Source organism: Microbacterium sp. NPDC077663, from assembly GCF_044542795.1.
Lineage (GTDB): Bacteria > Actinomycetota > Actinomycetes > Actinomycetales > Microbacteriaceae > Microbacterium.
Genome location: NZ_JBITVE010000002.1, coordinates 1014277 through 1069377 on the forward strand (window position 1 = coordinate 1014277; position 55101 = coordinate 1069377).

The 55101-nt window shown below is 70.7% G+C and carries 51 protein-coding genes (1 of these 51 only partly in view); 32 read left to right on the forward strand and 19 right to left on the reverse strand.

From position 1 onward, the window contains the following. From ACIGEP_RS12385 to ACIGEP_RS12420, 8 genes are all read right to left on the reverse strand, one after another. Positions 1-924: the 5' portion of a hypothetical protein gene (locus tag ACIGEP_RS12385; RefSeq protein WP_396661917.1), read on the reverse strand. Its footprint begins 318 nt before the window's first position; only the first 924 of its 1242 coding nucleotides appear in the window; it begins with the start codon at positions 922-924; the stop codon falls past the left edge of the window. Between the two features lie 82 nt (positions 925-1006). Beyond that, a complete protein-coding gene (locus ACIGEP_RS12390) occupies positions 1007-2467 on the reverse strand; it encodes a sensor histidine kinase (RefSeq protein ID WP_396661918.1) in 1461 nt (486 codons plus the stop codon). Next, positions 2464-3192 carry a response regulator transcription factor gene (locus tag ACIGEP_RS12395; protein ID WP_396661919.1) on the reverse strand — a complete coding sequence of 243 codons (729 nt, stop codon included), beginning with the start codon at positions 3190-3192 and terminating at the stop codon, positions 2464-2466. The genes ACIGEP_RS12390 and ACIGEP_RS12395 overlap by 4 nt, the downstream gene beginning before the upstream one ends. Before the next feature lie 82 nt (positions 3193-3274). Next, positions 3275-5074 (reverse strand): carbohydrate-binding domain-containing protein, encoded by a 1800-nt coding sequence (locus ACIGEP_RS12400; RefSeq protein WP_396661920.1) that lies wholly within the window; start codon positions 5072-5074, stop codon positions 3275-3277. Continuing rightward, positions 5059-5868 carry a polyphosphate polymerase domain-containing protein gene (locus ACIGEP_RS12405; RefSeq protein ID WP_396661921.1) on the reverse strand — a complete coding sequence of 270 codons (810 nt, stop codon included), beginning with the start codon at positions 5866-5868 and terminating at the stop codon, positions 5059-5061. The genes ACIGEP_RS12400 and ACIGEP_RS12405 overlap by 16 nt, the downstream gene beginning before the upstream one ends. After that, a complete protein-coding gene (locus ACIGEP_RS12410; protein WP_396661922.1) occupies positions 5865-6506 on the reverse strand; it encodes a DUF4956 domain-containing protein in 642 nt (213 codons plus the stop codon). The genes ACIGEP_RS12405 and ACIGEP_RS12410 overlap by 4 nt, the downstream gene beginning before the upstream one ends. Further along, positions 6503-7642, reverse strand: coding sequence for a GtrA family protein (locus ACIGEP_RS12415; RefSeq protein WP_396661923.1), 1140 nt, complete (start codon positions 7640-7642; stop codon positions 6503-6505). The genes ACIGEP_RS12410 and ACIGEP_RS12415 overlap by 4 nt, the downstream gene beginning before the upstream one ends. 3 nt (positions 7643-7645) lie before the next feature. Further along, on the reverse strand, positions 7646-8599 hold the full coding sequence (locus tag ACIGEP_RS12420) for a phosphodiester glycosidase family protein (protein ID WP_396661924.1): 954 nt from the start codon (positions 8597-8599) through the stop codon (positions 7646-7648). A gap of 136 nt (positions 8600-8735) precedes the next feature. Between ACIGEP_RS12420 and ACIGEP_RS12425 the strand changes: the two genes are divergently transcribed. Then, on the forward strand, positions 8736-10958 hold the full coding sequence (locus ACIGEP_RS12425; protein WP_396661925.1) for a beta-galactosidase: 2223 nt from the start codon (positions 8736-8738) through the stop codon (positions 10956-10958). A 13-nt stretch (positions 10959-10971) separates the two neighbouring features. On the opposite strand, the gene ACIGEP_RS12430 is transcribed toward ACIGEP_RS12425, so the two are convergent. Genes ACIGEP_RS12430 through ACIGEP_RS12445 form a run of 4 tightly spaced genes read right to left on the reverse strand, consistent with a single transcriptional unit; the run spans position 10972 to position 14985 of the window. Continuing rightward, a complete protein-coding gene (locus ACIGEP_RS12430; protein WP_396661926.1) occupies positions 10972-11772 on the reverse strand; it encodes a galactosyltransferase-related protein in 801 nt (266 codons plus the stop codon). Further along, complete coding sequence (locus tag ACIGEP_RS12435; RefSeq protein WP_396661927.1) at positions 11769-12764, reverse strand: glycosyltransferase; 996 nt, start codon at positions 12762-12764, stop codon at positions 11769-11771. The genes ACIGEP_RS12430 and ACIGEP_RS12435 overlap by 4 nt, the downstream gene beginning before the upstream one ends. Beyond that, on the reverse strand, positions 12761-13867 hold the full coding sequence (locus tag ACIGEP_RS12440) for a glycosyltransferase (protein ID WP_396661928.1): 1107 nt from the start codon (positions 13865-13867) through the stop codon (positions 12761-12763). Before ACIGEP_RS12440 ends, ACIGEP_RS12435 begins: the two co-directional genes overlap by 4 nt. Next, entirely contained in the window at positions 13864-14985 is a 1122-nt protein-coding gene (locus ACIGEP_RS12445; RefSeq protein ID WP_396661929.1) for a glycosyltransferase, read from the reverse strand. Before ACIGEP_RS12445 ends, ACIGEP_RS12440 begins: the two co-directional genes overlap by 4 nt. Positions 14986-15112: 127 nt before the next feature. On the opposite strand from ACIGEP_RS12445, the gene ACIGEP_RS12450 reads away from it, so the two are divergent. The 4 genes from ACIGEP_RS12450 (at position 15113) to ACIGEP_RS12465 (ending at position 20161) form a co-directional block, all read left to right on the forward strand. Continuing rightward, positions 15113-16150 carry a hypothetical protein gene (locus tag ACIGEP_RS12450; protein WP_396661930.1) on the forward strand — a complete coding sequence of 346 codons (1038 nt, stop codon included), beginning with the start codon at positions 15113-15115 and terminating at the stop codon, positions 16148-16150. Then, a complete protein-coding gene (locus ACIGEP_RS12455) occupies positions 16138-17403 on the forward strand; it encodes a glycosyltransferase family 2 protein (RefSeq protein WP_396661931.1) in 1266 nt (421 codons plus the stop codon). The genes ACIGEP_RS12450 and ACIGEP_RS12455 overlap by 13 nt, the downstream gene beginning before the upstream one ends. Before the next feature lie 475 nt (positions 17404-17878). Then, positions 17879-18946 (forward strand): Gfo/Idh/MocA family protein, encoded by a 1068-nt coding sequence (locus tag ACIGEP_RS12460; protein ID WP_396661932.1) that lies wholly within the window; start codon positions 17879-17881, stop codon positions 18944-18946. A 33-nt stretch (positions 18947-18979) separates the two neighbouring features. Further along, positions 18980-20161 (forward strand): DegT/DnrJ/EryC1/StrS family aminotransferase, encoded by a 1182-nt coding sequence (locus ACIGEP_RS12465; RefSeq protein WP_396661933.1) that lies wholly within the window; start codon positions 18980-18982, stop codon positions 20159-20161. A gap of 136 nt (positions 20162-20297) precedes the next feature. Here the strand turns inward: ACIGEP_RS12465 and ACIGEP_RS12470 are convergent, their stop codons facing one another. Beyond that, positions 20298-20864, reverse strand: coding sequence for a WecB/TagA/CpsF family glycosyltransferase (locus ACIGEP_RS12470; protein ID WP_396661934.1), 567 nt, complete (start codon positions 20862-20864; stop codon positions 20298-20300). A gap of 671 nt (positions 20865-21535) precedes the next feature. On the opposite strand from ACIGEP_RS12470, the gene ACIGEP_RS12475 reads away from it, so the two are divergent. Continuing rightward, positions 21536-22237: an LPXTG cell wall anchor domain-containing protein gene (locus tag ACIGEP_RS12475; RefSeq protein ID WP_396661935.1), complete on the forward strand. Its 702-nt coding sequence runs from the start codon at positions 21536-21538 to the stop codon at positions 22235-22237. Next, complete coding sequence (locus tag ACIGEP_RS12480) at positions 22234-23982, forward strand: DUF4012 domain-containing protein (protein ID WP_396661936.1); 1749 nt, start codon at positions 22234-22236, stop codon at positions 23980-23982. The genes ACIGEP_RS12475 and ACIGEP_RS12480 overlap by 4 nt, the downstream gene beginning before the upstream one ends. 234 nt (positions 23983-24216) lie before the next feature. Here the strand turns inward: ACIGEP_RS12480 and ACIGEP_RS12485 are convergent, their stop codons facing one another. Continuing rightward, complete coding sequence (locus ACIGEP_RS12485) at positions 24217-26673, reverse strand: LuxR C-terminal-related transcriptional regulator (protein WP_396661937.1); 2457 nt, start codon at positions 26671-26673, stop codon at positions 24217-24219. 339 nt (positions 26674-27012) lie between these two features. On the opposite strand from ACIGEP_RS12485, the gene ACIGEP_RS12490 reads away from it, so the two are divergent. Next, positions 27013-27315, forward strand: a complete 303-nt coding sequence (locus tag ACIGEP_RS12490) for a DUF1540 domain-containing protein (RefSeq protein WP_396661938.1) — start codon at positions 27013-27015, stop codon at positions 27313-27315. Positions 27316-27337: 22 nt separating this feature from the next. Here ACIGEP_RS12490 and ACIGEP_RS12495 read toward each other — a convergent pair whose 3' ends face one another. Together ACIGEP_RS12495 and ACIGEP_RS12500 are read right to left on the reverse strand one after the other, a co-directional pair. Next, on the reverse strand, positions 27338-28147 hold the full coding sequence (locus ACIGEP_RS12495; RefSeq protein WP_396661939.1) for a hypothetical protein: 810 nt from the start codon (positions 28145-28147) through the stop codon (positions 27338-27340). Further along, positions 28147-28518 (reverse strand): hypothetical protein, encoded by a 372-nt coding sequence (locus tag ACIGEP_RS12500; protein ID WP_396661940.1) that lies wholly within the window; start codon positions 28516-28518, stop codon positions 28147-28149. Before ACIGEP_RS12500 ends, ACIGEP_RS12495 begins: the two co-directional genes overlap by 1 nt. 92 nt (positions 28519-28610) lie before the next feature. On the opposite strand from ACIGEP_RS12500, the gene ACIGEP_RS12505 reads away from it, so the two are divergent. After that, complete coding sequence (locus ACIGEP_RS12505; protein WP_396661941.1) at positions 28611-29150, forward strand: YaeQ family protein; 540 nt, start codon at positions 28611-28613, stop codon at positions 29148-29150. A gap of 139 nt (positions 29151-29289) precedes the next feature. Further along, positions 29290-30414 (forward strand): fatty acid desaturase family protein, encoded by a 1125-nt coding sequence (locus ACIGEP_RS12510; RefSeq protein ID WP_396661991.1) that lies wholly within the window; start codon positions 29290-29292, stop codon positions 30412-30414. Between the two features lie 3 nt (positions 30415-30417). On the opposite strand, the gene ACIGEP_RS12515 is transcribed toward ACIGEP_RS12510, so the two are convergent. Beyond that, positions 30418-30993 carry a nitroreductase family protein gene (locus ACIGEP_RS12515; RefSeq protein WP_396661942.1) on the reverse strand — a complete coding sequence of 192 codons (576 nt, stop codon included), beginning with the start codon at positions 30991-30993 and terminating at the stop codon, positions 30418-30420. Between the two features lie 57 nt (positions 30994-31050). Between ACIGEP_RS12515 and ACIGEP_RS12520 the strand changes: the two genes are divergently transcribed. The 8 genes from ACIGEP_RS12520 (at position 31051) to ACIGEP_RS12555 (ending at position 38093) form a co-directional block, all read left to right on the forward strand. Continuing rightward, a complete protein-coding gene (locus ACIGEP_RS12520; protein ID WP_396661943.1) occupies positions 31051-31446 on the forward strand; it encodes an SRPBCC family protein in 396 nt (131 codons plus the stop codon). A gap of 86 nt (positions 31447-31532) precedes the next feature. Beyond that, entirely contained in the window at positions 31533-33095 is a 1563-nt protein-coding gene (locus ACIGEP_RS12525) for a carboxyl transferase domain-containing protein (RefSeq protein WP_396661944.1), read from the forward strand. Further along, positions 33095-35059 (forward strand): acetyl/propionyl/methylcrotonyl-CoA carboxylase subunit alpha, encoded by a 1965-nt coding sequence (locus ACIGEP_RS12530; RefSeq protein WP_396661945.1) that lies wholly within the window; start codon positions 33095-33097, stop codon positions 35057-35059. Before ACIGEP_RS12525 ends, ACIGEP_RS12530 begins: the two co-directional genes overlap by 1 nt. After that, positions 35056-35547 carry a MaoC family dehydratase gene (locus ACIGEP_RS12535; protein ID WP_396661946.1) on the forward strand — a complete coding sequence of 164 codons (492 nt, stop codon included), beginning with the start codon at positions 35056-35058 and terminating at the stop codon, positions 35545-35547. The genes ACIGEP_RS12530 and ACIGEP_RS12535 overlap by 4 nt, the downstream gene beginning before the upstream one ends. Beyond that, positions 35544-36335 carry an HpcH/HpaI aldolase/citrate lyase family protein gene (locus ACIGEP_RS12540; RefSeq protein ID WP_396661947.1) on the forward strand — a complete coding sequence of 264 codons (792 nt, stop codon included), beginning with the start codon at positions 35544-35546 and terminating at the stop codon, positions 36333-36335. The genes ACIGEP_RS12535 and ACIGEP_RS12540 overlap by 4 nt, the downstream gene beginning before the upstream one ends. 4 nt (positions 36336-36339) lie before the next feature. Continuing rightward, positions 36340-36915 carry a TetR/AcrR family transcriptional regulator gene (locus ACIGEP_RS12545; RefSeq protein WP_396661948.1) on the forward strand — a complete coding sequence of 192 codons (576 nt, stop codon included), beginning with the start codon at positions 36340-36342 and terminating at the stop codon, positions 36913-36915. A gap of 27 nt (positions 36916-36942) precedes the next feature. Further along, on the forward strand, positions 36943-37638 hold the full coding sequence (locus ACIGEP_RS12550) for an SDR family oxidoreductase (RefSeq protein WP_396661949.1): 696 nt from the start codon (positions 36943-36945) through the stop codon (positions 37636-37638). Positions 37639-37640: 2 nt separating this feature from the next. Beyond that, positions 37641-38093: a GNAT family N-acetyltransferase gene (locus tag ACIGEP_RS12555; protein WP_396661950.1), complete on the forward strand. Its 453-nt coding sequence runs from the start codon at positions 37641-37643 to the stop codon at positions 38091-38093. A gap of 107 nt (positions 38094-38200) precedes the next feature. Here the strand turns inward: ACIGEP_RS12555 and ACIGEP_RS12560 are convergent, their stop codons facing one another. Next, on the reverse strand, positions 38201-39370 hold the full coding sequence (locus ACIGEP_RS12560; protein WP_396661951.1) for an ROK family protein: 1170 nt from the start codon (positions 39368-39370) through the stop codon (positions 38201-38203). Between the two features lie 93 nt (positions 39371-39463). Here ACIGEP_RS12560 and xylA point away from each other — a divergent pair, with 93 nt between their 5' ends. The 14 genes from xylA to ACIGEP_RS12630 all read left to right on the forward strand — a co-directional run bounded on the left by xylA (position 39464) and on the right by ACIGEP_RS12630 (position 54124). Further along, entirely contained in the window at positions 39464-40651 is a 1188-nt protein-coding gene (gene xylA / locus ACIGEP_RS12565) for a xylose isomerase (RefSeq protein ID WP_396661952.1), read from the forward strand. Position 40652: 1 nt separating this feature from the next. Further along, positions 40653-42053 (forward strand): FGGY family carbohydrate kinase, encoded by a 1401-nt coding sequence (locus tag ACIGEP_RS12570; RefSeq protein WP_396661953.1) that lies wholly within the window; start codon positions 40653-40655, stop codon positions 42051-42053. Next, positions 42050-42751, forward strand: coding sequence for a ThuA domain-containing protein (locus tag ACIGEP_RS12575; protein WP_396661954.1), 702 nt, complete (start codon positions 42050-42052; stop codon positions 42749-42751). Before ACIGEP_RS12570 ends, ACIGEP_RS12575 begins: the two co-directional genes overlap by 4 nt. Continuing rightward, on the forward strand, positions 42730-43833 hold the full coding sequence (locus tag ACIGEP_RS12580; RefSeq protein ID WP_396661955.1) for a Gfo/Idh/MocA family protein: 1104 nt from the start codon (positions 42730-42732) through the stop codon (positions 43831-43833). Before ACIGEP_RS12575 ends, ACIGEP_RS12580 begins: the two co-directional genes overlap by 22 nt. 216 nt (positions 43834-44049) lie before the next feature. Next, a complete protein-coding gene (locus tag ACIGEP_RS12585; RefSeq protein ID WP_396661956.1) occupies positions 44050-45033 on the forward strand; it encodes an ABC transporter permease in 984 nt (327 codons plus the stop codon). A 16-nt stretch (positions 45034-45049) separates the two neighbouring features. Then, the gene (locus tag ACIGEP_RS12590; RefSeq protein ID WP_396661957.1) at positions 45050-45985 is read left to right on the forward strand and encodes a carbohydrate ABC transporter permease; all 936 of its coding nucleotides are present in this window, start codon (positions 45050-45052) and stop codon (positions 45983-45985) included. Between the two features lie 37 nt (positions 45986-46022). Continuing rightward, the gene (locus ACIGEP_RS12595) at positions 46023-47774 is read left to right on the forward strand and encodes an ABC transporter substrate-binding protein (RefSeq protein ID WP_396661958.1); all 1752 of its coding nucleotides are present in this window, start codon (positions 46023-46025) and stop codon (positions 47772-47774) included. Positions 47775-47992: 218 nt separating this feature from the next. Next, positions 47993-48880, forward strand: coding sequence for a type IV secretory system conjugative DNA transfer family protein (locus ACIGEP_RS12600; RefSeq protein ID WP_396661959.1), 888 nt, complete (start codon positions 47993-47995; stop codon positions 48878-48880). Next, positions 48873-49274, forward strand: a complete 402-nt coding sequence (locus tag ACIGEP_RS12605) for a DUF4913 domain-containing protein (protein WP_396661960.1) — start codon at positions 48873-48875, stop codon at positions 49272-49274. Before ACIGEP_RS12600 ends, ACIGEP_RS12605 begins: the two co-directional genes overlap by 8 nt. A 69-nt stretch (positions 49275-49343) precedes the next feature. After that, positions 49344-50348 (forward strand): hypothetical protein, encoded by a 1005-nt coding sequence (locus ACIGEP_RS12610; RefSeq protein ID WP_396661961.1) that lies wholly within the window; start codon positions 49344-49346, stop codon positions 50346-50348. Next, a complete protein-coding gene (locus ACIGEP_RS12615) occupies positions 50345-51379 on the forward strand; it encodes a FecCD family ABC transporter permease (protein ID WP_396661962.1) in 1035 nt (344 codons plus the stop codon). The genes ACIGEP_RS12610 and ACIGEP_RS12615 overlap by 4 nt, the downstream gene beginning before the upstream one ends. Next, positions 51376-52440, forward strand: coding sequence for a FecCD family ABC transporter permease (locus ACIGEP_RS12620; RefSeq protein ID WP_396661963.1), 1065 nt, complete (start codon positions 51376-51378; stop codon positions 52438-52440). The genes ACIGEP_RS12615 and ACIGEP_RS12620 overlap by 4 nt, the downstream gene beginning before the upstream one ends. Further along, a complete protein-coding gene (locus tag ACIGEP_RS12625) occupies positions 52437-53240 on the forward strand; it encodes an ABC transporter ATP-binding protein (RefSeq protein WP_396661964.1) in 804 nt (267 codons plus the stop codon). The genes ACIGEP_RS12620 and ACIGEP_RS12625 overlap by 4 nt, the downstream gene beginning before the upstream one ends. Continuing rightward, on the forward strand, positions 53237-54124 hold the full coding sequence (locus tag ACIGEP_RS12630) for a siderophore-interacting protein (protein ID WP_396661965.1): 888 nt from the start codon (positions 53237-53239) through the stop codon (positions 54122-54124). The genes ACIGEP_RS12625 and ACIGEP_RS12630 overlap by 4 nt, the downstream gene beginning before the upstream one ends. Before the next feature lie 232 nt (positions 54125-54356). Here the strand turns inward: ACIGEP_RS12630 and ACIGEP_RS12635 are convergent, their stop codons facing one another. After that, positions 54357-54860 carry a MarR family winged helix-turn-helix transcriptional regulator gene (locus ACIGEP_RS12635; RefSeq protein ID WP_396661966.1) on the reverse strand — a complete coding sequence of 168 codons (504 nt, stop codon included), beginning with the start codon at positions 54858-54860 and terminating at the stop codon, positions 54357-54359. Between the last annotated feature and the right edge of the window lie 241 nt (positions 54861-55101).

A 55101-nucleotide genomic window follows, 5' to 3' on the forward strand; every position in this document is an offset into this window, starting at 1 on the left:
GTCGACGATGCGCCAGCCGCCGTGCGGCACGGCGAGCACCTGGCCCAGGTGCAGGTCGCCGTGGATGCGCTGCAGCCGCGGCCAGGGGCGTTCGAGCGCCGCGGCGTAGACCGCGTCGATCGCGGCGAGCCGGTCGGCGACGGCGGGGACCTCGGCCGAGGCGATCGCGAGGCGCCGTCGCCAGGCGCGCCCCACCGCCTCGAGCTGATCGGCGGAGGCCGTCATGGACTCGAGCGCGTCGCTCAGCGCGCCGTGCACACCGGCGACGGCGACACCGAGATCGCGGGCTGCGCCGGTGAAGTCCCGGCCCTCTCGGGCGGCGTCGAGGGCGATCGCCCAGCCGTCGCGCACGCCCGGCAGGAACTCCTGCGCGAATCCCAGGGTGCCGCTCGCCGTCCCGCTCTCGCGGCCGACGTCGGGCCACTCGGCATCCGCACTGCCGTAGAAGCGCGGCACGTACGGCGACCCGGCGTCGCTCAGCACCCGCTGCACGGTCACGTCGGGGTTCTCGCCGTGGTGCAGCGCGCGGAAGAGTTTGAGGATGATGGTGGGCGAGCCGTCGACGTCGTAGACGATCGACGTGTTGGACTGCTCGCCCGTCAGCACCCGTGACCCCGTCACGCGGCTGGTGTCGACGCCCATGTCGGCAAGGAGGCCGACCGTGAAGGCAGGATGCCGTGTGGCATCCACCACCGCGAGTCCCTCGTGGGTGGTGGTGATGATCTCCTCGTCGGCAGGGTCCGAGACCTCGGCGAGGGGCACGTTGTAGAGGGTGGGGACCGCGCCCGCGTCGTCCATGAGGAGGTAGCGGGTCGCGCCCGTCATGGGCTGCGCGTCGAGCACACGGAACCGCGGATCGTGACTCTTGCCCGCATACCAGCGCTGCCGTGCCACCCAGGCACCGAGGTCGTCGTCGAATTCCACACACCCAGCCTGGACCGGGCATACGGCGCCGCGGAAGGGGTGGACGGGGATCCGTTCCGCGGATATGAGCGGATGCCGCAGGTCACGCCACCGGCAGACGCACGGTGAACACGGTGCGCCCCGGCGCGCTCTCGACGGCGAGGGAACCGTCATGGGCGGCGACGATCGCCTGCGCGATGGACAGGCCGAGGCCGGTGCTCCCGGCATCCCGGTTGCGGGAGACATCGCCCCGCGCGAACCGCTCGAACAGCCGGTCGCGGATGTCGGGGGCGATCCCGGGGCCGTCGTCGGTCACGTCGAGGACGGCGTCAGCGCCGTCCGGTCGGAGCGCGAGGACCACGCGGGTCCCCGGCGGCGTGTGGGTCCGGGCGTTGCGCAGGAGGTTCGCCACCACCTGGCGCAGCCTGTTCTCGTCACCGGTCACCTCGATCGCGTCCTCCTCGCGGAGGTCGAGCAGCCACGTCCGCGTGGGGTCCGCGGCGTGCGCGTCGCTGATCGCGTCGATGGCGAGCATCGTGAGGTCCACGCTCTCGCGGCGCAGCGGTTGACCGGCGTCGAGCCGGGCGAGCAGCAGGAGGTCCTCCACGAGGTCCGCCATGCGCGTGGACTCCGAGGCGATGCGGTCGAAGGCGCGCTGCTGGGTGGGCGTCATCGGGGCGTTCTCGCCGAGGGAGAGTTGCGCGTACCCCCGGATAGAGGCCAGCGGGGTCCGCAGTTCGTGGCTCGCATCCGCGATGAAGCGGCGCAGCTGATCCTCGCTGTGCTGGCGCGAGGTCAGTGCCGCCTCGATGTGCGCCAGCAGGACGTTCAGCGAATGCCCCACGCGCCCGACCTCGGTCGCGGGGTCGGTGTCGCGGTCGGACACACGCTCGGGGATCTCGACCTCGCCGATCGCCAGCGGCCGCGCCGCGACGCGGTCGGCGACGGCGGCGACACGGTCGAGGGGCCGCAGGGTCCGGCGGACGACGAGCGACAACCCGACGAGGACGAGCAGCAGCGCGGCGCCGGCGACGGAGACCTGGATGACGGTGAGGGCGGAGGTGGTGGCGGTCACCTCGTCGAGCGAGATGCCGGCGACCACCCGCATCCCGTCCTCCTCCCGCGCCGCCAGGCGGAACTCACCGAGGCCGTCGCCGAGGTCGACGGTCTCGGGTGTGCGCGACGGCAGGTCGGCCCGCTCGATCGCGTCGAGCTGGCCCTCGTCGAGCGTCGTCACCTGGCCGTCGTCGCCCGTGTAGCTCGAGGACACCACCGATCCGTCCGACGCGAACACGGCGTGCAGCGTCCCGATGCGCGGTGCGGGACCTTCGCGGTCCGAGTCGCCGCCCGAGGGGAAGCTTCCCCCCGGCATCCCTCCGCCGACACGGATGATCTGCAGCGTCTCGAGCACCTGCCCGTCGAGCCTGTCGTAGACGAAGGTCCGCAGGGCGAACGAGGTCGCGAAACCCGTCACGAGCAGGGCGACCGCGACGAGCGCACCCGTCCCGACGACGAGCGTGCGCCGGAGCGTCCATCGGCGCCGAGCGCTGCCCGCTGCCGTCATGAGGCCGTCTTGATCGTGTACCCGACGCCGCGCACCGTGTGGATGAGCGGTTCGCCGAGGGTGTCGATCTTCTTGCGAAGGTAAGAGATGTAGATCTCGACGACGCTGGAGGTCCCCCCGAAGTCGTAGCTCCACACCTGGTCGAGGATCTGCGCACGGGAGAGCACGCGCCGGGGGTTCTGCATGAGGTAGCGGAGCAGCTCGAACTCCTTCGCCGTCAGTTTGACCGGGATGCCGCCGCGCTCCACCTCGTACGTCTCCTCGTCGAGGGTCAGGTCGCCGACCCGGAGACGCGTCTCGGACACGGCGGTCGCGGCGACGTGCCGACGGGCCATCGCGCGCAGTCGCACGACGACCTCCTCGAGGTTGAACGGCTTGGTCAGGTAATCGTCGCCGCCGGCGCTGATACCGGCGATCCGGTCTTCGACGGCATCCTTCGCCGTGAGGAAGAGGACGGGCACGTCGTTGCCGGCGCTGCGCAGGCGCTTCAGCACCTCCATGCCGTCGATGCCGGGCATCATGATGTCGAGCACGACGAGGTCGGGGGCGAACTCGCGCACCAGGGTGAGGGCCTCCTGTCCGTTCGCGGCGGTGCGGGCATCCCACCCTTCGTTCTGCAGCGCCATGCGCAGCAGGTCGCTGAGGTTCGCCTCGTCGTCGACGACCAGCACGCGGATCGGGGAGCCGTCGATGCGGGTCAACGGGGTGGGGCGAGCGGCGTTCATGGGTTCAGCTTTCCTTGTTCCGGAAGGGAATGCGACCGTGCGACGGCCCTGGGGGAGGCACGCCGCACGGTCGCGCGGGATGTCAGGAGCGTTCGCCGCCGTCACCGGGGCCGGTGCCGCCGTCGGGCGCGGTTGCACCGTCACCCCCGGCGCCGCCGCCCATTCCGCCGCCCATCCCGCCGGCGATGGCTTCTCCCGCCGTCACCGCGACCGACTCGCCCGCCACGGTCACCGTGTAGGTGCCGTCGGCGTCGATGTCGGACGAGGAGAACACCGCGGTCTGGAACTCCTTCTCCGCCGTGGTGGAGAACACGACCGTGCCGTCGGCGTCCGTGATCTCGATCTCGTCACCGGCAGAGCCGCTGACCGTCGCGGCGATCCACGCCTGCGCGGTGCCGCTGTCGGGCGACTCGGCCATGCCGGAGCTGCCCACGGCGAGCAGGGTGCCGCCGCTGATGTCGAATCCGCCGTTGCTGTCGAGCGCGCCGTTGCCCGACATGGTCGGACCCCACACGACGGTGTCGCCGCCCGTGATGGTCACCGAACCGTTCGAGTCGATGCCGTCACCCCCGGCATTCACCGTCAGGGTGCCGCCCGAGATCGTGATCGTCTCGCCGGTGTCGGACATCCCGCCGCCCATGCCGCCCTGATCGGAGCTCCCGGTGCTCTCGGTGCCCGAGTCGCCGCTGCCGTTGAGGCCGTCGTCGGATGCCGTGACCGAGACGTCCCCACCGCTGATCGCGATGTCGGTGGCTTCGAGTCCCTCGTTCGACTCGGAGATGGTGACGGTGCCGCCGCCGATCTCGAGCGCGGACTCGGCGTGCGCGCCGTCGTCGCCTGCAGCCACCGTCACGGTACCGCCGAAGAGGCCGATCGAACCGTCGGAGTGCAGGCCGTCGTCGGTGGCGGTCACGTCGACCGTGCCGTCGCCGATCGCGAGGACGATGCCGGCGCTGATGCCCTTCGACCCGGCATCCGCTGCGCCTTCGGCGCTGATCGAGACCGTGCCGCCCGTGAGGACGACGTCGGTCGTCGCGGCGATGCCGTCGTCGCCGCTCGTGGCGGTGATGTCGCCGGCCGAGATCCAGACGTATCCGCGCGTGGCGTCCTCGTCGTCGTCGCTCTTGAGGGCGTCGCCGCCCGCCGTGAGATCGAGCGTGCCGCCCGAGATCACGAGGGCGTCCTTGCCGCGGAGGGCGTCGTCGACGGCGTCCACCGTGATCGTCCCGCCGATGATGGCGAGGTCGTCGGTGCTGGCGATGCCGTCGTTGCCGTTGCCCGAGACGGTGAGCGATCCGGTTCCGCTGACGGTGAGGTCGGCGTCCGCGTAGATCGCGGCGTTCGCGACCGACGCGTCGTCGTAGCTGGACGCGTCGGACACGGAGTTCACGCTGCCGTCGGCGAGGGAGATCGCGACATCGTCGGCCGTGGTGACGGCGATCGCGGCGCCGTCGGCGTTGGCGATGTCGACGCCGTCGAGGATGAGCACGACCTGTGCGTCGTCGGGAGCAGCGACGACGACCGAGCCGGTCAGGTCACCGCTCAGGCGGTAGACGCCGGCGGCGGTGATGGTGACCGTGCTGCCGTCGACGCTCACGCCGTCGCCGGACGCCGTCGCCGTCGACCCCTCGAGGGCGATGTCGATCGCGTCGGCATCAGACCACTCGTCGTCGTTCACGACGGTGGCGTCCTCGTTGGCCTCGAGGACCGCGGTCGGGTCGAGGTCGGAGTCGATCTCGGCGGCCGCGACCGTCGAGGAGTCGCTGCTGCTCGACGAGGTCGAGTCGGTACCGGTCGTGGACACGCCGGTCACGGCGCATCCCGCGAGGACGAGCCCGGCGAGGGCGAGCGGGACGGCGGGAAGGATCAGGCGGCGGCGCATGGCAGCTCCTCAGTGTGGGAGGGGATGGATGAGGGAGAGAAGGGGCCGCGCAGGAGACGTCCCCAGCGGTTGCGAGGGAGGTCGGGGCTGAGCGCGGCGAGGCCGGTGGCGTACTTGCTGACGGACACCGGCCGGTGTCCGGACCGCCAGAGGAGTCGATCGAGAACGGATGCCGACGAGGGCGACTTGGTCTCGACGATCGCCAGATCGGGCAGGGAGAACCCGGTGCCGTCCGGCCGATCCCACCGCAGGTCGGTGTCGATCGTGGCGCGGGAGGAGTGGTCGGGGGCCAGAAGCGTCGCGCGGGCGTAGCGAGTGACGAGGGTCGCCCCCAACTCTTCCACCCGGTGGGTGTCGACGCCGATCGCGGCGAACGCGGCGGCGACCTCTTCTTGGGCGTCGGGGGTGAGCACGGCGCGCTGAGCGATGTCGTACTCCGACCGCTCCTTCACCGTCGTGCCGCGGGCACCCCGGGTCTTGATCTCGAGGTAGGCGGCCTCGGTGTCGACGTAGGTGCGGGTGCGGAGCTTGAACCGCCGCCGTCGCGGCTGGGCTGCCATGTGGAAGCTCAGCAGATCCGGGGTGTCGAAGTACACCGACTCGTAGGCGAAGCGACGTGCGCCTCCGATCTCGAGCACGCGCGTGCGGTCGTCGACCTGGGACAGCAGGTCGTGCAGGGCCGACTGCGGAACCACGTACTTGCGGTCGACGCGGGCCAGGAGCGCAGCTTCGGCGACCATCTCGTCGAGGCTCACCGCGTCGAAGCGGGTGAGGGTGTCTCCGGCGGCGCTCATCGGACTGCTCCGGCGACCTGGCGGACATCGGTCCGGGTCTGCGGGTGCGCCGCCGGAGAGGCGGCTGCGGCCGATGCCGCGCGGGGTCGGTCGGAGATGCGGTATCGCACGTCGACGGTCGTGGTGTCGTTGACGAGGTCGAGCTCCTGCACGGTCAGCGAGGTGACCTCGCCGCCGACGCGCTGTCCGACGATCGCCCGCAGGACGGTCTCATCGGCCTCGGCGCGGTCGAGCCGCACGATCTGGTGGCGGCTGCGCGAGAGGAGCCGGGGGTGGTCGGCGCCCCACATGACGACGAGGATCAGGGCGATGAGCCCGGCGACGACCGCGATGTCGGTCGTCGGCAGGCCGGCCATGAGGCCCATGGCGAGCGCCGCGAAGTAGTAGGCGACCTCGCGTTGCGAGATCTCGGACGACCGCAGGCGGATGATCGACAGGACGCCGAACAGTCCGAGCCCGAGGCCGAGGGCCACCTCGGCGGTGCCGAGGACGGTCGCTACGGCCATCACGCCGACGTTCACGCCGAGGAAGGCGACGACGAGGTCGCGACGCCGGTGCCGCCGGTAGTACAGCCCGAGGCTCAGGACGAGGGCGGCGATGAGGTCGATCGCGATCAGCGAGATCGAGGCGATGGTCATGGGTTCCTCCGTGGGGGTGTGGTGACGATCTCCATTCGAGTGCCGGTACCTTCACCGTTCATAAGAGACGCATTGACCCGCGATTCGAGCTGCGCGGAACGCGGCGACCGGGCGAAGACGACGCTCCGCTGGATGAGGTAGCCCAGCGTGAACAGCGCTGCCTCGGTCACGAGCTTGGCGGGGAGGAGGGGCAGGCCCGCCTCGGTGAGCATCGTCATCCACGCGACGTTGGAGGCCAGCAGCGCACCCGCCAGCAGGGCGTATCGGCCCGCCTCGCGGCGCAGGCTCCCGCCGTTCTCGCGACGGAAGACGACGTGTCTGTTGACGGCGAAGTTGACGCTCGCGCTCGCGATGCGAGCGGCGATGATCGAGGGCAGGAGCGCCCCCGTCAGCGCGGTGAGCGCGAACAGGACCAGGGTGTCGACGGCGAACGCCATCAGCGACGATCCGGCGAAGAGAACCAGGGGCAGCCCGACGCGGAGCGTGTCGACCAGAGGGCGGAAGTGACTCGAGGCGTTGTGCTCGAGGTAGACCGTCTCGATCGGCACCTCTCGGGTCTCCCAGCCGTCGCGGTGGCAGCGCAGCAGGACGTTCTGCTCGTACTCGAAGCGGTCACCGCGTTGCGTGAGCATCCACGGCAGCATGGCCGAGGGGATGCCGCGCAGCCCCGTTTGCGTGTCCGAGAGGGCCCAGCCGGCCGCCGCGCGGAACGCTGCGCGCGCGGCCCGGTTGCCGACCCGGCTGCGCAGCGGTGTGCCCCGGCGGTCGGTGTCACGGCATCCGAGCACCATGGCGGGTGAGCCCGCGTCGACCCCCGCGACGGTCGCCTCGCCGACGCGCACGATGTCGCGGGCCGTGTGCTGTCCGTCGGCATCGGCGGTGACGACCGCCCGGCCGGGGAAGGCGGACGTCGCGTGGCGGAAGCCGGTGCGCAGCGCCGCTCCCTTGCCCTCGTTGCGGGCGTGGCCGAGGACGGTCGCGCCGAGCAGAGCGGCACCGTCGAAGACGGACGTGTGATCTGGTCCGCTTCCGTCGTCGACGACGACGACCGGGATGCCGGGCGCCTCGGCGCCGAGGTCGCGGATGAGGTCGAGCAGCGTGACGGTGGGCTCGTAGGCGGGGATGAGGATGATCACGGGTCACTCCTCGATGTAGAGGATGTCGCTGGTGCCGCGCTCGCCGCCGTTCGACGGTTGGTTGACGACCTCGCCGTCGAAGTACATGGTCGAGGACCCGCCGCCGTCGAGGTTGTAGGCCGTCTCGGCGCCGAGGTCGATCATGATCTGCGCGAGCTCGGTGAGGGTCGCGCCGCGACTGTAGCCCTCGTCGCGACCGTCGACGACGACGAAGACCAGGTGGTTCTCGTCGATCACGCCGATCGCGGTGCGGGGCTGTTCGCCCTGGATCGAGTGGTTCCCGACATTGGTGTCGACCTCGACGTCCTCGATCCCGGCGACGACGGCGCCCTCCTCGACGAGTGCGGGGCCGAAGCTGAGGGTGTTCCAGACCCCGTCGGCGATCAACTGGTCGGCGCTCGTGGTCGTCTCGTCGTAGACCTGCACCGTGCCGTCGGTGTAGAAGGCCAATCCGGTGCGGGCGGGGGAGTCCCGATAGACGACGCCGTTGCGGATCACGATGCCGGTGTCGCGGAACCCGTAGTAGTCGCCGTTGATCGCGAACACGGCGTCGTTGTCCTCGGCGATGCCGCTCGTGGTCTCGGTGATGTTCTCGCCGAACTGGTCCTTCGCGAAGGCGGACCGCAATCGGGTGGCGTCGGAGAGGACGACGTCCGCGACGTAGTAGGTGAGGGTGTCGTCGCCCGACCCCGTGACGACCTCCGACACGGTGACACTCGTCGCACCGTCCGAGTACGTGTCTCCGTCGACGACCCCCGCGGAGCTCGTCGCCGACGTCGTCGGCTCGACGGTCGAGTTCTCGGCCTCGTACGCCGACACGTCGGAGATCTCGACGTGCTCGATGAGGAAGCGGTCGGCTGCCCACGCCGTCGCGCCCCCGACGGCGAGGACGAGGGCGAGTCCGCCCGCGATGAGGGCGGTCCGCAGGCGGCGGCGCGGTCTGGTCGTGTGAGGCATGCCTCCAGGAGTACGGGCGACACGTCGGGCGGACGTTGACCGATCCTGAGAGCGGGATTAACGATCGGGCGCGTGGGCCCCGGCGATCGCGCCCTAGGCTGGAACGCCCTGCCTGCCGCCGCACGAGAGGGTGCCCGTGACGACCACCACAGCACAGACGCTGACCGCCGAGGTCCGGGGTTGGACCTCTCCGCGGCGGGTGCATCCGATGACGCCGGATGCGGGCTCCCGGATCGTCCTCACCGACCGGTATCTGCTGCGCGACGGGCGCCCCCACATCCCGGTCTCCGGTGAGTTCCACTTCACGCGCGTTCTCCGCTCCCAGTGGGATCGCCGGCTGCGGCTCATGCGCGCGGGCGGACTGACGGCCGTCGCGGCGTACGTCTTCTGGAACCACCATCAGCCGGACGCCGACGCACCGCCGGCGTTCGACGACGGCCGCGACGTCGCGGCGTTCGTCGACGCCTGTGCGCGGGCGGATCTCGACGTCATCTTGCGGGTCGGGCCGTGGTGCCACGGCGAGGTGCGCAACGGCGGGCTCCCCGACTGGGTGCAGGCGGCCGACGTCGCCCACCGGACGGACGACCCCGCCTACCTCGCCCTCGTGCGGCCGTGGTTCGCCGCCCTCGGCGCCCAGCTCGCCGGCCGCCTCGGTGGCGCGAGCCGCGTCATCGGCATCCAGATCGAGAACGAGATCTACGACCAGCCCGGCCACATCGCGACGCTGAAGGCGATGGCGATCGAGGCGGGCCTGGTCGCCCCCCTCTACATGGCGACCGCGTGGGGCGGGGCGGAGCTTCCCGCCGACGCGGTGCTGCCGATGTTCGGCGGGTACGCCGACGGTTTCTGGGTGGACGCCGACGCGCCCTGGGATGACACGTTCCGTGAGCACTTCTTCTTCAGCCACGTGTGGGACGACCCGGGCATCGGTGCGGACGTGCGCGGTGCGCGGGCGTCCGGGCGCGGTGCCCTGCCCGACGGGTTCCCCGCGGTGACCTGCGAGCTCGGCGGAGGGATGGCGACGGCCTACCACCGTCGCCCCGTCCTCGACGCCGAAGACATCGCCGCCGTGGCGAACACCAAGATCGGCAACGGCTCGGCGTGGCAGGGGTACTACATGTACGCCGGGGGGATCAATCCCGCACCTGGGCTGCAGGAGTCCCAGTCGACGGGCTACCCGAACGATCTGCCCGAGTTCGACTACGACTTCCACGCGCCCATCGGGGCTGCCGGCATCCCGAGCCGCACGCATGCACTCCTGCGCACCCAGCACGCGTTCCTGCGCTACTTCGGCGAGCGGGTGGCCGAGATGCCCTCGACGCTGCCCGACGTGCTGCCCCAGGGCGTCCATGACCGATCGACGCCGCGATGGGCCGTGCGGTCCGACGGTGACGAGGGCGTGGTCTTCGTCACCTGGCAGCAGCCGCACGACGCGCTGGACGAGCTCCCGCCCGTCCGCTTCGACGTCTCACTGCCGGGGCGGCGCGTGGTCTTCTCGGACGTGCCGGTCGCCATCCCCCGCGGTACCATCGCCCGCTTCCCCTTCGGCCTGGTCGTGGGCGGCGCGACCCTGGAATGGGCGACGGCGAGTCCGCTCGCTTTCCTCGCCCGGCCTGGCGGCGGTGCGGTGCTCGTGCTGCTCGCGCACGCGGGCATCCCGCCCCGGGTGCGGATCGCCGGCGAGACGCGTGAGGCGACAGGGGAGCTCTGGTCGTGGTCCGTCGGAGAGGATGCGGTCGTCGTCCTGGGTGCCCAGCACACCGACGACGTCTGGGTGATCGACGACCGGATCCTCCTCAGCGCCGATGAGATCGACGTCGCCGACGACGGCGGAGTCGCCGTGTGGCATCGCGCGGGCGGCGCCGTGCGGATCCTCGACCTCGACGCGCTGCGACTGCGGGTCCTCCAGCCCGCCGGGGCCGACGTGACACCGGCCCGCGACCTGCCCGTGGTCCGGGGTGCTTCGGGAGCCGGGCCTGCGGCGACCTACGGCTCGCGCGACGGGCGCGCCGCGGCGCCCGGTACCGACCGCGTCGTCCGCGACGGGGACGTGTACACCGTGCGCATCCCCGACGACCTCCAGGACGGCCCGCTCGAGGTCTCCGTCGACTGGGTGGGCGACGTCGCCGCGGTGCGCGCAGACGACGTGCTGGTGGGCGACCGGTTCTGGGACGGCACGGACTGGATGCTCCGCATCCCCGCCGGCACGCGGCGACTCAGCTTCCACGTGCTGGGGCTCCACCGCGAGGCGGCCGTGTGGCTCCATCCGCGCGCGCGGGCACGGCTCGCCGAAGCCACCGCGCAGGGGGTGCTCGCCGTGACCGCGCAGCCTGCCGATCAGCGCCGTCTTCACGGGTGACGGCCGCGTTCGCCTAGGCCGTCACGCGCCGCCAGCCGTCGGCATCCTTCGTCACCGCCCCGCCCTCCGCGAAGGCGGTCAGCCAGCCGGTCATGGGCCACTCGCCCCAGCGGTGCGCGAACAGCGCCCCGTTGCGCAGGATGTCGTCGAGGTGCTGCCAGGGCGGCGAGCTCGTCGGATGGTACTGGTGGTAGGCGTGCGCGCCGCCGACCCAGACGAGCGGAACCGCGCGGGCCCGCATGCGGAAGGCGAAGTCCGTGTCCTCGCCGCCGTACCCTTCGTACGCCTCGTCGAACCCGCCGATCCGCCGCCACGTCTCGGGCGTGAGGGCGAAGGAGAGCGACCAGAACAGGGCATACTCCTCAGCTGCGGCGATTCGCTCGTCGTCGTCCGGCGGCATCGGCCGTGCCGGATGCGGGGAAGTGAGCGCGGCCAGGTCCGCGGGGTCGGATGCCGAGACGCCCTCCGCGAGGTACGTCACCGGTCCGCACAGCACCGCTTCGGGGTGCCGCTTCGAGGCCGCGCGGTAGCGGTCGAGGAGGTCCTGCCCCGGTACGCAGTCGGCATCGAGGAAGACGAGCAGGTCGGCCGCCGGCGCCGCCGCGGCTCCGGCGTTCCGGGCGGCGGCCAGCCGGAGACCGGCCGGACCAGGCGCCACGCTGAGGACGGTCTCGGCGTCCAGCAAAGGGGGCTCGTCGTCGCCGATCCACACCACGATGCGCTGCAGGTCGGGCGCTCCCGCGAGGGCCTGCAGCTGTGCGCGCAGATGTGCCACACGGGGCGTCGAGCACAGGCTCACGACGGCGACCGTCATCGCCGACCCCGCATCGTGTCGGCGATCGCCGTGGCAGCACGTTGTGGGGCTCCCGCGACCTCCCAGCGCTCCCACTCGGGCCGCGCCGACGCCGCCCGATCGATGAGGTCGGGCCACTGCGCCGCCGCCGGCCAGTCGTCCCGCACCTGTGCGAGACCCGCCCGGTGCAGGGCGCGACCCGTCTCGCGCTGTTCGTCGAAGGGGCGCTCCTGGGGCACGACGACCGCGGGCGCCCGCGCGGCGGCGAGGTCGGCGACCGCGTTCTGGCCGGCCCACGAGACCACCACGCCGGCGGACAGGAGCGCCGGCCACGGATCGTCCGCCCACGCGTCGCCGCCGAGAACCCGCCAGGTGCGGCCGGTCGCCTTCTCGGCATCCCGGATCGCCGCCGGACCCACGGCGGCGCCCCCGCCACCCGCGAGCAGGACCACCCCGTCGGTGCGCACCCCCGCCGTGTCGCGACCGGCGAACCGGCTGATCCCCCCGGTGTACACGACCTTCTCGCCCAACGCCTCGAGGTGCGGCGGGGAGAGGATGCCGCGCGCCCACGGCGCGAGCACGGCGTCGGCGGCCGCGAACCCCAGCAGATGGGGACGGTCGACGCGGTTCCCCGGCTGGGTCACGACGACGGTGCGCAGGCCCAGCAGCCGCGCGAACAGGGTGACCTCGACGGAGGTGTCGACGACCATCCCATCCCACCGACCGGCGACGGCCGCGGCGGCGATGACCGACAGGCGGGTGCGATGCCCCGCGTGTCCGATCGGCGCCCAGTGCAGCAGCCCGTCCACCGTCGGATCGACAGGGTCGGCGCCGTCGTCGTCGCGGCCCAGCACCGTCCAGCTCCAGCCGGCCGGAAGGCCCGGGGGAGCGGCGAGGGTGCTGACGCAGTCGACGTCGGCGTCGAGATGAGGGGCGATCGCGAGCAGCCGGGTGAGGTGCCCTCGTCCGTGGTGGTGCACGTACCAGCCGAGCCGGGGGCGCCGGCCCGTCACGCGGCGGTCTCCGTCGCCAGCATCCCGGCGAAGATCGTCTCGAGCGTCTCGATGCGCGCCTCCAGCGAGAACCGGCGCTCCGCCGTCTCGCGCACCACCGCGCGGAAGGCGGCATCCCTCCCGCTCGGCAGCATCGCACCGGCTCGCTCGGTCATGGCCGTCACGTCACCGGGCGCCACGAGCTGCATGCCCATCGTGGCGGCGGCGATCTCGGGCACGCCGCCGACCGCGAAGCCGACCACCGGGGTGCCGCACATGAGGGCTTCGGGTCCGACGAGTCCGAACGGTTCGGCCCACGCCGGGGTCGCCAGGGCGAGCCCGCTGCGACCGACGAGTTCGGCCAGCGGCCCGGGCGAGAGTTCGCCGACGTAGTCGATCCCGTCGCCGACGAGCGGGAGGAGCACGTTCCGGGCGTACACCTCGTCACCGATCCGGCCGGCGATGATCAGGCGCCGGCCGAGTCGGCGGGCCACCTCGACGGCGAGATGCGGGGCCTTCTCGGGCACGATCCGTCCGAACCACACCAGGTCGTCCCCGCCGGGACCGAGCGCCCAGACATCCGGGTCGACGCCGTTGGAAAGCAGCTCCGACGGCACCCCGGCGGCATCCCACTGCATCTTCGTGTGCGCGCTCACCGACAGGAAGTGCGAGCCCGCGCCGTCGGCCGCCACGTGCGCGGTCACCGCGGCCGCGTCGACGGGAGTGTGCAGGGTCGTGACCATCGGTACTCCGAGCGACCCGGAGCGGCGAAGCGGAAGCGGGTCGAGACAGTGGTTCGAGATGACGTCGTATCGCTCCGGATGGCGTGCGATCTCGGACAGTGCGAGATCCAGCGCGGGCGCGCACTCGAGGCGATAACTCGTCGGCCACGTCCTGTCGGTCGGCTGCTCGCCCTCCGGCCACATGACCGGGGGCAACCGGAAGACCGGGGTCGCGGAGAGGAAGTCCGAGCCGTCGGGGGCGATGAACGTCACCTCGTGACCGCGGCGGCGGAGCGCGTCGACCTCCGCCCAGACGGCCGACTCGAGACCGCCCGCGTGGGGGCGCCGGATCGGAAAGCGCAGCGGGGCGATCACGACGATGCGGAGCGGGCGGGCGCTCACGCGGTGCGGCTCTCGAGCAGGTGCAGGTAAAGGTCGGCGTGACGCTCCGCGATGCCGGCATCCGTCACGGCGCGCAGGGCGCGGCGCTCGTCGACGAGGGCGCCCCGTGCGGGGCTCGCCGGGCGGGACGACGGCGCGACCCACAGGCCCGACAGAACGGTGGCCAGCTCCGCGCCGTCTCCGGGGGTGAAGGACGTGACGGTCTCGTCGGCGTGCTGCTCGGCGAGGAAGCCCACCCGCGGGGCGGCGACGGGAACCCCGAGATCCCAGCAGAGCTCGAGCCAGCCCGAGTGGGTCCCGTGCCGGTAGGGCAGGACGCACGCGTCCAGGCGCGCCAGGGCGGCGAAGAGGTCGTCGTCGGCGAGCCGCTCGTGCTCGACGAGGTCGAGGGCAGTGGATGCCGCGCACAGCGCACGGACCTCCGCAGCCGCATCCGCGTCGCGGACCCGTCGGTGCAGTCGCACCTCGCCGCGCACGTCGTGACCCGCGTCCCGCAGGGCCGTGAGAGCCACCTCGAGCGTCCGCACCGCACCAGGCCCGTCGACGCTCGGGCGCAGGTCCTTCAGGTGCAGGCCGACGACGCGCCCTGCACCGACGGCCAGCTCGATCGCCGCGGCCTGCGGAAGGACCGACGGGTGCGGGATGACGGTCGCGTGACGCCCCCAGCGCTCGCGCGCGGCCCGCGCCGCGCCGACCGTGAGGGTCGTGACGGCATCCGCCCCGGCCATGAGCTCATCGAGCTGGGCGAGGTAGGCGGAGCTGTCGCCCAGCTGCGGGTGCTCCAGGTCGTGCAGCGTGTAGACGACCGGCCAGCCGGCGGCGTGCGCGGCGTCGAGGCAGGCGGTCAGATGGCCGGCCGGGAACGACTCCGTGCCGAAGTGGATGTGCAGGATGGCGGCGTCACCGGCGTGGGCGCGGATCCAGTCGGGATCGAGCGCCGCGGGCGGCCACCAGACGGCCGGGTCCGCACCCGGCGCGACCGGATCGGCGAGCACGGTGATCCGCGGATCGGATGTCGTCCGGCGGACGTACGGGTGACCCGCGGGGATCGAGACGATCGTGACCGCTCCGGTCGACTCCGCGCCCGGTGGGGTGGCGGTGCGCACACTCGTGGCCACGGTTCTCCTATCGACGACGTCGCGCCGACCGAGAAGTGGGCGCGCCCGAACGCCCCGACCGTAGACGTCGATCGGCCCCGCCCGTGGGGGGCTTGACCCCGCCCTCGCGGGCGGATAACCATGCCGGGTGACTTTTGCGCCTCCCCTCCTGCTCGTCCTCGGTCCCGACGGGCACGGTGTGACGCGGTACGGCGACGACGTGGCATCCGCCGTGCGCCGCGTCGACGCGTCGGCCCGGGTGGTGCGTGTCGCCGATGTGGCGGCGGGGGAGCGGGCGCTCGCCGAGGCGGGAGCGGGTGTGCGCGTGCACCTGCACGCCACCGACCGCCTGTTCGGCAGTGCCCCCGAGGATGCCGCCGACGTCGTCGAACGCTGGGCGAGCCGGGTGCGCCTCGCCCTCACCCTTCACGATGTGCCCCAGCCCTCCGACGGCACGATGTTCGAGCGTCGCCGCATCGCCTACGCCCGCATGATCGCCGCCGCAGAGAGAGTGACGGTCAACAGCCGTCACGAGCAATCGCTCCTGGGCGAATTCCTCCCCGGCGCGCCTTCCGCTCACGCCATCCCGCTGGGGGCGCGCCCCGGCATCCGTCGGCGTGACATCGGGGCCGACCGGCAGCGTGATCTGCGCGTCCTCATCGCCGGCTTCGTCTACCCCGGCAAGGGACACCGGCCCGCCGTGATCGCGGCGGCTCGGGCTGCGGACGCCCTGCGCGCCCGGGGGGAGGACGTCGCGGGCGTCGCCGTGCGCGCGATCGGTGCGCCATCGCGGGGCCACGACGAGGACGTCGTGCGCCTGCGGGACGCGGCGGCGGAGCTCGGCGTCGCGTTCGAGGTCACCGGGTTCCTCGGCGACGCGGCCTTCGCGGCGGAGTTGGTTGCTCCCGGCATCCCGCTCGCGGCCCACGAGCACGTGTCGGCGTCGCGGTCGATGCTCGACTGGGTGGAGGCCGGCCGTCGGCCGCTCGTCGTCGAGTCACGCTACGCCGCGGAGATGGACGAGCTGCGTCCGGGCACGCTCGCCCTCTACCACGGCGAGGAGCTCGCCGAACGCCTCGCCGAGGCGTGGCTCGATCCGGCGTCGACGCGGCTCGCTTCGGGCGCGTCGTTGGCCCCCACTCTCGACGACGTCGCGGAGTCGTACCTCGCCTGGTGGGCGGCGTGACACCGGCGGGCACCGCCCTGCCCGGCAATCGCTGGGATCTTCTGAACGGGCGGATGCCGACCGAGCCGCCCCGCGTCTCGGTCGTCGTCGCGCACTACGAGCAGCCCGCTCAGCTCGCCCGCTGCCTCGCCGCCCTCGCCGGCCAGGACCATCCGCCGGGCCGCCTCGAGGTCATCGTCGCGGACGACGGATCCGCCGAGGCGCCGCGGGTGCCGGCGGGCGTGCGGCTCGTCCGACAGGCCGACGAGGGCTTCCGGCTGGCCGCAGCGCGGAACCTGGGCGCCGCGCACGCGACGGGCGACGTGCTGGTCTTCCTCGACGCCGACACGGTCCCCGAGCCCGGTTACGTCCGAGAGCTGACGCGGATGCCGGCCCTCGCCCCCGATGTGGTGGCGGTCGGCCGGCGGCGCCACGCAGATCTGTCCGACGCTCCCGCGGTCGCCGACGTGAGGGAGGTCGTCGGCGGCCGGGAGCTGCCGGAGCCTGCCTGGCTCGCCGAGGAGTACCGGCGCTCGCACGACCTCCTCGAGGCGGACGACCGCAGCTATCGGCACGTGATCGGAGCCGTCCTGGCCTGCTCGCGGACCATGTTCGACGCCGCAGGGGGCTTCGACGAGACGTTCCGTTCCTATGGTGGAGAGGACTGGGAGTGGACGTATCGCGCGTGGCTGCAGGGCGCGGTGCTCGCCCATGTGGCCTCCGCCGTGGCGTGGCACGACGGTCCCGACGCCGGAGCGCGGAACGGGGTCGAGCTCGAGCACCGCAACGCCGAGGCCGTGTTGCTCTCCGGGCTCATCCCCGTACCGGGCTCCCGGCCGCGGGGCCTGCCGATGTCGCGGATCGACGTCGCCGTCACCGGGCCGAGCGACGCCTCCGAGGGGGCGCGGTTCGTGAGCGTCGACTCCGTCGTGGCGGCGGTGCCCGGGGCCGTCTTCGTCGACGACGCGGACTTCGCTGCCGGGCGGGATGCGCTGGACCGCGTGCGCCTGCACATCGAGATCGTGCGGCCCGTGCGCGCCGGTGACGGGCTCGGCGCCCTCGTCGAGCGGGTTTCTCGTGCGGGTGCCGGGCTCACGAGTGTCACAGCGGAAGACGGCGGGGTGCTTCTGCGCATCCGATCGATGCGCGCCGCGGCGCGCGAGGCGCGATGGCATCGCGACGACTTGTTCCCCCGTCTGGTCGAGCGCCACGACGGGGTGCGGGAGCTGGTCGGCGAGCCCGATGTCGCGGCCTATCTCGGCGGGTGGGGCTGAACTCCCAGGCACTCATCGGGCCGGGCGTGTTGTGCGACGGGCCGGGTTCTGGTTACATGGCCGCGGGGACACCGGTCGCGCCCGCCTGGGGAGGCGTGCGCAACGGCGACGAGTGGGATCGTTGACGGCGCCGGTCTACCGCACACATCGATTGCTCGGGCTGTGTGCGTGGGGGTAAGAGCATGGGGACAGCAGTGGCAGTCGGCGTACGCCGATCCGGTCCGAGGCGCAGCGGTGCGCCCGGAGACCGTCGTGCTGCCCCCATCCGATCCGCGGACCGCTCCGAATCATCTCCGCAGCGCTCCGGTCGCCCGTCGACCGGGGCGCGCTCACATGTGAGCGCGGACGGCACCCGAATCGCCGGGCCGCGACGACACCGGAGCGGCGGCGCCCTGCGCCCCGCCCGGATGGCGGTGTACGCCGCTGGGGGGCGCTCGTGGGGGGCGTGACCCGTTTGGGGAAACCGGGGGACGAAGTGAAAAGACGACTCAATGTCGCCGTGATCGGCGCGGGGTACTGGGGGCCGACGCTCGCGCGCACACTGCGCGCGAGCCGGGACTGGAGCCTGGGCGCCATCTGCGATCTCGACATCGATCGGGCCCGTCGCGCAGCCGACGCCGTCGGGGGTGCAACGGTCGTACCCGATCTAGAGGCGGTGCTGAGCGATCCGCAGATCGACGCGATCGCGATCGCGACGCCCGCGTCGACGCACCACGCCATCGCGATGGCGGCGCTGGATGCCGGCAAGCACGTTCTCGTGGAGAAGCCGCTGGCCGACACGCAGCAGCACGGTGAGGAGATGGTGGGTCGTGCCGCCGAACGGGGCCTCGTCCTCATGGCCGACCACACCTCCTGCTACACCCCGGCGGTGCTCAAGATGCGCGAGCTCATTGCGGGTGGGGAGCTCGGCGACATCCTCTTCATCGACAGCGTCCGCATCAACTTCGGCCTCGTACAGCCGGATGTCGACGTCTTCTGGGACCTGGCTCCCCACGATCTGTCGATCATGGACTTCATCCTGCCGGGCGGGTTGCAGGCGACCTCCGTCTCTGCGCACGGTTCAGACCCGTTGAACACGGGCAAGTCGTGTATCGGCCACCTCGCCATGCCGCTCGCCGGGGGGGCGATGGCGCACGTCAACGTCAACTGGCTGAGCCCGACCCGCACCCGCCGCATGGTGATCGGCGGGACGCGCCACACTCTGGTGTGGGATGACTTGAACCCGCAGCAGCGGCTCACGATGTACGACCGCGGCGCCGACGTGGCGTCGATCTCCCGCGCCACCGCGAAGGACCGGCGCGAGGTCGCCGTCTCGTACCGACCCGGCGAATCACGGGCTCCCGCTCTCGAGGAGCGGGAGGCCCTGGGCGTTGTCGTGAGCGAGTTCGCCGCGGCGATCCGTGAGAGCCGCGCCTCGCGCACGAGCGGCGCTGCGGGGCTCCGGGTCCTCTCCATCCTCGACGCCGCGGCCGGCAGCTTGGCGGCGTTCGGCGCCCCGCACGTGCTGCCCCGCACGCATTCGTCTGCGGGGGTGGCCGCATGAGACGAATGCCGGTGATCGAGAAGCGGCAGTGTCGTGGCTGAGCGGGGTCTGGGCGCTGATGCCCCCTGGTTCGGTCAGGAGGAGCTCGATGCTCTCGCGGAGGTGATCGCGAGCGGTTGGGTGGGCCAGGGGCCGAGGGTGGCGCGGTTCGAGCGGGAGTTCGCAAGCGTCGTCGATGCGCCCTACGCCGTCGCGACGACCAACGGAGCCGCCGCCATCCATCTCGCCCTCCTCGTCGCCGGGGTGCGGCCGGGGGAGGACGTCGTCGTCCCCTCGCTGTCGTCGGTCGCGACCGCGAACGCCGTGCGCTCCGTGTCGGCCACCCCGGTTCTGGCGGATGTCGACCCCAGTACGGGCAACGTGAGTGCGTCGACGGTCGAGCAGGCTCTGACGCCGACCACGACGGCGATCGTCGTCGCCGACCACGCCGGCGTCCCCGTCGATCTGCAGAGCATCCGCGACCTCGCAGACCCGCTCGGCATCGTCGTCATCGAGGACGTCGGATGCGGTGTGGGTGCGACCCGTCTCGGTCGACCCATCGGTGGGGCGGCCGAGATCGCCACGTGGTCCTTCGACTCCCATGAGCCTCTGGCGATGGGTGACGGTGGCATGGTCACGACGAGCCACGCGGCGTGGGCCGCACGGGCGCGACGGCTGCGCGAGGATGGGATGATCACCGCGCCCGTCGAGACCGGCCGCGGCTCGTTGCCGCCGATCGAGGAGTACCGCGAGGTGGGCGGGAACTTCCGGCTGACCGACCTGCAGGCGGCTGTCGGGCTCGTCCAGTTGGCCCGTCTGCCCGAGATCGTGCGGCGTCGCCGCCGGATGGCCGATCGTTACCGTGCCGAGCTGGGCACGGTGCCGGGTCTGCGGTTCGCCGACGATCCGGCGTGGGGGACCGGGAACGCGGCGTCGTTCTGGGTCGAGGTCGATGACCCGTATCCCCTCGACCGTGATGGTCTTCTCGCCGTCCTGATTGCGGCGGGCATCGCGGTGCGACGAGGTGGCACAGCCCTCCACCGCCAAGCTCCCTATCGCGCGTGGACGCCGCAGAGCGGGTTGCCCGGCACGGAGCGGTTCGCCGATCGCACCCTCGTCCTGCCTGTCTCGGGTGCACTGACTATGGGTGAGCTGGATCGGATCATCTCCGAGGTGCGCGATCCCGGCGCTCCCGCGTCGTCACGCGCGGACGCGGCGACCCGCATCGGGCGCTGACCTTCCGCGTCCGTCGCCGCGACAGAGCTCGTCACCGCACACGGAAGAGCCGGCGCTCGAAAGCACCGGCTCCTCCACCAGGCGGGCACGGACGGACGGGGGGGAGGTCCGGCCGTGCCCGCGCGCGGGTGACGGTTCACGCATCGGGACGAGCCGAGGATCGGCGGACGGCCGGGTCGGCCGGGGGTTCCTCGACGAGGTACCGCTTCGCTGATCGCTTCGACTCGAGCATGAGCCGCCACATCCTGTCGAGCCTTGAGCGCACGCCGTCGGCGCGCGCAGTGTTGGCTCGAGCTGTCATAAGGTCGTTGATCCCATCGACGGCGAGCAGGGCGTGGGCGCCCGTCGCACCACCGTAGGTGTCGATCCACTCGCGCTGCCGGGGTGTGCCCAGGCAGACGATCACAAGGTCGGCCTCCGTGTGCCGGATCTGCGCCGCGATGTCGTCGGACACCTGCGGCGAGAAGAGGGCGGAGCCCGTCGGCGTCCAATGCCCGATCAGGGCGAGGCCCGGCCACTCGGCGACGATCCGCCGGTGGAGCGGCTCGCGCTGCGCGGGCGATCCGCCCAGGATCGCCACACGCCAGTGTCGGTCGTTCGCCCGGGTGAGCACGTCGGTGACGGCGTCGCCGGCAGAAAGGTGCGCGCGGTCGGATGCGGCTCGCGTCGAGCGACGATCGAGGAGGGGATGTGTGGATGTCATCGCGTGCGCATGCATCATTGCTCCCCCCTTGCCACCGACACGACGCCGTCGGAGGCCGTGGTGCGGCCACGGTCCCCGACGGCGTCGCGGAGGCGACGCCGTACGCCGGGCTTCGGCGCCGGACCGGGATGCGAGCCGCGTGGGCGCACACCCCTGTTCCGTTCTGTCCCCATTGAACGATCCATCCCCCGAAAACGTCGGCGCGGGTCTGACCCGCGCCCCCCGATGTGCGGATCCGATCCGCTGTCCCCCTCGGGCGTCGCCCCCAGCGACGCCACTCAGTGCGCCGACCCCTCGGCGCACCATCTTCTTTCCCCCCTCAGATCTCCGCGGGCCGCCCCATACGATTCACGGAGTAAGGGCTCTTCGTACGAGATCGTTGCGCGAACGATGACGCACGAAGAGCCCAGGCAGAAATGGGTTTGGGCCCCCAAGCTCGCCCCCACATCCCTCTGCAGCCGCCTGATGCCGTGTCGACTCCCCAAAGTCTCTGCGGCGGCGATATCGGGAACGCTACCGGCGCGACGCTCGTCCACCAATAGGGGGACAAACCTAATCTTGTGTCCCCCAAATGGGGGACATGTAGGGGGTTTCATTAGGGGCTCGAGGAACGAACCACGGGAGGCCGGTCGACGGAATCAGAGGTAGCGTGACCGCTGAACATCGAGCGCGTGCGCATCAGACGGCGCCGGCTCGAAGCCATTGGGGAGGCTGATATGTGGGGGAAGTTGTGGCGCGCCACGATCGTGGGCGCTGTCATCGTCGGTGCCGGTTCGGCGCCGGCGTTCGCGGCGGACGGGTCGTACGTCCCGTCCACACCTGAGGGATCGGGGCTGGACGGGTCGGTCGTGCAGTCGCAGTGCGTTCACGAGGCACCGGCGATCGGCTACTCGATCGTCCGCGTGGGCGGATCGGCGGCTGCACGTACCCCGTCGGCTCCGACCGCCGAGCTCGTCATCACGGGGGACGGTCACCGCATCACGGTGCCCCTCGCCGTCGACGATGCCGGCGAGGGTCACGGGTCCGTGCTGTGGCCCGGGGTCGAGGTCGCCGCCGACGGCACCGTCGAGGCGTTGCCCGGCTGGGTGCGCTCAGGGGACCAGTGGAAGCCGCGCGATGACGCTGCGGCGTGGACCACCGGTGACGTCACCGCCGCTCTGCACGTGGGCGACGACAGTCTGGCCGTCCCGCTCGCGTACCCCGGCTACTCCGACGAGTGCGCCACGCCGACAGGTGTCGCGTCGAACGGGACCCCGGGAACGCTGGCGTTCACGGGCGGTCAGCTGCCCATCGCGGCCGCCGTCGGCGGCACCGCGGCCGTGGCCGCGGGTGTGTTCCTCATCGCTCGCCGTCGGCGCCGGGTCGAGTCGTGACGAGGCGCCGTCGACTCGTGTGGGTCGCCGGCGCACTCCTTCTCATCGGCACCGCGGCTGCCGCCGTACACGTCGGGCGCTCGGCTTTCGAGCTCCAGCAGGCGCTGGAATCCGCGACCGCTGATGCCGCCCGGGCGACGAAGGCCGTCGGCGCGGGGGACGTCGATGGGGCTGAGCGTGCGGCATCCGATCTGGTCGCCGAGATCGCCCCGGCGATCCCCGACGACCCGGTGTGGCATGTCGCGGAGGCCATCCCCGGACTCGGTCCGAATCTGTCGGCCGCTCGCCGGGCGGCCACAGCGATCGTCCGGGTGGGCGACGACGTGGCGCCGACGATGTTCGACACGATGCGTGAGCTCTCCGATGCGGACGCCGCCACCGCGGTGCGACAACTGCGCGAGAAGGCACCGGCGCTCCGTCGCGCCGCTGCGACCCAGGACGACATCGCCCGCGATCTCGTCGACATCGACCGGTCGGCGCTCATCCCGCGGCTCGCCGACGGCATCGAACGTGTCACCGACGCCGTCGATGACGTGCGAGTGGTGACCGACGGCGCCGCCCAGGCAGCGGAGCTGGTCCCCGCGATGCTCGGGGTGGACGGCGACCGAAGGATCCTTGTGGCTCTGCAGAACACGGCCGAACTCCGCACCGGAGGCGGGATCACCGGAACGTTCCTGGAGCTGCGCGCGCATGACGGAGCCCTCTCGCTCGAAGCACAACGGGACTCCTCCCACTTCGCTCCGTCGACCGAGCCGCTCACCGCCGTCCCCGCGGCGGAGGTGCGCGCGCTCGGCGACGGCATCGGTCGATACGTGCAGAACACGTCGATGACGGCGGACTTCGGCGTGACGGCGCAACTCGCCTCCGCCTGGTGGCAGCGCTCGGGAGGATCCGCGCCGGACGTCGTCCTGTCGATGGATCCCGTCGTCCTTCAGGCGCTCCTCGGCGCCGTCGGCCCGGTCGACACGCCCTCGGGCGAGCTCGACCAGTCGAACGCGATCCACCGCCTGCTCGTCGAGCCCTATCGCACGCTCGACCAGGACGCGCAGGGTCGCTATTTCGCGGATGCCGCAGCCGCCGTCTTCACCGCCGTCACCGAACGCGCGCGTCCGATCGCGCTGGTTACGGCCCTGGCGGGCGTCGTCGACGAGGGTCGCGTCTCGATCTGGAGTCGCGATCCGGGGCAGCAGAACATACTCGCGGGCACGGTGTTCGCAGGACCGCTGGCTCGACAGGAGGCTGCTGGTCCCGACGCCTTCGCCGTGTACTTCAACGACGCCACCGGCGGCAAGGTCACGCCCTACCTGACCGTCGGGCTGGCGAGCCGCTCGGGCGTGTGCCGGGCGGACGGTCTGCGAGAGGTGGAGGTCGAGGTCGACCTGGGCAACACCCTCACGGAGAAGGACGGCGACTCGCTGCCGCTCAGCGTCACCGGAGGCGGGTACTACGGGGTGAAGGCGGGCGACATCGCTCCCACGGTGACGGTCGTGACACCGCCCGGCTGGTACGCCGGCGGGGTCTCGCTCGATGGGTCGGCCGTGGCATCCGTCGATGCGGAGGACGCCGGTCGCCTCTCCGTCACCCGTCGGATCGACCTCGCGCCCGGCACCTCGCAGGTGCTGACCTTCCGTTTCGTCGCCGGTCCCACCGTGTCGGCGGATGCTGCCACGCCGCAGCTGCTGCACACCCCGTTGCTCGCTCCGGTCGACGTGCGCTCCGGCAGGATCGGATGCCCGGCGGCCTGATTCCGGTCCGTTCACCTCGAGATCTCGGTCATGCCTGTTCCGGCGGTGCGCTTTCCTCTAGCATGGGAGAGCCATCCCCCATCGGTCACCGGGCCGTTCCCCAAGCGGTCTCGACGCGCACTGTCCCCAAACTTGCGCGTCTCTGGCGACCTGGATGGTTTCGCGGACCCCCTCCCGCCGCAGTCCCCACTGAACTGGCCCGGAGGGGGTCCGCCCTTTCCGGGAGCGTTCCCGTCAGCGGTGTGCGCTGCTCTCGGAGCCGCTGTCGTCGGCGCCGACGATCGATTTCAGCTTGTCGATGAGGTCGGTGCGTGAGGTCGCGCCCAGTCGGCGACGGATGCGCGCGATGTGGTGCTCCGCCGTCCGGGGGGAGATGAAGATCGCCTCACCGATCTCGGCGTACGTCATGCCGCTGAGGACGAGCACCGCGACCTCGCGTTCGCGCGCACTGAGCAGCCCACTGTCGGCGAGGGCGACGTCGTTCCCCGAAGCCCCGGGTGCCGCATTCGGGTGCAGCGCCCTCGCGAATGCGGCGAGCCGTGTGCCCGCGCGCCGATCCCGCGAGCGTTCCGAGAGCGACACCGCCAGCCGGGCTCCCTCCCACGCCAACCCGAGGTCGGCCAGCCGCATGGCGATCTGCTCGATGCGGTCGATGTCGCCGTCGTCGATTCGGCTGCGAGACCATTCGCCGACGGCCAAGGACATCGTCGCCGCCAGGCGGGAGCCCCGTGCCGCGGCCGAGAGCCCCCGCGCCGCCTGAGCCTGCCCGTGCCCGTCACGATCGAGGAGTGCGCGGTGGAACGCGGACCACAGCACCGGGGTCGACCACATCATCGGGTCGCCGAGGCCGCGAAGGATCGTGGTGAGTCCGTCGAGGGCGGGCATGACCCGGTCCCCGTCGTCGAACAGGGGAGCGGTTTCGATGAACTCCCGAAGCGGGTGCAGGAGGTACAGATCGGGTTCGACGTGACGTACGTCGTCGCGCACGCGCTCCCAGAGGGCGCGCAGCTCCTCGAGGGAACCGTATCGTTTGACGTGCGCGAGCATGACCGAATCGCGGATGAGGACCTCGCGGCTGCTGAGCGGGAGGACGGACGCGTCGACGTCCGCCAGCCGCGCGGCCGACTCCTCGGGGTGCTGGCGGTGGACGCCGATCCACGCGGCCCAGAGCAGCAGACGCGAGCGGGCCCACGGTCCGCCGTGGTCCTCCATGAGTGCGTCGCTGAGGATGTTCGCCGCGGTGTCCAGTTCGCCGATGTTGATCGCGCCGATCGCCGCGACCACCGCGGGGAGTTCGGGGACGGGCCCGTGCTCATTCGAGTCGCCGTAGGTCGAGCTGGCGCGCACGAGATCGTCGAAGGCGTTGCCGGTGGGAGTGAGGGATGCCAGGAGTCCGCGCATGAGCTTCACGTAGGCGACGTGCAGCGTGGTCGGTATCCCACTGACCCCGGTGTCGACGAGGCGCAGCGTGTCCGTGAGCGGTCCGCTGTCGCCGATGCCGAAGGCCGAGACGGCTCCCTGTGCGCGGAGGACGAAATCGTCGGTCGGCTGCGTCCGGTAGGTCGCCGCGCTCGCGCGAAGGAGGCCGCGGGCGCTCCAGGCGGAGCCGAGGATCCGGAGAGCCTCGTCGCGGTCGTCACCGGTCGCCTCGCGGACGACGGCGTCGACGAGCGAGGCTGCTTCGTCGACGTCTCCGCGATGCCACGCCATCCGTGCCTTGCGGATCGCGATCAGGGCGGGGTCGTCCCCGGCCGCCAATGCGGCGTCGTACAGTTCCGACGCGCGCGTGGTGTCGTACGGAGCCGCCTCATCGGCGTGTGTGCGCAGGGCCCGGGCGAGGCGGGAATCCAGGTGGCCGCCGAGCGAGGTGGCGACCTCGGCGTCGAGGGGACCCACCGGGGAGGCGACGAGGACATCGATGAGCTGCGCGACAGGTGTCGTCCGGGTGACGGTCGTCCGCACGATCGGCACGGGCCGCCCGCCTCGCAGGAGCAGTCCTTCGGCGTGGCCGAGGGCGAGCGCATCGCTCGCCGCCGCGTCGACGACCGGCGTCAGCTCGTCGTCCCCGAGGCTCGCCCGTCGCACGACTCTGGCGCTCTCGGGATCCAGGGTGTCCAGGCGCAGCGCGATGACCTCGCCGACGGCGCGTGCGACGCGCTCGTGAGAAGGGTCGCGGCAGTACCCGTCGCCGTGGGCCGTGAGGGCTTGTTTGACGAGCCACGCGACGGAGGCCGTCATCTCCACGATGGCGTGGATGCAGCCGGGGTCGACGGAGCGGCCCGCGGCGTCGACCGCCCGGATGACGTCCTCGGCGTCCAGATGTCCGAGGGCGAGGGCGGGATGGTCCTGCTCGATGCGCCGGATCAACGCGGCGAGCGCCGGGCTCCAGGGCCACGTCCGGCAGCCCAGCACGAGTCCTGCCCGCGGATCGTCGAGATGGACCATGAGGGCATGGATCTGTTCGTCCGAGAGCAGGTGTCCGTCGTCGACGAACCGGATGTGCGCCACCTCGGTGAGCCTCTCGGCGATCTGCCGGAGGAGGAGGGACTTGTCCGAGCCGGCCGGACCGATGACGGCCAGGCGCAGTGGCCGATTCTCGGCGGAGAGTGCTGACTCCAGCTGCGTGAGTGCGAGCTGCGGCCACAACTGGAAGGACGGCGGCAGGCTCGCTGACCGTGTGGAGAGTGCCATCGCCTACCCTCTCCCTTCACTGGGACGAGCAGGTCGCCGCCTCGAGCGACCCGCTGTTCGCCGATCTCCCTCGCCGCATGATCCGGGAATCGGGTTCTACCCGGGATTTCTCGCCTGCAGCGGATGCGACGGAATCTACCATCGTGCAGCCTCTCCGCGGGCCGGGTGGCGCAGGCGATCCGATTGTGTATAGCGCGAGCCTTGGTCCACCTCGGGAAAAGGGAAGGCTCACCTAACATCAAAAGCACGGATGATCAGGGGGAAAATGTGCGAGTAAGGCTGTACAACCCTCGGGTGACGCGGCGTAGCCTCGAGCCACGACGACCCCTGGAGGCTCCCATGAGCATGACTCTCGACGACCTGCCCCGCGTGTCCGAGTGCAACGCCCTCGGCTGCTCCTACAACGATCATTCCCACTGCCACGCCGCTGCGGTGACCATCGGGGGAACCCCCGGTGATGCCGAGTGTGCGACGTTCATCCCTCTCGGCACGAAGGGCGGCCTCGACAAGGTCGTCAGCCATGTCGGCGCCTGTCAGCGCTCGGAGTGCGTCTTCAACTCGTCGCTGGAGTGCACGGCATCCGCGGTCCGCGTCGGGCCCGGTGCGGAGTCCGCCGACTGCCTGACCTACCAGGCTGCCTGACGACGCCGGTCGGCTGAGGCGGTCAGCGCGTCGCCTCAGACACCGGTGCATCCGCGGAGTAGACGTCGACGACACCGTCACCGGCGACGAACTGCAGACGGACGCCTTCAGCGAACCTCTCGCGCAGATCCGAGGGTGAATTCGGCCCGACGACGAAGGTGGCGGTCGCAGTGAACGGCTCGACGCTGCATCCGCCGTATCCTCCCCACGCCCAGCCCTCGTCGGGCGTCGGCTCCCATGCCTCCGGCGGAAGCAGCTGCACACAGCGGGTCAGTCCGTCGCCCGTCGGCATGGAGCCGACGATGGGCGTGACGCTCCCGAGCGGTTCGAAGATCGCGCCGTCCCGAGGGCGTTCCCCATACGTCTCGGGCCACCCGCGGTCGGCGTCGGGCATGAGCGTTGCGACATGTGTGATCGTGGTCCCGGGAGGGACGGATGCCGCCGTCCACACCTGACGACTCGTGGCCGCCGCTGTCACTCCGACCGCCAGCGTCGCCACCATCGCGAGCGATCCGACCCAGGCGAGTCCCCTGAGGCGCCGTCGCCGACGCTCGTGCAGCGCCCTGTCCGGCTCACCCGGCGACGTCGCGAAGGCGTGTGCGGCGTCCGCGGGTGAGACCGACGGCAACGGCGGGACTTCCGGCCGCGGCGAAAGTGGGAAGGCGGGCTCGGGCGCGCCGTCGATGACGGGCGGGCGATCGCTTTCCCGCCGGGCGCGCTCCTCGAGCTCCGTCAGCCGGCGACGCGCGGCATCGTTCCCGGCGAGGCCGTCCCCGGGGCCGTAGGCCCGTGCCTGCAGCGCGCGGAGCTCGGACTGCAGGGCGTCGTCCATCAGAGTCCGAGCGCTTCGGGCTCGACCGATCCGGCTTCGACTTCGACCTCTGCGAGTGATTTCGTCTGCAGGAACGTGCAGAGGATCGACACCATCGCGAGTTCGGCCGACAGCTCGAGGGTGCGGCCCGCATTCATTTTGAGGTCGATGTCACGAGCCTCGAACGTGATGCCCCAGTGGATCGATCCCAGCGGCTCGGGCTGCAGGTAGGTCAGCGTCATCGAGTCCAACAGGTTGAGGGCGATCAGGCCGGTGTCGCGTCCGTCGGTGCCGTCCTGCGGGATCACCCGCACCCGCTCGCTCAGCGAGTAGCCCAGCGCGGCGAACTCCTCGAGCCACTGCTCGAGCATCTCCTGGCTGTGGAACGGCATGCGCAGAGCTCCCTGATCTCGATCGCCGGGTGGGGGTTGCGACCATTATGACCCGGGCGGTGCGCGAGGGCATCCCCGCCTAGGCTCGTCGAATGGCCATCGGATCCACGATGCACACCTTCACCGTGCAGCTCGCCGACGTCGACCGCGGCGTCTACGACGAACTCTCGCTCCGCCTCGCGCGGCATCCCTCGGAGACGGCGGCGAACGTCCTGCTGCGGGTCCTCGCCTACGCCCTCGAGTACGAAGAAGGGATCGCCTTCAGCGAGGGCATCTCCGCGACGGACGAGCCGGCGGTGCTCGTCCGGGATGCGACGGGGAGCCTGACGGCGTGGATCGAGGTGGGAGCACCGGATGCCGCGCGTCTGCACGGCGGCAGCAAAGCGGCCGACCGCGTGGCCGTGTACACACAGCGGGAGCCGAACCGGCTCGCTCAGGCTTGGGCGGGCAAGACGATCCACCGGGCAGCCGACATCCCGCTGTACAGCTTCGACAAGGGGTTCGTGGAGGATGCGGCATCCGCCCTCGAACGGCGGAACACCGTGACCGTGTCGGTGACGGAGCGTCAGCTGTACCTCGACGTCAACGGTCGTTCGTCATCGTCGCCGATCGCCGAGCAGCGGATCGGCTGACCCTCCGAGCCTGTACGGGGCCTGGCAGTCGCGTGGGGAACGTCACTGCATTCCGCCGCGGCGATGAACTCACCCGTAACGTGACCCTCAGCGATCGGCATCCGTCTGTTGCTTTCTTCTCCGCCGTAGCGGACACCCGATTCCAAGCAGGTGCCCCATCGCTTCATCCGTCGCCGAGTCGCGTCTCGGTCCCGTCCGTCAGACGTATTCCGGAACCGAGCAGTTCCCCCCGATGGCGAAGGCCTTCACCGACGTCTCGCGCATCGTCCGGGAGACCGGATTGCTGCACCGCACGCGAGGCTTCTACCTCCTCGTCGGTGTCGCGCTCGCCATGGCCTTCGGCGGGGCGGTGACTGGCTTCATCCTGCTCGGCGACAGCTGGTTCCAGCTGCTGATCGCGGGAGCCCTCGGCCTGATCTTCACGCAGGTCGCCTTCCTCGCCCACGAGGCGGCTCACCGGCAGGTGCTCGTCTCGGGCCCCGCCAACGACCGCCTCGCTCGCATCCTCGCGGCGGGCGTCGTCGGCATCAGCTACGCCTGGTGGACGGGAAAGCACACGCGCCACCACGCGAACCCGAACCGCGTCGGCAAGGATCCCGACATCGAGATCGACACGATCTCGTTCATCGAGACCGATGCGGCCTCGGCGCGCGGACTGCGCCGCGCGATCACGAAGCGACAGGGCTGGTTGTTCTTCCCGCTCCTGACCCTCGAGGGTCTGAACCTGCACTTCCTCGGCCTCAAGTACCTGTTCACCGAGAAGGACGTCAAAGCGCGCTGGCTCGAGATCGGCATGATCGTCCTGCGTCTCGCGGTCGTCCTCGTCCCGGTGTTCCTGCTGCTGCCGCTCGGGATGGCGTTCGCGTTCGTCGGTGTGCAGCTCGCCGTCTTCGGTCTGTACATGGGCGCCTCATTCGCGCCCAACCACAAGGGGATGCCGGTCATCGCCCCCGACGCGAAGCTCGACTTCTTCAGCAAGCAGGTCCGCACCTCGCGCAACATCCGCGGTGGATGGTGGGCGACCTGGCTCATGGGCGGTCTGAACTACCAGGTGGAGCACCACCTGTTCCCCAACATGCCGCGCCCGCACCTGTCGAAGGCGCGTGAAATCGTCCGCGAGCACTGCGCGACCCTGGGCGTCCCGTACACCGAGACGAGCCTCGGCCGGTCGTACGCGATCGTGATCGACTACCTCAACCGCGTCGGACTCGCGGCCCGCGACCCGTTCGACTGCCCCCTGACGGCGACCTACCGCCGGGGCTGAGGGTCAGTTCGGCAGCGCGCCGAGGAAGGGTTCGGGATCGAGCGTCTTCCTCGGCGCTTCGTCGATCCGCGCGCGGAGGTCGGCGTCGACGCTGCCGACGTACAGCCATCCCATCAGGAGCTCGTCGTCGGTCAGCCCGTGCAGCGCGCGGACCTCGGGGGAGTTCACCTGCAGCCCGGTGCGCCACATGACGCCCCATCCCGCCCGCCAGAGCGCGAGCTCGAGCAGGTGCGCCGCTCCGGCGGCGGTCGCGTGCTGCTCCCACACCGGGACGGCGGGATGCGGCTTCGGGCTCGCGACGACCGCGATGAGCAGATCTGCGCGGAACGGCTTGCTGTTGTGCTCGCCCGGTTCGCGTTCCACTCCCGCTGCGCGATCGAGCGCCTCACCGAGACGCCCGCGGTCGTCGCCGCGGAGGGCGAGCAGCCGCCAGGGTCGCAGGGCCTTGTGGTCGGCGACCGGAGTGACGGCCGCGAGCAGCTCCCGCAGGTCGTCGTCGGTCGGTGCCCCCGGCCCCACCTTCGCCAGTGACCGCCGCGTCGCCATCGTCTGAAGCACCGGGTCGGGGAAGTTCGCCATCCCTCCATCCTCGCCGCTTCCGGCGCAGGTGTCTCCGGCGCGGGGTAGCCTCCCGGCATGACCTGGCCCGTGCTCCACATCTCCCGCTCGATCCGGTGCGCCCCGAGCGACGTGATCGCCTTCGCGGCCGACCCCGCGAATCTGCCTCGGTGGGCGGCGGGGCTGAGCACCGGCATCCGGCTCGAGGGCGGTCGCTGGCTGGCCGACTCACCGATGGGTGACATCGAGGTCGCCTTCGTGGGTCCGGTGACCGCCGGCGTGCTCGATCACGACGTCACGCTCCCGGACGGCACGGTCGTTCACAACCCGATGCGTGTGCTGCGCAACGATGTCGGCAGCGAGGTCGTCTTCACGCTCTACCGCCGCGACGGGGTGAGCGACGCGGAGTTCGCGGAGGATGCCGCGGCCATCGAGACCGACCTGGAATCACTCCGGGCGATCCTCGAGGCGTGACCCTTCAGGCGCAGCGATCGCGGTGTTATCGTTTTTTCGGTTAGCGAACGTTAACCGAAGCATTCTCCCCGGAGGTGCCGTCGACGATGACAGCCCCCACGACGTATCCCGATCTGGTCGCCGAGCTCGAGCGCCGGCGTGCCGACACCGCGCGCGGTGGCCCCGAACGCGCGCGCGAGCGACACACCGCGCGCGGAAAGCTGCTGGCCCGCGACCGCGTGGACGCACTCCTCGACGTCGGCAGCCCCTTCCTCGAGGTGGGCGCGCTCGCCGGTCTCGACCTCTACGACGACGACTGCCCCTCCGGTGGGGTGGTGGCGGGCATCGGGCTGATCCACGGCCGACACGCCATGGTCGTCGCCAACGACGCGACGGTGAAGGGCGGGACCTACTACCCGATCACGGTCAAGAAGCACCTGCGGGCGCAGGAGATCGCCGCCGAGAACCGGCTCCCGTGCGTCTACCTCGTCGACTCGGGCGGTGCCTTCCTCCCGATGCAGGACGACGTCTTCCCCGACCGCGACCACTTCGGGCGCATCTTCTACAACCAGGCACGGATGTCGCGGAGCGGCATCCCGCAGATCGCGGCCGTGCTCGGCTCGTCGACGGCCGGCGGCGCATACGTCCCCGCCATGAGCGACGAGACGGTGATCGTCCGGAACCAGGGCACGATCTTCCTCGGCGGGCCGCCCCTCGTGAAGGCGGCGACCGGAGAGGTCGTCTCGGCCGAGGACCTCGGCGGCGGCGACCTGCACACGAAGGTGTCGGGTGTCACCGACCACCTCGCCGAGAGCGACGAACACGCGCTGCAGATCGTGCGCGACATCGTCGCCACGCTGCCCGCTGCGGTATCGCTGCGGGAGCAGCCCGAACCGACGACCCCGCCTGCCGCCGATCCGGCGACCCTCACCGACGTCGTTACCGTCGAGCTGACGACCCCGTACGACGCCCGCGAGATCATCGACCGGATCATCGACGGCGGAACGTGGCACGAGTTCAAGCGCGACTACGGCGAGACCCTCGTGACCGGCTTCGCCCGGCTCCACGGCCACCGCGTCGGCGTCGTCGCGAACAACGGGGTGCTGTTCGGGGAGTCGGCCCTGAAGGGTGCCCACTTCATCGAGTTGTGCGATCAGCGCGGCATCCCGCTCGTGTTCCTGCAGAACATCACCGGGTTCATGGTCGGCCGCGAGTACGAGTCGGGCGGCATCGCGAAGCACGGCGCGAAGATGGTCAACGCCGTCGCGTGCGCGTCGGTGCCCAAGCTCACCGTCGTCGTCGGCGGGTCGTTCGGCGCCGGCACGTACTCCATGTGCGGACGGGCGTACTCGCCGCGATTCCTGTGGCTGTGGCCCGGCGCCCGGGTGTCGGTCATGGGAGGGCCGCAGGCGGCATCCGTCCTTTCCACCGTGCGCCGTGAGCAGATCGAGGCACGCGGCGAGGAATGGTCCGCCGAGGACGAGGCCGCCTTCCAGGCGCCGATCCGCGCGCAGTACGAGGAGCAGGGCAGCCCGTACTACTCGACGGCCCGCCTCTGGGACGACGGCATCCTCGCCCCCGCCGAGACCCGCGACGCCCTGGGCCTCGCCCTAGACGTCTGCCTGCGGGCTCCCTTCGACGCGCCGGGCTACGGCGTCTTCCGGATGTGATGCGCATGTTCTCCACCGTCCTGGTCGCGAACCGCGGCGAGATCGCCTGCCGCGTGATCCGCACGCTGCGGGAGCTCGGCATCCGCTCGGTCGCCGTCTACAGCGATGCGGATGCCGGTGCCCGCCACGTCGCGCTCGCCGACGAGGCCGTGCGCCTCGGGCCCGCGCCCGCCGCGCAGAGTTACTTGGACATCGACGCGGTCGTCGCCGCCGCGCGGTCCACCGGGGCCGAGGCGATCCACCCCGGGTACGGGTTCCTCTCCGAGAACACCGCCTTCGCTGCGGGGTGCGAGGAGGCGGGCATCGTCTTCGTCGGACCGAGTGCCGCGGCGATCCGCACGATGGGCGACAAGATCGCGGCGAAGCACGCCGTCGAGGCGCGCGGCGTGCCCACCGTCCCGGGCGTCGCGCGCGCGGCCATGACCGACGACGAGCTCATCGCCGCCGCGCCCGAGGTCGGGTACCCGCTGCTGATCAAGCCGTCCGCGGGCGGCGGTGGCAAGGGCATGCACGTCGTGACGGATGCCGCAGACCTGCCGGCCGCATTGGCCGCCGCACGCCGGGAGGCGGGCGCGAGCTTCGGCGACGACACCCTGTTCCTCGAGCGGTACGTCGACACGCCGCGGCACATCGAGGTGCAGGTGCTCGCGGACGCGCACGGGAACGTCGTTCATCTCGGCGAGCGCGAGTGCTCGCTGCAGCGCCGGCACCAGAAGGTGATCGAGGAGGCGCCCTCACCGCTGCTCGACGACGCGACGCGCGCGCGCATCGGGCGAGCCGCGTGCGAGACGGCGCGCAGCGTCGACTACCGCGGCGCGGGGACGGTCGAGTTCATCGTCGCCGCTGACCGCCCCGACGAGTTCTTCTTCATGGAGATGAACACGCGCCTGCAGGTCGAGCACCCCGTGACGGAGGAGGTCACGGGCGTCGATCTCGTCGCGGCGCAGCTGCGGATCGCGGCGGGGGAGGAGCTCTGGTTCGCGCAGGAGGACGTGCGACTGACCGGTCATAGCATCGAGGCGCGCGTCTACGCCGAGGACCCGGCCGCCGGCTTCCTGCCGACGGGTGGGCGTGTGCTGCGCGTCGTGCACCCGGCGGGCCCCGGCATCCGTGTGGACAGTGCGCTCGCCGACGGGTTGGACGTCTCGCTCGACTACGACCCGATGCTCGCGAAGGTCATCGCGACCGGCGCCACCCGTGATGAGGCCCGGCGGAGACTCGTCGCGGCGCTCTGCGAGACCACGGTGCTGGGCTTCGAGACGAATGTGCCGTTCCTGCAGGCCCTGCTCGAGCTGCCCGCGGTTGCGGACGGCGACCTCGACACGGGGCTGATCGCCCGCGAGCTCGACGGACTGCTGGCGGCGGATGACACGGCCGACGTCTTCGTCGCGGCCGCGCTGCTGCTGGATGCGGCGGTGTCGCGCGGCGGCGATCCGTGGCGCCGCGCGGACGGATGGCGGATGGGCCCGCATGCGCCGCGACGGTATCGGCTGGCTGCGGGAGGCGAGCAGCGCACGGTGGAGCTCGTCGGAGACGGGGCGATCGTGGACGGGACGGTGGTCCCGGCATCCGCCCGCCCGGCCGGCGACCGCTCGTCGGTGCGCATCGGCGATCGTCGGGTCTCGACGGTCGCGGTCGTCGACGGCGACAGCGTGTGGCTGTCGGTGGACGGGCGAGCCCGCGAGGTGCGCCGCGTGCGGCTCGACCATCGACGAGACGCGGACATCTCGGCCGTGCCCGAGCTCACCTCGCCCATGCCCGGCGTCGTGGTGATGACCTCGGTCGCCGACGGTGCGACGGTGTCGGCCGGAGACGCGGTCGTGGTCGTCGAAGCCATGAAGATGGAGCATGTCGTGCGGGCCGAGGTCGCCGGTACGGTGGCGCTGTGGGTGTCGACGGGCGACAGTGTGAACCGCGGGCAGACGCTCGCCGTCGTGACCCCGGCAGCGGAGGAGGACGCATGAGCGAGCAGACGCCGCGGCGCATCGTGCAGCGAGGGCTGTACTTCGACGAGCTCGACGAGGGCACCGTCTACGTGCACAGCCCCGGCCGCACCGTGACCGAGGCCGACAACGTGCTGTTCACGACGCTGACGATGAACACGCAGTCGCTTCACCTGGATGCCGCGTGGTCCGAGCAGACCGAGTTCGGCGACCGACTGGTCAACAGCATGTTCACCCTCTCGACCCTCGTCGGCTTGTCGGTCGCACAGCTCACGCAGGGGACGATCGTCGCCAATCTCGGCTTCTCGGAGGTGACCTTCCCGGCCCCCGTCCGACACGGCGACACCCTCTACGCCGAGACCGTCGTGTCCGCCAAGCGCGAGTCCCGTTCGCGCCCCGGGCAGGGGATCGTCGAGTTCGTGCACACCATGCGCAACCAGCACGACCAGGTCGTCGCGACCGCACGCCGGTCGACGCTCATGCGGATGTCCCCCGAGGCCCCCGCATGACGCTCGGCCCTGCACTGCTGTTCTGCCCCGCCGACCGCCCCGAACGCTATGCGAAGGCGCTCGCCGCGGCTGACGCGGTGATCCTGGATCTCGAGGACGCGGTCGCGCCCGCCGACAAAGCCGGTGCGCGCGTGGCCCTCGCCGCGGCTCGGGTCGACGTCGACCGCGTCATCGTGCGCGTCAATCCGGCATTCACGGATGAGCTCGAACGCGATCTCGTCGCGCTGCGCGGCACGCGGTTCCGTCGGGTGATGCTCGCCAAAGCCGAGGATGCCGCGGATGTCGACCGACTCGACGGGTACCGGGTCATCGCACTGTGCGAGACGCCGCGCGGCGTCGAGAACGCGGGTGCGCTCGCGCAGCATCCGCTCGTCGACGGACTCATGTGGGGTGCCGAGGACCTCGTCGCGGGCATCGGAGGGCGCTCGAGCCGCAGGGACGACGGGCGCTACCGCGACGTCGCGCGCTACGCCCGGTCGCGCGTGCTGATCGCGGCGGCCGCCGCGGGGATCGACGCGATCGACGCCGTCCACCTCGACATCGCCGACACGGCCGGGCTCGAGGACGAGGCGAGGGATGCCGCGGCATCCGGATTCGCGGCGACGGCCTGCATCCATCCGTCCCAGGTCGAGGTCATCCGCCGGGCGTACGCGGCGGGGCCCGAGGAGCGCGAATGGGCCGAAGCCGTGCTCGACGAGGCGACACGGCAGCCCGGGGTGTTCCGGTTCCGGGGTCGGATGATCGACGAGCCGGTCCTCCGTCAGGCGCGTCGCGCGCTCGGGCGGTGACGCCGTGACGACCTGGCGCGCGACACAGAAGGCGAACCGGCGTGCCGAGCTGATGGCCTCGGCCGCACGGCTGTTCGCCGAGCGGGGGTTCGCGGCAGTCTCGACCGCCGACCTCGGCGACGCCGTCGGAATGAGCGGGCCGGCGCTGTACCGGCACTTCGCGAGCAAGGAGGCGCTCCTGTGCGACCTGCTGCTCGACGCGAGCGAGCGGTTGCTCGAGGGCGGCCGCGCGCTGACCGCCTCGGGTGGCGAGCCGCGAGAGGTGTTCGAGGCGCTCATCGCCTTCCACCTCGAGTTCGCCACGAGCGACGCCGACGTCATCCGGGTGCAGGACCGCGAGCTCGCGAACCTACCCGCCGAGGTGAACCAGCGCGTGCGCCGCCTGCAGCGCGAGTACGTGCAGGAGTGGGACCGGCCCCTCGCCGCCCTCCGGCCCGACCTCGACGACGCCGAGCGCGAGACCCGACTGCTCGCCGCCTTCGGCCTGCTGAACTCGACCCCGCACTCGGCCGCGCCCAGCGGCGAGCGGGCCGGCGGCATCCTGGCCGGCATGGCGCGGCGGGCGCTGCTCGAGGACTGACCCCCGATGCGATGACAGGATGAGGGGATGCCGCACACCATCGTCCTCACCGGTGCCGGATCGGGCATCGGGCAGCTCCTCGCCCACCGCCTGACCGAGCGCGGCGACCGGCTCGTCCTCGTCGTGCGCGACGTCTCGCGAGCCGAGGATCTCACCGCAGAGCACCCGGGTGCGGCGGTGATCGTCGCCGACCTCGCGCGCCCCGAATCGCTCGCGGCGGCGGTCGCGGCATCCGATCTGCCCGACGAGGTCGATGCGATCGTGCACGCGGCGGGCATCGTGGACCTCGGGCACGTGGAGCAGCTCACGGTGGCGTCGTGGCAGGACCAGCTCGCGGTGAACCTCGTCTCGCCGGCCGAGCTCACCCGGCTGATGCTGCCGCGCGTCCGCGCCGCGCACGGGCAGGTGCTGTTCGTCAACTCCGGCGCGGGGCTCACCGCCCACCCGCAGTGGGCTGCCTACGCCGCGTCGAAGCACGGGCTCAAGGCGCTCGCCGACGCGCTCCGCGGCGAGGAGGCTGCGCACGGGGTCCGCGTGACGACCGTCTACCCGGGCCGGACCGCGACGCCGATGCAGGCGCAGGTGCACGCGCAGGAGGGCAAGGCCTACGACGCGGATGCCTGGATCCAGCCGGCATCCGTCGTCACCGCCGTGCTCACCGCGCTCGACCTGCCGCGCGACGCCGTCATCACCGACCTGTCGGTCAAACCCGGACCCCGCTGACCGTGATCCGCACGCGCATGGCGACGGTGGCGGATGCCGCGGCGATCGCCGCGATCCACGTCGCCTCGCGCGCCGCGTACTACGGCGCGCACCTCGACCCTGCGGACGCGGCACGCGACCGCGGGCCGATGTGGCGGCGGCTCGTCGCCGAGGACGGACGGGTCACGGTCGTCGCCGAGGACGCTGAGCCCACGGGTTTTCTGCACGTGCGGCTCGGGGAGACCGTGGAGCTGGTGGGCCTGTACGTCCTGCCGGAGCTGTTCGGCCGGGGGATCGGGTCGACACTGTACGAGCGGTTCGACGAGACCCGCGCCGGTCGTCCGGCGGAGCTCGAGGTCTGGGACGGCAACGCGGGAGCGAAGGCGTACTACGCCGGGCGCGGCTGGCGGGCGACGGACCGCACGCGCGACGGCGTCGCCGGCATCCCGTTCGTCACGTGGCGCCTCGACCTCTGACGGCAGGGTGTGCCGAGTGCAGGTCCGGCGACGCATTCGGGGGTGTCGACGCGTCCCGGAGGCCTCTCGCCCTGCATTCGGCACTCGCGACGGGAACCGCCCGCCGGTCAGACGGGCTGCGGGTTCGCCAGGAGGCCGTCGAAGACGGCCTCGGCCGCGCCGATCAGCAGGCGGTGTTCCGCGAGTCCTGCGGGGAGGATGCGGAGGTCCTCGCCGCAGGCCGGCATCGCCTGCGCGCGCACGGCCGTCTCGAGTGCGGCGACATCGAGACCCGCCAAGGCGGCGAGGAACCCGCCGAGCACGACGGCGGAGGGGTTCAGAACGTTGACGGCGTTGGCGAGCGCCGTGGCGAGGATGCGGCGCTGCCGCTCGACCTCTCCCGCGACGGACGGGGTGTCGATCTGCGCGGCCAGCGCGTCGCCGAGCTCGCGGTCGTCGCCGCGGTTCAGTCCGACGACCGACAGCAGCCGCGCCCGGCTGACCTCGTCCTCGAGCACGCCGTCGCGCGCCCGCCGGTCGGCCAGGGTCGCGATGCCGGGGCGGTTCTGCCCGAACTCGCCGGCGTAGCCGCCGGCGCCGACCACCGGCATCCCGTTCACGATGATGCCGCCGCCGATGCCGCTCGCCCCGCCGTTGAGGTACACGGCGTTGTCGATCCCGCGGGCGGCGCCGAACAGGTGCTCGGCGACGGTGCCGAGCGTCGCGTCGTTGCCGACGACGACGGGCATGCCGGTGGCCGCCGCCACGATGTCGCGCAGAGGCGTGTCGACCCAGCCGAGGTGCGGCGCGTCGCGCACGAGGCCGTCCTCGACCCGGACGAGCCCGGGCACGGCGAGCCCCGCGCCGAGGATGCGCGCGCCCGCCAGCTCCGCGCTCTGCCAGGCCGCGATCTGCGCGGCGACGAGGGTCGCCGTCACCGCGGGCGTCAGCAGCCGGTCCTGCGGCAGGACGACGACGGCGCGGATGTCGCGGTCGAGGCCGACGGCGGCGACCTCGAGCGCGTCGACCTCGGGGTTGACGGCGATGGCGACGACGGCGGGGTCGACGCAGACGACGGGCGACGGGCGGCCGACGCGGCGCGAGGGGTCGGGCGCGCGCTCGACGACGAGCCCGAACGACACGAGCGTCGCGACGAGATCGGCGACGGTGGACCGGTTGAGCCCCGTCGACTCGGTGAGAGCGGCGCGGGACTGCGGACCCTCGCGGTGGACGATCCCGAGGATGCTGCCGAGGTTGGCGCGCCGGACGGATTCGACGGTTCGCCCTTGCTCGGTCACGGACCCACCCTAGTCACCGGGAAGGGTTTGTCGCGGCGACGCGCCTGGTATACGTTGCTGCTAACAACATTTTCTGGTTCGCGAAGGAGCGACATGGTCACCCCCACCCCCGCAGACAAGTTCAGCTTCGGCCTGTGGACCGTCGGCTACAACGGCACCGACCCCTTCGGCGGACCGACGCGACCCCCGCTCGACGTCGTCCACGCCGTCGAGAAGCTCTCCGAGCTCGGCGCCTACGGCCTCACCTTCCACGACGACGACCTCTTCGCCTTCGGCTCGAGCGACGCAGAGCGTCAGCGTGAGATCGATCGGCTGAAGGGGGCCCTCGAGTCCACCGGGATGATCATCCCGATGGTGACGACGAACCTCTTCAGTGCGCCCGTCTTCAAGGACGGCGGCTTCACTGCCAACGACCGCGACGTCCGCCGCTTCGCCCTCCGCAAGGTGTTCCGGCAGCTCGACCTCGGGGCCGAGCTCGGCGCGAAGACCTTCGTCATGTGGGGCGGCCGTGAGGGAGCCGAGTACGACTCGGCGAAGGACATCCGCCAGGCGCTCGAGCGCTACCGCGAGGCGGTCAACCTCCTCGGCCAGTACGTCACCGACAAGGGCTACGACATCCGCTTCGCGATCGAGCCGAAGCCGAACGAGCCGCGCGGAGACATCCTGCTGCCGACCCTCGGCCACGCGATCGCCTTCATCGACTCGCTGGAGCGCCCCGAGCTCGTCGGCCTCAACCCCGAGGTCGGTCACGAGCAGATGGCGGGCCTGAACTTCGCCGCCGGCATCGCCCAGGCGCTGTACCACGGCAAGCTCTTCCACATCGACCTCAACGGGCAGCGCGGCATCAAGTACGACCAGGACCTCGTCTTCGGGCACGGCGACCTGCACAACGCGTTCGCACTCGTCGACCTGCTCGAGAACGGCGGCCCCGGCGGCGTCCCCGCCTACGAGGGGCCGCGTCACTTCGACTACAAGCCGAGCCGCACCGAGGACGAGACCGGCGTCTGGGAGTCGGCGGCCGCCAACATGCGCACGTACCTGCTGCTTAAGGAGCGGGCGCAGGCGTTCCGCGCCGACCCCGAGGTGCAGGAGGCGCTCGCCGCCGCCAAGGTCGACGAGCTCGCCACCCCGACCCTGAACCCGGGCGAGACCTACGAGGACTTCCTCGCCGACCGCTCCGCGTACGAGGACTTCGACCCGAGCGTCTACCTCGGCGGCAAGGGCGGCGGCTTCGTGCGCCTGCAGCAGCTGGCGACCGAGCACCTGCTGGGCGCACGCTGACGTGACTTTCGCCATGGGCGTCGACTCGTCGACGCAGTCCTGCAAGGTCGTCATCGTCGACGTCGCGACCGGGGCGGTCGTCCGCTCCGGTCGCGCGTCGCACCCCGAGGGCACGTCGGTCGATCCCGAGGCGTGGTGGACCGCGCTGCAAGCGGCGATTGCGGATGCCGGGGGTCTGGGCGACGTCGACGCATGGTCGATCGGGGGGCAGCAGCACGGGATGGTCGCGCTCGACGCCTCGGGCGCCGTGGTGCGCGACGCGCTGCTGTGGAACGACACGCGGTCGGGGCCGGCGGCATCCGATCTCATCGCGGAGTTCGGCGCCGAGGAGCTCGCGCAGCGCACGGGTCTCGTACCCGTCGCGTCGTTCACGATCACGAAGCTCCGCTGGCTGCGCGACGCCGAGCCCGACAACGCGGCCCGCGTCGCGGCGGTCGCGCTGCCGCACGATTGGCTGACGTGGCGCCTGCGAGGCTTCGGACCCGAGAATCCCGCGCTCGACGAGCTCGTCACCGACCGCTCCGACGCGTCGGGCACCGGCTACTGGGACCCCGAGTCGGGGGGCTACGACCGCGAGCTGCTCGCGGGGGCACTCGGTCACGACGCTGTGCTGCCGCGGGTGCTCGGTCCGCTGGAGTGGGTGACGGATGCCGACGGTCGCCGTGTCGGGCCCGGCGCGGGTGACAACGCCGGTGCCGCTCTGGGCGTCGGAGCGACAGCGGGTGACGTCGTCGTATCGATCGGCACCTCGGGGACGGTCTTCGCCGTCAGCGACACCCGGACGATCGACCCCACCGGCACCGCGGCGGGATTCGCCGACGCGACAGGACGGTTCCTGCCGCTCGTCGCCACGCTGAACGCGGCACGCGTACTCGACGCGATCGCTCGCCTGCTCGGCGTCGATCACGACGGTTTGACCGCACTCGCGGCGGCAGCCGAGCCCGGCGCCGGCGGCGTGGTGCTCGTGCCGTGGTTCGAGGGCGAGCGCACGCCGAACCTCCCGACCGCGCGCGCCTCGCTCGACGGGCTGTCGCTCGAGAACACGACGCGGGAGAACCTCGCTCGCGCCGCCGTGGAGGGCATGCTCGCCGGTCTCGCGACCGGTCTCGAGGCGATCCGCTCGCTCGATGTCGCCGCCGAGCGCGTGCTGCTCGTCGGCGGAGCGGCCTGCAACCCCGCCGTCGCCGCCGTCGCGGCTCAGGTCTTCGACGTGCCGGTGGCCGTCCCGGCGCCGGGGGAGTACGTCGCGCAGGGCGCGGCCCGCCAGGCAGCGGCCGTGCTCGCCGGGTCGTGGCCGGGGTGGCCGGTCGCGATGGATCGCGGCGCGGCATCCGATCCTCGTCCCGAGGTGCGCGAGCGGTACGACCGCGTCGCCGCACGGCGAGCGGCGGAGCTGCGATGACGGTCCGGCGCGCCCTCATCGTCCGAGGCGGGTGGGACGGGCATCATCCCGTCGCCGCGACGGACATGTTCCGACCGTTCCTCGACGCCCACGGGTTCGACGTCCGCATCGAGGAGTCGAACGAGGTCTACGCCGACCCCGCCGTGATGGCCGAAACGGACCTCATCGTCCAGGCCGTCACGATGTCGTCGATCTCGGATGCCGCGGTGAAGGGTCTCCGCGCCGCCGTCGAGGCCGGCACGGGCCTGGCGGGATGGCACGGCGGCATCGCCGACTCCTACCGGGGCAGCTCGGACTACCTGCAGCTGGTCGGCGGTCAGTTCGCGACCCATCCGGGCCGGCCTCCCGAGGAGCGCCCCGGCGACGAGCGTGACAACTACCTCGATTACACGGTCGAGATGACCGAGCTCGGGCGTCGCCATGAGATCACGGCCGGCATCGACGACTTCGTCCTGCACACCGAGCAGTACTGGGTGCTGCACGACGACCTCATCGACGTCCTCGCCACGACGACGCATCCGACGCAGGAGTACCACCCCTGGCATCGGCCGATCGTCAGTCCCGCCGTCTGGACGCGGCTGTGGGGCAGAGGGCGCGTCTTCGTCGCGACCCCGGGTCACACCCCCGAGGTGCTCGCCGAGCCGCACGTCCGCACCATCGTCGAAAGGGGCCTGCTGTGGGCAGCCCGCACATCGTAGGCATCGTCGGCCTCGGCGTCATCTCGCGTCAGTACCTCGACCTGTTCGCGACCAGCCCGGCCATCCGCGTGGCCGCGGTCGCCGACCTGAACGCACAGCGGGCGGCCGAGGTGGCTGCGACCGTGCCGGGCGCGACAGCGATGACGGTCGACGAACTCATGGCGCACCCCGAGGTGCAGACGGTCCTCAATCTGACCGTGCCCGCCGCGCACGCCCAGGTCGCGCACGCCGCGATCGCGGCCGGCAAGTCGGTCCACGGCGAGAAGCCGCTCGCCCTCACCGTCGCGGAAGGACGGGGGATCCTGGATGCCGCGACCGCTGCGGGCGTGCGGGTCACCTCCGCGCCCGACACGGTGCTGGGTACAGGCATCCAGACGGCACGGCGGCTCGTCGACGACGGCGCGATCGGCACGCCGATGTCGGCCAGTGCGACGTGGGTCTCGCCGGGGCACGAGCTGTGGCACCCGGCTCCCGGTTTCTACTACGCGCCCGGAGGGGGCCCGCTGTTCGACATGGGTCCGTACTACGTGACGAGTCTCGTGCACCTGTTGGGGCCCGTCGTCGCCGTCACCGGGGCGGCGCGACGCGCGCGGGCCCAGCGGACGATCGCGACGGGGCCGCAGGCCGGGGAGCGGATCGAGGTGGAGGTCGACACGCACGTGAGCGGTCTGCTCGAGCACGCCGGCGGGGCGGTCTCGACGATCGTCACGAGCTTCGACGCCGTCGCGTCGACGTCGCCCCCGATCGAGGTGCACGGCGACCGGGGATCGCTCGTCGTGCCCGATCCGAACACGTTCGACGGGGAGGTCCGTCTGGCCGAGCTCGGCGGCGAGGGCTGGCGCTCGGTCACGACATCCGCCGGCTACGCGGACTCCGGTCGCGGCATCGGTCTCATCGACGCGGTCGCCGGTGACGGCCCCGGCCGAGCCGGCGGTGCGCTCGCCCTCCACGTGCTCGACATCATGGAGAGCCTGCTGCGGTCGTCTGCGGAGGGGAGGCGGGTCGTGATCGACACCGCCGTCGAGCGGCCTTCTCTCGTGCCGCTGACCGCGGCATCCGAATGGTCACGATTCCGGTCGTGACCTGACCTCGCCCCGCGTGAACAGCGCCGCTCCGCCCCTCGGGCGGGGCGGCGTCGTCGTGTGACCGAAACGAGATGTTTGACGCTGTCGCGATCCGGCGTTATCTTCGTATCGAAGCGGTTCGACGCGTGTTCGACGGATACCCGGAGAAGCGCTTCGATCACGAAGGAGTGAGATGACCCGCCACATGTCCGAGCGTGCGATTCGGCATCGCCGATGACGCAGCAGGCGATCGTCACCGAGGCCGCGGCCGCGACGATCGAAGAGAAGGCACCGCACCGCTCCGAGCAGCGGGTGGCGAAGAACCGGCGATCGTTCCGGATGTTCCTGTGCATCGTCCCGTTCCTGGTCCTCGTCTTCCTCTTCTCGTACTTCCCGCTCTACGGGTGGATCTATTCGCTGTACGACTACCGACCGGCCCTGGGCCTCGCGGGAAGCGACTTCGTGGGGCTGCAGTGGTTCCAGCTCCTCGTCGGCTCGCCGACCCAGGTCGCGCAGGTCGGGCAGGTCGTCCTCAACACGCTGGCGATCAGCTTCCTCGGCATCGCGACGTCGATCCTGCCGCTCGCGTTCGCGATCTTCCTCAACGAGATCAAGGCGCCCTGGTTCCGCAACTCGGTGCAGACGCTGACGACACTGCCCAACTTCATCTCGTGGGTGCTCGTCTACATGATCGCCTTCTCGCTCTTCTCGAGCTCGGGGCTCGTGAACGGCATCCTCTCCGACGCCGGGCTGATCACGACCCCGGTGAAGTTCCTCGACACCGACCAGAACGTCTGGCTCACGATGACCCTCTGGTCGATCTGGAAGGGTCTCGGCTGGGGCGCCATCATCTACCTCGCGGCGATCGCCGGCATCGACCAGTCGCTCTACGAGTCCGCCGAGATCGACGGCGCGGGCCGCTTTCAGAAGATGTGGTTCATCACCGTCCCGCAACTCATGCCGACCTACCTCGTGCTCCTGCTGCTGTCGATCGCGAACCTGCTCAACAACGGCATGGAGCAGTACTTCGTGTTCCAGAACGCCTTCAACAAGGACTACATCCAGGTGCTCGACCTGTACGTATACAACATCGGCCTGACGGGCAACAACCTGTCGATGGCGACGGCGATCGGCATGTTGAAGAGCCTGATCTCCGTCATCCTCCTGTTCACCGTCAACGGGATCGCCAAGCGCGTGCGCGGCGAGTCCATCGTCTGAGTCGGGAGCACCCGTCATGGTCACCACGACTGCCCACCGGCGCCGACAGATCCGCCAGAGCGCCGACCTCCCCGGCCGCCTGGTCTTCGCGATCGTCAACTACGGCGTCTTCCTCGCCCTCGCCTTCGTCTGCGCGTACCCGTTCTACTACCTGATCATCAACTCGATCAGTTCCAACGACCTCGCCGCGCTCGGGCAGGTCCGGTGGCTGCCCACCGGCATCCATTTCTCGAACTACGAACAGGTGTTCCAACTCGGCGGGCTGTCGCAGGCCGCGGTCATCTCGGTCGGCCGCACCGTCATCGGCACGGTCGCCGCGGTCCTCGCCTCGGCGTTCCTCGGCTTCATGTTCACGCAGACGCGCATGTGGGGGCGGCAGTTCTGGTACCGCTTCGTGATCGTCACGATGTACTTCAGCGCGGGCCTGATCCCGGTGTTCATCGTCGTCCGCAACCTCGGACTGACCAACAACTTCTGGGTCTATGTGCTGCCGTTCGTGGTGCAGCCGTTCTTCATCATCCTCGTGAAGACCTACGTCGAGGCGATGCCGACCGAGCTGCAGGAGGCGGCCGAGATGGACGGGGCGAACATCCTGCAGATCTTCTTCCGGATCTACCTGCCCAACATGACGCCGATCCTCGCGACCGTGGCCATCTTCTCGGCCGTGGCGCAGTGGAACAGCTTCCAGGACACCCTCATCTACATCACCGACCAGAGTCTCTACACCCTGCAGTACCTGCTCTACATGTTCATCAACCAGGCGAACAGCCTGGCCCTGGCCATGCAGAACGGCGGCAACCTCACCTCGATCGTCGACGCGGCCACGAGCCAGACCCCGACGTCGATCCGGATGACGATCTCGGTGATCGTCATCCTGCCGATCATCTTCGTCTACCCGCTGTTCCAGCGCTTCTTCGTCAAGGGCATCATGCTCGGCGCGGTCAAGGGCTGAATCGACCGATCCCGGTCGCACCACCGAGAGGAAAGCAATGAAGCTATCACGCAAGGCCATCGGCGCCGTCGCCGCTCTGGCAACGGTCGGGCTGCTGAGCGCCTGCACCGGCCCGGCCACCAATCAGGAACGCGAAGCCATCTCCTCGTTCCCGGACAAGTGGGACGAGCCCATCACCATCGACGTCTTCGACGGTCTCGCCAACTACATGGGGATGCAGGAGGGGTGGTTCGGCAAGCTCGTTGAGGACAAGTTCAACATGAAGCTCAACAGCATCGCCCCCAACGTGGCGGGCGGCGGTGACACGCTGTTCAACACCCGGGTGACCGCCGGCGACCTCGGCGACCTGATCATCACCGACAAGGGCCAGCGTCTCGAGGAGCTCGCCGAGGGCGGTCTGCTCCTCGACGCCGAGAGCTTCTACCCCGCGATGAAGAACGCCGGACGCTTCGACGCGGCCGTCGACCGCATCAACGAGAACCTCGGCGCCACGTACGCCTTCCCCTCGCAGGTGTCGTCGCTGAAGCCCACCGAGCCCTCCGAGGGGCTCGACCCGACCTTCGGCCCCTACCTGCGCTGGGACCTCTACAAAGAGGCCGGCTACCCCGAGATCGGCACGCTCGAAGACCTTCTGCCGGTCCTCAAGGAGATGCAGGATGCCGAGCCCACCGCTCCCAACGGACAGAAGACCTACGCGGTCTCGCTGTTCAAGGACTGGGACGGGAACATGCTCAACAACGCGAAGCAGCCCACCACGTACTACGGCTTCGACGAGGTCGGCTTCGCCCTCGCGAAGGGCGACGGTTCCGAGTTCCAGGGCATCCTCGACGACGACGGCCAGTACGTCCGCGCGCTCCGCTTCTTCTACGAGGCGAACCAGCTCGGCATCCTCGACCCCGACTCGACGACGCAGAACTACGACACCCTGTGGACGAAGTACCAGAACGGCCAGGTGCTGTTCTCGTTCTGGCCCTGGCTCGGGCAAGCGGCCTACAACACGGACGCCAACGTCGAGGCGGGTCGCGGCTTCATGATGGCGCCGATGGACGACATGAACATCTTCTCGTACGGCGCCGAGGCGTACGGAGGCAAGCAGGTGTTCGCGATCGGCTCCAAGGCTGAGGACCCCGAGCGCATCGCGGCCTTAATCGACTGGCTGTTCTCGCCCGAGGGCGCCCTGGCCAACAACAGCCAGACGCAGGGTGCGGCCGGTCCCGAGGGTCTCACGTGGGAGGTCAACGCCGACGGTGAACCCGAGCTGAACGAGCTCGGCCACAAGGTCTTCTTCGAGGGCGACGCCGAGGTCCCGGCCGAATGGGGCGGCGGCAGCTACATCGACGGTGCGTCGCAGCTCAACATCAGCGCGGTCCTGCCGATCGACACCGACCCCAACACCGGCTTCCCGTACAGCTACAAGCTGTGGCCGACGTACCAGGCCGAGACGAGCAACCCGGTTACCGACGACTGGTCGGCGAAGATGGGCGCGACGACGACGATGGACTACCTGCGCGAGAACGACCAGCTGCTGGTCGGTCCCGGCGCGAGCTACACACCGGAGGCCGACTCGTCCGAGATCGAGACCCTGCGCAACCAGGCGAAGGCGGCGATCGTGCAGACCTCGTGGCAGATGGTGTTCGCCGAGAACGACGCGCAGTTCGACTCGCTGTTCGCCTCGCTGCAGGAGACGGCAGCGGGCCTCGGCTACGACAAGGTCCTCGAGGTCGACATGAGCAGGGCCGAAGAGCAGGATGCCGCGCGTAAGGCCGTCGCGGCGGAGTTCGCCGACTGACCTCAGCCACGACCGCGAGAAGGGGCCCCGGCGGATGAGACGACGGGGCCCTTCCCGATGGCGGACCTCGGGACCGCTCTGACGACAGCCGCGGGGATGCGTGCTGCGACAACGCCGGTCAGGATCTCCTGGCCGGCTTCCTGCTCGCCGCAGCGCTCGAGGGCTTGCCGATCACGACCGCTTTCACCTGGACGACCACGCCGGGTGATGATGAGCCGGTGCGGATCCTCCGCCGACACGGGTACGAGCAAATGGCGGATGCCGTCTCCGGGCAGGTCAATGGCGAGTCTCGCCGTCGTGACAGTGTCTACGGCACCGCCGCGCAGATGGCGTCGTGTTTGAAGGTGCGCGCGATCGCTCAGTGGGTGACACCCCAGGGCGGTTTCGATTCGCGGCCGCAGTTCGACCCGCACGCGTTCGTGCGCGGGGGCGACACGCTTTACAGCCTCTCCAAGGAGGGCCGCGGCACCGCCGGCCCGCTGGTGACCGCGCTGACGGCCGCGACGGTTGAGGCGGCTGAGGAGTACGCGACCACGCAGCCGGGCGGGCGCCTGCAGGTGCCGATGCTCGGTGTTCTCGACGAGGCTGCGAACGTGTGCCGTTGGCACGACCTCCCCGACCTGTACAGCCACTACGGGTCTCGCGGAATCGTCCTGATGACGATTCTGCAGTCCTGGTCTCAGGGCGTGCAGGTGTGGGGGCGCGACGGGATGCGCAAGCTGTGGAGCGCCTCGAACGTTGCCGTCTACGGCGGCGGCGTGAAGGAGCCGGAGTTCCTGAGCGAGCTCTCGCAGATGATCGGTGACTACGACCGCCGCACGACCTCTACGAGTGTCGGCCGCGGCACCCGGTCGACCTCTCATGGGGTGCAACGCGAACGCACCTTGGACGTCGCGGATCTCGGCGCTCTCCCGCGCGGCCGCGCGGTCGTGTTCGCCTCTGGCGCTCCCGCGACCCTTGTCGAGACGGTCCCGTGGATGAACGGGCCGCACGCGGCCGCGTTGCGCGCGTCGATCGCCGCGCACGATCCTTCCCACGGCGCACCCGCCGCTGCGGCTCCTGCTCGAGCTGCCGTGATCGAAGAAAGCGAGCCACACGATGAGTGACCTCCTCGATAGTTTCCGCGATGACGTCGACGAGCCGACCCCGGAGCTGGTGTACGGCTCCGTCGACGAGTTTGTGCGGGAGTACCTGCGCCACATGTACACACGCCCTGTCGGGCCCGGAAACGCCCGCTACCGGTGGGCGGCGGACTGGTGGCGATACCCCGAGGCGGTGGCCCGCCTCGAGGGCCTGTGGCGCTCCTGGGAGCACCTGCGGCTCGACCCCGCGACGGGCGCGAGCGTGTGGTGGCGCGACCACGCCGACCACCACATGAACCTGTTACTCAGCACTGACGGTCCATTCGCGAAGTCGAGAGACGCGTGCGAGCCCGGTGAACCGCTGCCTTACGCGGAGCCTCCTGCGAGCTGGTTCCCTGATGTTCGATTCCCTTCATAGGCGGCTCGAACCCAGCGACAGCGGCGAGTGTAAGCTTTGGCTACCCTTACCTTGCCCGAAAGGAACGCCGTGCACCGTCGCGCCCATCACGTCCCAGTCGCCACCGTCGCAGTCGCGGCCGTACTCGCCGTGACCGGGTGCAGTCCCTCGCAAACGCCGGCCGCGACGTCGTCGGCCGGTTCGTGGACTTTCACCTCTGGTGACGGCGAGACGTACACGGCACCTGAGGTCCCGACCCGCATCATCGCGCACGCATACGCGGCGAAGGCGCTCATGGAGTTCGGCATCACGCCGGTGGGCATCTACGCCGACGGCCCGATCGCCGAGGACGTGGGGTTGGAGGGCGTCGACTTCGACGGCGTCGAGATCCTCGGTGAAGAGTGGGGCAAGATTGACGTCGCCGCGGCTGCGGAGCTTGCACCCGACTTGATCGTCGGCGACTGGTGGCCGGCCGAAGACGCGTACTCGGGGTTCGAGGGTGGCGTCGAGGAGGAGTCGAAAAAGCTCGCTGACCTGGCGACTGTTGTGGGCCCCAGCCAGGGGGACTCGATCGTCGGGCTCATCGAGGGGTATGCCGACCTTGCGGAGTCGCTCGGCGCCGATGCTGATCAGATCGCCGACGCTCGCGCGGAGTTCGACGCGGCAGTGACCGACTTCCAGGCTGCGAATGAGGAGAACCCCGGGGTCTCGGCGCTGGCGATCAGCCCGTGGGACGTGAACTACGCCGTGGCGGTGCCCGAGTACGCCCCCGAGCTGCTCGACTTCCAGCGGTGGGGCCTCGCTGTGGTCGACCCTGAGACGCCCGACCCCGACTTCCCGTACTGGCAGACGCTCAGCATGGAAGAGGCTGACGCGTACCAGCCCGACCTCATCATGTTCGATGATCGCAATCACCCCGGCGGTGAGCAGATCCTCGAGGCCGCACCGATCTCGTCCAGCATCGCCGCCTACGCGGCGGGTCAGACGACGACATGGCCGGCGTACTGGCTGCACACCTACAGCGACTACGCGGCTCAACTGACACGCCTGGCCGAGGTGATCCGCGACACCGACACCTCCGTCGGCGACCTGTGACCGCGTCGCCGGTGCACGCGCCGGCGACCGTCGGTCAGCGCACCGGTCGACTGCTCGGTCTGCTCCCGGCGGCGGGGCTGCTGGTCGTTCTCGCGACGCTCAGCATCGCGCTCGGGTCACGTGATGTCGCACCGCTCGACGTGTGGGCCGCCGTTGCCGGTACCACTCAGGGAGCGGATGCGACAGTGATCCGCGAAATGCGGGTGCCACGAACCGTCCTCGGCATCCTGGTGGGTGCGGCGCTCGCGATAGGCGGGACCATCCTGCAGGGAGTGGCGCGAAACCCACTCGCAGATTCTGGCGTGCTCGGCATCGGTGCGGGCGCGGCCGCGGCCGTCGTCGTGGCGGCGCTCCTCTTCGGAACGATGCCCGCAGGCGATGCCGTATGGTTCGCCTTCGTCGGTGCAGGGCTTGCGACGGTGCTCGTGTACGTCATCGCCTCGTTCGGCACCGAGGGGGCGACGCCGGTGAAACTCGCCCTCGCGGGAGCGGCCCTCACCGCACTCTGTGCATCGGTCACCTCGGCGATCCTCCTGGCCGACCCGGACGCGTTGAACGAGCTGCGGATGTGGCAGGTCGGCGCCCTCGCCGGAAGGTACGCGCCGGTACTTGCGCAGCTCTGGCCGTTCTTCGCGGTCGGCATCGCAGTGGCGCTCTTCGTCGGCCGCCCGCTGAATCTCCTCTCACTCGGCGACGATCTCGCTCGGGCGCTCGGACTCCGCCTCGTGCCCACACGGGCACTGCTCTTCGCCGTGGTGGCTGTGCTCTGCGGTGCGGCGACTGCCGCATGCGGGCCGATCGTGTTCGTTGGGTTGATGGTCCCGCACCTCGTCCGCCTCGTCACGGGCCCCGACTATCGGTGGATCCTTCTGTACTCCGCGCTCCTTGGGCCGGTGGTCGTGCTCGGCGGAGACATCGTCGGGCGTCTCGTCCTGGCATCCGGTGAAGTGCCGGTCGGCGTTGTCATCGGCGTGATCGGGGCACCGGTGTTCATCCTCCTTGTGAGGTTCCGTCGGAGCATGAAACTGTGACGCTGACGACGTTGGTGACGACGGATGCCACGGCGCGCATTCGCGCGCAGGTGCGCGCCGAGCGGCGCGCGTTGACCCATCGCATCCTCATGGTCATCCTCGCGCTCGCAGTGGCCGTACTGCTGCTGTTCTGCGCCTCGCTCATGTTCGGCAGCGTCACGCTGTCGCCGGCGGCGGCGATCTCTGGCCTCACCGGCAGCGGCGACACCGCGACCGTTTTCGTCGTCCGGGAATTGCGCCTTCCGCGGGCGACCGCTGCTGTCCTCGTCGGGCTCGCGCTCGGCGCCGCTGGCACACTCTTCCAGCGGGTGCTCGGGAACCCGCTGGCGTCTCCCGACTTCCTCGGCGTCGCCGCGGGTGCCGGAACTGCCACGGCAGCGGCTCTCGTGTTCGGCGGTGTCGCGGGACTTGCGCTCCCCGTGTACGCGCTCGTCGGTGGCGGGGTCACGGCGATCCTGATCTATGCCGTCGCGTGGCGACGCGGTGTGTCCGAGTACAGATTCATCCTGGTCGGCATCGGCATCGGGACCTTCGCGACATCCGTGACTTCGTACCTCGTCGCGCGCGCCGAGTTCTCCGACGCGCGCGCCGCGATGACGTGGCTCACGGGCTCGGTAGGCATGGCCACACCCGAAACCACGGCGCTCGTCAGCGCGGCGCTCCTGGCACTGGTGCCGACCGGCTTCGCCGTGTCGCGCATGTTGCGTCGACTCGAACTCGGCGACGACACCGCGCGCATGCTCGGCGCCCGCGTCGAACGTGACCGCCTCGTCGTGCTCGCCGTCGGGGTGATCCTCGTCTCCGTCGCCACTGCGGCGGTCGGGCCGATCATGTTCGTGGCGATGCTCGCCGGCCCGCTCGCACAGATCCTCATCGGCGCCTCTGGGCGGAGCATTCTCGCCGCCGCGCTGGTCGGAGCGGTCGTACTGCAGATCGCCGATCTCCTCGCGCAGCACGCGTTGCCGTGGCCCATCTCCACTGGGGTGGTCACTGGCGCGTTCGGCGCACCGTACATCGCGTGGATGCTCATCTCCGCAGCCCGAAGGACCAGAGCCGCATGACACGATCCCGCCGCCTCGAAGCCCGTACCGTCCGTCTCGGTCACGACGCCTCGCCCGTCATCGACGGCCTCGACCTCGTGATCCCACCCGGCCAGATCACAGTCATTATCGGGGCGAACGCGTCAGGCAAGTCGACACTGCTGCGCGGGCTTGCCCGGTTGCTTCCAGTCCGCCGCGGCGACGTGCTGCTCGACGGTGCGTCGGTCTCGAAGATGCGGTCTTCCGATGTGGCTCGCGCCATCGGCATGTTGCCGCAGTCGCCGGTCGCACCGGACGGCATCACTGTGTCCGACTTGGTCGGACGCGGGCGGCATCCGCATCAAGGCTGGTTCCGACGCTGGAACAATCGCGACGAGGAGGCCGTCGCGCGAGCCCTTTCCGCGACGGCGACGGCGGAGTTGTCGAGCCGGCCGGTCTCCGACCTGTCGGGTGGGCAGCGCCAGCGCGTGTGGATCGCGATGGCGTTGGCGCAGGAGACCGACATCCTTCTGCTCGACGAACCGACAACGTTCCTCGACCTCAACTACCAACTCGAAGTGCTCGATCTACTGGCGGAGCTGAATGCAACTCGCGGGACGACGATCGTCATCGTGCTCCACGAGCTGAACCTCGCCGCTCGCTACGCGCACCACCTCGTCGCGATGCGGGCAGGGCGCATCGCCGCGCAGGGCGTACCGGCCGACGTCGTTACCGTCGAGACGATCCGCGAGGTGTTCGACCTCAACTGCCGCATCATCGACGACCCACACACCGGGTCGCCGATGGTCGTGCCCGTCAGCTCTCGGAGCGTGTCACCGTGACGAACCTCATCCACCGGGCCGAAGTACTACACGTCGAGGCGTTGAGCGCTGGGATGACCCGCATCATTCTCGGCGGTGACGGGCTCGAGGGGTTCGAGTCCACCGGCGTCGGCGACGAGTATGTGCGTATGTGGCTGCCACGTGAGGGGGAGGTCGAACCGGTACTTCCTGAACCCTCAGGGGAACAGTCGTGGGCATTCGCCGACGGAGTTGAACCCTCACCGCTTCGGACCTACACGGTGCGGCGATGGGACTCGATGCGTCGTGAGCTCACCCTGGACATGGTCGTGCACGGTCACGGGCTCGCCGCACGATGGGCGGAGCGCGCGGCGCCCGGCGACATCGTCGGCGTGAACACGCCACGTGGCATGTACGCACCGCCGGTTGATCTCGAATGGCTACTCATGGTGACAGATGCGTCAGGGCTCCCCGCCGCCGCCCGCATTCTTGAGGACCTCCCGCCAAGCGTGCGCGTACGACTCTTCGTCGAGGTGCCCTCGGCCGCACATGAGCAGAATCTCATGGTGCCGGACGGGTCAGAGCTGCGTTGGATCCACGGCGGCAATGGTCAAGGCCCGAGCCGCATTGAACAGCTCGTGCGTCACGCCACGCGTCCCGGCGGCGTGGGCTACATATGGGTCGTAGGCGAGACGCACTCGACTCGTTCCGTCCGTCGATACCTACGTCATGACCTAGGCCTACCCGCCTCCTCCTACAAGGTCGTCGGGTACTGGACCGAGGCCATCGAGCAATGGGAGGCCCGCTATGAAGCGCTACCCCCGGACGTGCACGCCCATCTCGAAGCTCTATGGGACGACCCCACCCGCGATGAAGAAGACGTCGAGGACGAGTACGACCGCACGCTTGAGCGCTACGGCCTTTGAGGGTGGATGACGCATGCCACGTGCTCTGACGTTGTGCACGAACGACGGTGGATCGCAAGCCCCCTTGTGTTCGGGCGTGGGCGGATAGCGTCACTCGTGCGGGCGGGGTGTGGGCCTCAGGCAGCCCACCTGCAACGGCCCATCGTCCACTCCCGAGTACCGCCCTGGCGTGACTCAGACGGGGCGGACGGGCGGTGAGTGACCCACATCCCGACCCAGCGCCAACAGACGCTCAGGCGGGTTCGACGTGGTCGACGGCGTCGACCATCGCCTCCAAAAAGTCGACAACGTGTTTCTGCTGAGTCGGGCTCATCTTCGAGGCGACGGCATACATGCGGATGTGCATTTTCCCGAGCGTGTCGCGCACTTCCTCGTTGGCGTGGGCGGTCGCTGTAATCATGATGCCGCGCCGGTCGCCGGTGACCCCGACCCGTTCCACTCGACCGTCGTTGACGAGCTTGTCGATCATGGTGGTGACCGATGCGGAGGTGATGCCGAGGTACCGGGCGAGCTCGTACGGGCGAGCGCTATGGCCAGGCTGGCGCAACAGGTAACGGAGCGCGAGGAGCTCGTTCTCGCCCATGGCCATCGAGTCGCGGGTTCGACGCCGCATCGCAGCTTCCGCTGCCCGGTAGGTGCGGAGAGCTTCGAGGACACGGCGGGCGCGCTCTTTTTGGCCGGGCGCGTCGTTGTACCAGTACCCGCCGCGCCCGACGCTCCGGGTGGAATCAGTCATGCGTGCTCCTCGCTCGACGCGTACACCGTAAGCACACGATAATCGAGGATGAGCTCGAGGCCGGACTTGCTCATCCCCACTTATATTCACTCGGGAAGGACCACGTGGTTTACCGCAGCAAGGAGACCCTCGAGCGCTGGCTGGAGGAGTTCCGCGCCGAACGCATCGCTGGTGATCTCATCCACGTCATCGTGCAAGACGGAACCGACGGTGCCGACACCGGCCTGGTAGTCGTTCCTTT

Coding starts and splice junctions, on each gene's coding strand:
- ACIGEP_RS12485 (WP_396661937.1), bottom strand. CDS start 26,673: ATGGCACTCTCCACACGGTCAGCGAGCCTGCCGCCGTCCTTCCAGTTG.
- ACIGEP_RS12405 (WP_396661921.1), bottom strand. CDS start 5,868: ATGAGCGCCGCCGGAGACACCCTCACCCGCTTCGACGCGGTGAGCCTC.
- ACIGEP_RS12525 (WP_396661944.1), top strand. CDS start 31,533: ATGACAGCCCCCACGACGTATCCCGATCTGGTCGCCGAGCTCGAGCGC.
- ACIGEP_RS12500 (WP_396661940.1), bottom strand. CDS start 28,518: ATGCCGTTCCACAGCCAGGAGATGCTCGAGCAGTGGCTCGAGGAGTTC.
- ACIGEP_RS12430 (WP_396661926.1), bottom strand. CDS start 11,772: ATGACGGTCGCCGTCGTGAGCCTGTGCTCGACGCCCCGTGTGGCACAT.
- ACIGEP_RS12470 (WP_396661934.1), bottom strand. CDS start 20,864: ATGACATCCACACATCCCCTCCTCGATCGTCGCTCGACGCGAGCCGCA.
- ACIGEP_RS12400 (WP_396661920.1), bottom strand. CDS start 5,074: ATGCGCCGCCGCCTGATCCTTCCCGCCGTCCCGCTCGCCCTCGCCGGG.
- ACIGEP_RS12535 (WP_396661946.1), top strand. CDS start 35,056: ATGAGCGAGCAGACGCCGCGGCGCATCGTGCAGCGAGGGCTGTACTTC.
- ACIGEP_RS12530 (WP_396661945.1), top strand. CDS start 33,095: ATGCGCATGTTCTCCACCGTCCTGGTCGCGAACCGCGGCGAGATCGCC.
- ACIGEP_RS12495 (WP_396661939.1), bottom strand. CDS start 28,147: ATGGACGACGCCCTGCAGTCCGAGCTCCGCGCGCTGCAGGCACGGGCC.
- ACIGEP_RS12585 (WP_396661956.1), top strand. CDS start 44,050: ATGACGCAGCAGGCGATCGTCACCGAGGCCGCGGCCGCGACGATCGAA.
- ACIGEP_RS12550 (WP_396661949.1), top strand. CDS start 36,943: ATGCCGCACACCATCGTCCTCACCGGTGCCGGATCGGGCATCGGGCAG.
- ACIGEP_RS12410 (WP_396661922.1), bottom strand. CDS start 6,506: ATGACCATCGCCTCGATCTCGCTGATCGCGATCGACCTCATCGCCGCC.
- ACIGEP_RS12625 (WP_396661964.1), top strand. CDS start 52,437: ATGACACGATCCCGCCGCCTCGAAGCCCGTACCGTCCGTCTCGGTCAC.
- ACIGEP_RS12605 (WP_396661960.1), top strand. CDS start 48,873: ATGAGTGACCTCCTCGATAGTTTCCGCGATGACGTCGACGAGCCGACC.
- ACIGEP_RS12490 (WP_396661938.1), top strand. CDS start 27,013: ATGAGCATGACTCTCGACGACCTGCCCCGCGTGTCCGAGTGCAACGCC.
- ACIGEP_RS12395 (WP_396661919.1), bottom strand. CDS start 3,192: ATGAACGCCGCTCGCCCCACCCCGTTGACCCGCATCGACGGCTCCCCG.
- ACIGEP_RS12505 (WP_396661941.1), top strand. CDS start 28,611: ATGGCCATCGGATCCACGATGCACACCTTCACCGTGCAGCTCGCCGAC.
- ACIGEP_RS12390 (WP_396661918.1), bottom strand. CDS start 2,467: ATGACGGCAGCGGGCAGCGCTCGGCGCCGATGGACGCTCCGGCGCACG.
- ACIGEP_RS12520 (WP_396661943.1), top strand. CDS start 31,051: ATGACCTGGCCCGTGCTCCACATCTCCCGCTCGATCCGGTGCGCCCCG.
- ACIGEP_RS12635 (WP_396661966.1), bottom strand. CDS start 54,860: ATGACTGATTCCACCCGGAGCGTCGGGCGCGGCGGGTACTGGTACAAC.
- ACIGEP_RS12575 (WP_396661954.1), top strand. CDS start 42,050: ATGACGGTCCGGCGCGCCCTCATCGTCCGAGGCGGGTGGGACGGGCAT.
- ACIGEP_RS12420 (WP_396661924.1), bottom strand. CDS start 8,599: ATGCCTCACACGACCAGACCGCGCCGCCGCCTGCGGACCGCCCTCATC.
- ACIGEP_RS12595 (WP_396661958.1), top strand. CDS start 46,023: ATGAAGCTATCACGCAAGGCCATCGGCGCCGTCGCCGCTCTGGCAACG.
- ACIGEP_RS12540 (WP_396661947.1), top strand. CDS start 35,544: ATGACGCTCGGCCCTGCACTGCTGTTCTGCCCCGCCGACCGCCCCGAA.
- ACIGEP_RS12590 (WP_396661957.1), top strand. CDS start 45,050: ATGGTCACCACGACTGCCCACCGGCGCCGACAGATCCGCCAGAGCGCC.
- ACIGEP_RS12515 (WP_396661942.1), bottom strand. CDS start 30,993: ATGGCGAACTTCCCCGACCCGGTGCTTCAGACGATGGCGACGCGGCGG.
- xylA (WP_396661952.1), top strand. CDS start 39,464: ATGGTCACCCCCACCCCCGCAGACAAGTTCAGCTTCGGCCTGTGGACC.